Annotated in this window: 45 protein-coding genes (1 of these 45 running past the window's edge); 30 read left to right on the plus strand and 15 right to left on the minus strand. The window is 68.4% G+C overall.

All coding sequences use genetic code 11. The features are described from left to right. From PLC66_RS06880 to PLC66_RS06890, 3 genes are all read right to left on the minus strand, one after another. Positions 1 to 402 carry the 5' end (the start) of a (Fe-S)-binding protein gene (locus tag PLC66_RS06880; RefSeq protein WP_324538726.1) on the minus strand. Its footprint begins 951 nt before the window's first position, so only the first 402 of its 1,353 coding nucleotides appear in the window; the start codon lies at positions 400 to 402; its stop codon lies off the left edge, out of view. Between the two features lie 82 nt (positions 403 to 484). After that, positions 485 to 904 (minus strand): rubrerythrin family protein, encoded by a 420-nt coding sequence (locus tag PLC66_RS06885; protein ID WP_324538728.1) that lies wholly within the window; start codon positions 902 to 904, stop codon positions 485 to 487. Positions 905 to 1,024: 120 nt separating this feature from the next. Beyond that, positions 1,025 to 1,615 (minus strand): RNA pyrophosphohydrolase, encoded by a 591-nt coding sequence (locus PLC66_RS06890; RefSeq protein WP_324538730.1) that lies wholly within the window; start codon positions 1,613 to 1,615, stop codon positions 1,025 to 1,027. Between the two features lie 195 nt (positions 1,616 to 1,810). Between PLC66_RS06890 and PLC66_RS06895 the strand changes: the two genes are divergently transcribed. Beyond that, on the plus strand, positions 1,811 to 3,559 hold the full coding sequence (locus tag PLC66_RS06895) for a proline--tRNA ligase (RefSeq protein WP_324538732.1): 1,749 nt from the start codon (positions 1,811 to 1,813) through the stop codon (positions 3,557 to 3,559). A gap of 8 nt (positions 3,560 to 3,567) precedes the next feature. Continuing rightward, positions 3,568 to 4,242, plus strand: a complete 675-nt coding sequence (locus PLC66_RS06900; protein WP_503012184.1) for a lytic transglycosylase domain-containing protein — start codon at positions 3,568 to 3,570, stop codon at positions 4,240 to 4,242. A gap of 59 nt (positions 4,243 to 4,301) precedes the next feature. Here PLC66_RS06900 and PLC66_RS06905 read toward each other — a convergent pair whose 3' ends face one another. Next, positions 4,302 to 4,907 carry a bactofilin family protein gene (locus tag PLC66_RS06905; protein WP_324538736.1) on the minus strand — a complete coding sequence of 202 codons (606 nt, stop codon included), beginning with the start codon at positions 4,905 to 4,907 and terminating at the stop codon, positions 4,302 to 4,304. A gap of 368 nt (positions 4,908 to 5,275) precedes the next feature. On the opposite strand from PLC66_RS06905, the gene PLC66_RS06910 reads away from it, so the two are divergent. The 4 genes from PLC66_RS06910 to PLC66_RS06925 are packed head-to-tail and all read left to right on the plus strand — an operon-like array spanning position 5,276 to position 8,826. Continuing rightward, complete coding sequence (locus PLC66_RS06910) at positions 5,276 to 6,730, plus strand: sensor histidine kinase (protein WP_324538738.1); 1,455 nt, start codon at positions 5,276 to 5,278, stop codon at positions 6,728 to 6,730. After that, the gene (locus PLC66_RS06915) at positions 6,720 to 7,226 is read left to right on the plus strand and encodes a hypothetical protein (protein ID WP_324538740.1); all 507 of its coding nucleotides are present in this window, start codon (positions 6,720 to 6,722) and stop codon (positions 7,224 to 7,226) included. The genes PLC66_RS06910 and PLC66_RS06915 overlap by 11 nt, the downstream gene beginning before the upstream one ends. Continuing rightward, entirely contained in the window at positions 7,223 to 8,650 is a 1,428-nt protein-coding gene (locus PLC66_RS06920; RefSeq protein ID WP_324538742.1) for a sigma 54-interacting transcriptional regulator, read from the plus strand. The genes PLC66_RS06915 and PLC66_RS06920 overlap by 4 nt, the downstream gene beginning before the upstream one ends. After that, positions 8,647 to 8,826 (plus strand): hypothetical protein, encoded by a 180-nt coding sequence (locus tag PLC66_RS06925; protein ID WP_324538743.1) that lies wholly within the window; start codon positions 8,647 to 8,649, stop codon positions 8,824 to 8,826. The genes PLC66_RS06920 and PLC66_RS06925 overlap by 4 nt, the downstream gene beginning before the upstream one ends. On the opposite strand, the gene tldD is transcribed toward PLC66_RS06925, so the two are convergent. From tldD to PLC66_RS06940, 3 genes are all read right to left on the minus strand, one after another. Beyond that, complete coding sequence (gene tldD / locus PLC66_RS06930; protein WP_324538745.1) at positions 8,827 to 10,272, minus strand: metalloprotease TldD; 1,446 nt, start codon at positions 10,270 to 10,272, stop codon at positions 8,827 to 8,829. It abuts the gene before it with no gap. 79 nt (positions 10,273 to 10,351) lie between these two features. Beyond that, complete coding sequence (locus PLC66_RS06935; protein WP_324538747.1) at positions 10,352 to 11,197, minus strand: carbon-nitrogen hydrolase family protein; 846 nt, start codon at positions 11,195 to 11,197, stop codon at positions 10,352 to 10,354. A 62-nt stretch (positions 11,198 to 11,259) separates the two neighbouring features. After that, entirely contained in the window at positions 11,260 to 15,195 is a 3,936-nt protein-coding gene (locus tag PLC66_RS06940) for a YhdP family protein (RefSeq protein WP_324538749.1), read from the minus strand. Positions 15,196 to 15,326: 131 nt separating this feature from the next. On the opposite strand from PLC66_RS06940, the gene glnE reads away from it, so the two are divergent. The 5 genes from glnE to PLC66_RS06965 all read left to right on the plus strand — a co-directional run bounded on the left by glnE (position 15,327) and on the right by PLC66_RS06965 (position 21,994). Beyond that, positions 15,327 to 18,035 carry a bifunctional [glutamate--ammonia ligase]-adenylyl-L-tyrosine phosphorylase/[glutamate--ammonia-ligase] adenylyltransferase gene (gene glnE, locus PLC66_RS06945; protein ID WP_324538751.1) on the plus strand — a complete coding sequence of 903 codons (2,709 nt, stop codon included), beginning with the start codon at positions 15,327 to 15,329 and terminating at the stop codon, positions 18,033 to 18,035. 124 nt (positions 18,036 to 18,159) lie between these two features. Next, complete coding sequence (locus PLC66_RS06950; RefSeq protein ID WP_324538753.1) at positions 18,160 to 19,689, plus strand: CYTH and CHAD domain-containing protein; 1,530 nt, start codon at positions 18,160 to 18,162, stop codon at positions 19,687 to 19,689. 84 nt (positions 19,690 to 19,773) lie between these two features. Beyond that, positions 19,774 to 20,226 carry a SixA phosphatase family protein gene (locus PLC66_RS06955; protein WP_324538755.1) on the plus strand — a complete coding sequence of 151 codons (453 nt, stop codon included), beginning with the start codon at positions 19,774 to 19,776 and terminating at the stop codon, positions 20,224 to 20,226. Between the two features lie 201 nt (positions 20,227 to 20,427). Continuing rightward, a complete protein-coding gene (locus PLC66_RS06960) occupies positions 20,428 to 21,003 on the plus strand; it encodes a DUF2062 domain-containing protein (protein ID WP_324538757.1) in 576 nt (191 codons plus the stop codon). A gap of 52 nt (positions 21,004 to 21,055) precedes the next feature. Further along, complete coding sequence (locus PLC66_RS06965) at positions 21,056 to 21,994, plus strand: hypothetical protein (RefSeq protein ID WP_324538759.1); 939 nt, start codon at positions 21,056 to 21,058, stop codon at positions 21,992 to 21,994. 4 nt (positions 21,995 to 21,998) lie between these two features. Here the strand turns inward: PLC66_RS06965 and mnmA are convergent, their stop codons facing one another. From mnmA to PLC66_RS06980, 3 genes are read right to left on the minus strand one after another with little or no spacing between them, the layout of a single operon-like run. Beyond that, the gene (gene mnmA, locus PLC66_RS06970) at positions 21,999 to 23,096 is read right to left on the minus strand and encodes a tRNA 2-thiouridine(34) synthase MnmA (protein ID WP_324538810.1); all 1,098 of its coding nucleotides are present in this window, start codon (positions 23,094 to 23,096) and stop codon (positions 21,999 to 22,001) included. A 28-nt stretch (positions 23,097 to 23,124) separates the two neighbouring features. Continuing rightward, complete coding sequence (locus tag PLC66_RS06975) at positions 23,125 to 23,814, minus strand: hypothetical protein (protein WP_324538761.1); 690 nt, start codon at positions 23,812 to 23,814, stop codon at positions 23,125 to 23,127. Between the two features lie 8 nt (positions 23,815 to 23,822). Then, entirely contained in the window at positions 23,823 to 24,275 is a 453-nt protein-coding gene (locus tag PLC66_RS06980; protein WP_324538763.1) for an NUDIX hydrolase, read from the minus strand. Positions 24,276 to 24,488: 213 nt separating this feature from the next. On the opposite strand from PLC66_RS06980, the gene PLC66_RS06985 reads away from it, so the two are divergent. From PLC66_RS06985 to PLC66_RS07000, 4 genes are all read left to right on the plus strand, one after another. Beyond that, positions 24,489 to 25,409, plus strand: coding sequence for a branched-chain amino acid transaminase (locus PLC66_RS06985; protein WP_324538765.1), 921 nt, complete (start codon positions 24,489 to 24,491; stop codon positions 25,407 to 25,409). A 24-nt stretch (positions 25,410 to 25,433) separates the two neighbouring features. Continuing rightward, the gene (locus PLC66_RS06990) at positions 25,434 to 25,634 is read left to right on the plus strand and encodes a zinc-finger domain-containing protein (RefSeq protein WP_002924602.1); all 201 of its coding nucleotides are present in this window, start codon (positions 25,434 to 25,436) and stop codon (positions 25,632 to 25,634) included. A 106-nt stretch (positions 25,635 to 25,740) separates the two neighbouring features. Continuing rightward, the gene (locus PLC66_RS06995; RefSeq protein ID WP_324538768.1) at positions 25,741 to 26,169 is read left to right on the plus strand and encodes a YybH family protein; all 429 of its coding nucleotides are present in this window, start codon (positions 25,741 to 25,743) and stop codon (positions 26,167 to 26,169) included. Next, positions 26,166 to 27,167: a hydrolase gene (locus PLC66_RS07000; RefSeq protein ID WP_324538770.1), complete on the plus strand. Its 1,002-nt coding sequence runs from the start codon at positions 26,166 to 26,168 to the stop codon at positions 27,165 to 27,167. Before PLC66_RS06995 ends, PLC66_RS07000 begins: the two co-directional genes overlap by 4 nt. Positions 27,168 to 27,192: 25 nt before the next feature. Here PLC66_RS07000 and rfbC read toward each other — a convergent pair whose 3' ends face one another. Both rfbC and rfbA read right to left on the minus strand, forming a co-directional pair. Beyond that, positions 27,193 to 27,756, minus strand: a complete 564-nt coding sequence (rfbC, locus tag PLC66_RS07005; protein ID WP_324538772.1) for a dTDP-4-dehydrorhamnose 3,5-epimerase — start codon at positions 27,754 to 27,756, stop codon at positions 27,193 to 27,195. Beyond that, a complete protein-coding gene (gene rfbA / locus PLC66_RS07010) occupies positions 27,756 to 28,655 on the minus strand; it encodes a glucose-1-phosphate thymidylyltransferase RfbA (protein WP_324538774.1) in 900 nt (299 codons plus the stop codon). Before rfbA ends, rfbC begins: the two co-directional genes overlap by 1 nt. Before the next feature lie 183 nt (positions 28,656 to 28,838). Between rfbA and PLC66_RS07015 the strand changes: the two genes are divergently transcribed. Together PLC66_RS07015 and PLC66_RS07020 are read left to right on the plus strand one after the other, a co-directional pair. Then, on the plus strand, positions 28,839 to 30,236 hold the full coding sequence (locus PLC66_RS07015; protein ID WP_324538776.1) for a phosphomannomutase/phosphoglucomutase: 1,398 nt from the start codon (positions 28,839 to 28,841) through the stop codon (positions 30,234 to 30,236). A gap of 123 nt (positions 30,237 to 30,359) precedes the next feature. Then, complete coding sequence (locus PLC66_RS07020) at positions 30,360 to 31,229, plus strand: HDOD domain-containing protein (protein ID WP_324538778.1); 870 nt, start codon at positions 30,360 to 30,362, stop codon at positions 31,227 to 31,229. A gap of 36 nt (positions 31,230 to 31,265) precedes the next feature. On the opposite strand, the gene PLC66_RS07025 is transcribed toward PLC66_RS07020, so the two are convergent. Then, positions 31,266 to 33,491 (minus strand): UvrD-helicase domain-containing protein, encoded by a 2,226-nt coding sequence (locus PLC66_RS07025; protein WP_324538780.1) that lies wholly within the window; start codon positions 33,489 to 33,491, stop codon positions 31,266 to 31,268. A gap of 316 nt (positions 33,492 to 33,807) precedes the next feature. Here PLC66_RS07025 and PLC66_RS07030 point away from each other — a divergent pair, with 316 nt between their 5' ends. From PLC66_RS07030 to PLC66_RS07070, 9 genes are all read left to right on the plus strand, one after another. Next, a complete protein-coding gene (locus PLC66_RS07030; RefSeq protein WP_324538782.1) occupies positions 33,808 to 34,149 on the plus strand; it encodes a hypothetical protein in 342 nt (113 codons plus the stop codon). Between the two features lie 182 nt (positions 34,150 to 34,331). Continuing rightward, a complete protein-coding gene (gene leuS, locus PLC66_RS07035) occupies positions 34,332 to 36,959 on the plus strand; it encodes a leucine--tRNA ligase (protein WP_324538784.1) in 2,628 nt (875 codons plus the stop codon). An 11-nt stretch (positions 36,960 to 36,970) separates the two neighbouring features. Next, positions 36,971 to 37,540 carry an LPS-assembly lipoprotein LptE gene (locus tag PLC66_RS07040; protein WP_324538786.1) on the plus strand — a complete coding sequence of 190 codons (570 nt, stop codon included), beginning with the start codon at positions 36,971 to 36,973 and terminating at the stop codon, positions 37,538 to 37,540. A 37-nt stretch (positions 37,541 to 37,577) separates the two neighbouring features. Continuing rightward, positions 37,578 to 38,588, plus strand: coding sequence for a DNA polymerase III subunit delta (gene holA / locus PLC66_RS07045; protein ID WP_324538788.1), 1,011 nt, complete (start codon positions 37,578 to 37,580; stop codon positions 38,586 to 38,588). Positions 38,589 to 38,694: 106 nt separating this feature from the next. Continuing rightward, complete coding sequence (locus PLC66_RS07050; protein ID WP_324538790.1) at positions 38,695 to 39,972, plus strand: glutamate-5-semialdehyde dehydrogenase; 1,278 nt, start codon at positions 38,695 to 38,697, stop codon at positions 39,970 to 39,972. Between the two features lie 11 nt (positions 39,973 to 39,983). Beyond that, positions 39,984 to 40,508, plus strand: coding sequence for a methylated-DNA--[protein]-cysteine S-methyltransferase (locus tag PLC66_RS07055; RefSeq protein ID WP_324538812.1), 525 nt, complete (start codon positions 39,984 to 39,986; stop codon positions 40,506 to 40,508). Beyond that, complete coding sequence (gene xerD / locus PLC66_RS07060; protein ID WP_324538792.1) at positions 40,505 to 41,434, plus strand: site-specific tyrosine recombinase XerD; 930 nt, start codon at positions 40,505 to 40,507, stop codon at positions 41,432 to 41,434. The genes PLC66_RS07055 and xerD overlap by 4 nt, the downstream gene beginning before the upstream one ends. Positions 41,435 to 41,504: 70 nt before the next feature. Then, positions 41,505 to 41,993, plus strand: a complete 489-nt coding sequence (ybaK, locus tag PLC66_RS07065; RefSeq protein WP_324538794.1) for a Cys-tRNA(Pro) deacylase — start codon at positions 41,505 to 41,507, stop codon at positions 41,991 to 41,993. Positions 41,994 to 42,193: 200 nt separating this feature from the next. Next, complete coding sequence (locus PLC66_RS07070; protein WP_324538796.1) at positions 42,194 to 42,556, plus strand: H-NS histone family protein; 363 nt, start codon at positions 42,194 to 42,196, stop codon at positions 42,554 to 42,556. Positions 42,557 to 42,629: 73 nt separating this feature from the next. Here PLC66_RS07070 and PLC66_RS07075 read toward each other — a convergent pair whose 3' ends face one another. Then, on the minus strand, positions 42,630 to 43,004 hold the full coding sequence (locus tag PLC66_RS07075) for a dihydroneopterin aldolase (protein WP_324538798.1): 375 nt from the start codon (positions 43,002 to 43,004) through the stop codon (positions 42,630 to 42,632). A 156-nt stretch (positions 43,005 to 43,160) separates the two neighbouring features. Here PLC66_RS07075 and plsY point away from each other — a divergent pair, with 156 nt between their 5' ends. Then, the gene (plsY, locus tag PLC66_RS07080; protein ID WP_324538800.1) at positions 43,161 to 43,769 is read left to right on the plus strand and encodes a glycerol-3-phosphate 1-O-acyltransferase PlsY; all 609 of its coding nucleotides are present in this window, start codon (positions 43,161 to 43,163) and stop codon (positions 43,767 to 43,769) included. A gap of 31 nt (positions 43,770 to 43,800) precedes the next feature. On the opposite strand, the gene tsaD is transcribed toward plsY, so the two are convergent. Further along, positions 43,801 to 44,835 carry a tRNA (adenosine(37)-N6)-threonylcarbamoyltransferase complex transferase subunit TsaD gene (gene tsaD / locus PLC66_RS07085; protein ID WP_324538802.1) on the minus strand — a complete coding sequence of 345 codons (1,035 nt, stop codon included), beginning with the start codon at positions 44,833 to 44,835 and terminating at the stop codon, positions 43,801 to 43,803. A 137-nt stretch (positions 44,836 to 44,972) separates the two neighbouring features. Here tsaD and rpsU point away from each other — a divergent pair, with 137 nt between their 5' ends. The 3 genes from rpsU to rpoD form a co-directional block, all read left to right on the plus strand. Further along, positions 44,973 to 45,185 carry a 30S ribosomal protein S21 gene (gene rpsU / locus PLC66_RS07090; RefSeq protein ID WP_002924646.1) on the plus strand — a complete coding sequence of 71 codons (213 nt, stop codon included), beginning with the start codon at positions 44,973 to 44,975 and terminating at the stop codon, positions 45,183 to 45,185. 136 nt (positions 45,186 to 45,321) lie between these two features. Next, positions 45,322 to 47,190: a DNA primase gene (gene dnaG / locus PLC66_RS07095; RefSeq protein WP_324538804.1), complete on the plus strand. Its 1,869-nt coding sequence runs from the start codon at positions 45,322 to 45,324 to the stop codon at positions 47,188 to 47,190. Between the two features lie 48 nt (positions 47,191 to 47,238). Continuing rightward, positions 47,239 to 48,923, plus strand: a 1,685-nt coding sequence (gene rpoD / locus PLC66_RS07100) for an RNA polymerase sigma factor RpoD (RefSeq protein WP_324538806.1), incomplete at its 3' end; no start/stop codon positions are given.

A 48,923-nucleotide genomic window follows, 5' to 3' on the forward strand; every position in this document is an offset into this window, starting at 1 on the left:
GTCGGTGCTGGTGAGCAGCTTGTCGCGAAACTTCACCTCGCCCTTGCGAAACTTCACCGCCTTCGCGCGCAGCATCAGGTGCGGAAAGTCGAGGTCCCACTCGTGCGGCGGCACGTAGGGGCACTTGGTCATGAAGCAGATGTCGCACAGGTAACACTGGTCGACCACTTTCCAGTAGTCCTTCTTCGCCACCCCGTCGACTTCCATCGTGCTGCTCTCATCGACGAGGTCGAACAGGGTGGGGAAGGAATTGCACAGATTCACGCAGCGCCGACAGCCGTGACAGATGTCGAACACGCGCTCCATCTCGGCGAGGACCTTGTCCTCGTCATAGTAAGCCGCGTCGCGCCAGGCGATCGGGTGTCGCTTGGGTGCCTCGAGGCTGCCTTCCCGCTTGCTCATGGCCAGTCTCCCCCGCCCGGGCGTACCGGGCCGTCTTATTGTGAAGACGGGCGGTCACCCGCCCGTTCGACGCGCGGGAATGTCAGTCGGCCAGTGCGTCCAGCGCCTTCTGGAAGCGATTGGCATGGGAGCGCTCAGCCTTGGCCAGCGTCTCGAACCAGTCGGCGATTTCCTCGAAGCCCTCGTCGCGCGCGGTCTTCGCCATGCCGGGATACATGTCGGTGTACTCGTGCGTCTCGCCGGCAATCGCCGCACCGAGGTTCTGCCGGGTTGCGCCGAACGGCAGGCCGGTGGCCGGGTCGCCACAGGCTTCCAGATACTCGAGATGGCCGTGCGCATGCCCCGTCTCGCCCTCGGCGGTGGAGCGGAACACCGCAGCCACGTCGTTCTGACCTTCGACGTCCGCCTTCGCCGCAAAGTAAAGGTAGCGCCGGTTTGCCTGCGATTCGCCTGCGAAGGCCGCCTTCAGGTTGTCTTCGGTCCGTGAGCCCTTGAGTTGCATGTCTCCTCTCCTTCTTGTCGGTGATCGGGTGCAGGCGTCGGCCGACACCTGCACCTGAAACCTAGACAATGAAAGCGGGAACGCCAAATTGAGCGCGACTATGCCCCCGATTGGGCCGGGCTATTTCTGCAGCGCCTTGGGCGTGCGCTCGCCCAGCACGACGCGCACCGGCTCCGCCGACGCCTGGGCCGCCTCGGTCTCGGGCAGACGGTAGCTCTCCGGCAGTTCGAAGGCTCGCGATCGGTGCAGGATGCGGGCGAGCTCGATCAGGGCCATCTGGTACACCTGGCGCTTGAACTCGATCACCGCATCGAGCGGCACCCAGTAATTGCTCCAGCGCCAGGCATCGAATTCCGGATGAGAGCTCGCGCGCAGACAGACGTCCGAATCCCGCCCCACCAGTCGCAGCAGAAACCAGATCTGTTTCTGCCCGCGGTAGGTGTTGCGCCATTCGCGCCGTATCCAGTGCTTCGGCACTTCGTAGCGCAACCAGCCGCGTGTGCGGCCAAGGATCTTGACGTGCTCCGGACGCAACCCGACTTCCTCGAAGAGCTCCCTGTACATGGCCTGCTCCGGCGACTCGCCGTGCTTGATGCCACCTTGCGGAAACTGCCAGGAATGCTCGCGGATGCGCTTGCCCCAGAACACCTCGTTGCGCGAATTGACCAGAATGATGCCGACGTTCGGGCGAAAGCCTTCACGATCAAGCATGACTAACCTTCAAATTCGGTTGATTGAGCGCGATTTTTTCACACTTGTGCAATGTTTGAAAGCGCACCACCGCTGTGCATCGGCTACGCTCGATCCCGAGCCCCGATTGCCCGCCATCCTTTACGCCCCACCATGCACGCCCACGCCATGCGCTAGAATCGCGCGCTCGACAACGCCTTACAGCGAAAGACTCTCATGCGCGCCAGCCAGTTCCACCTGTTCACCCTCAAGGAAGCCCCGTCGGATGCCGAAGTCGTCAGCCAGAAGCTGATGCTGCGCGCCGGCATGATCCGCAAGGTCGCCGCCGGCATCTACAGCTACATGCCGATGGGCCTGCGCGCCATCCGCAAGGTCGAGACCATCATCCGCGACGAGATGGACCGTGCCGGCGCCATGGAGCTGATCATGCCGCTGGTGCAGCCCGCCGAACTGTGGGACGAGACCGGGCGCTGGGACAAGATGGGCGCCGAGATGCTGCGCTTCAAGGACCGTCATGAGCGCGACTTCGCGCTGCAGCCCACCTCCGAGGAAGTCGTCACCGACATCGCGCGCCAGGAGCTCAAGAGCTACCGCCAGCTGCCGAAGAACTTCTACCAGATCCAGACCAAGTTCCGCGACGAGCGCCGGCCGCGCTTCGGTGTCATGCGCGGACGCGAATTCACGATGAAGGACGCCTACTCCTTCGACCGCAGCGAGGAGGCTGCCGGGCGCAGCTACGACGTCATGTTTGCCGCCTACAAGCGCATCTTCGACCGCCTCGGCCTCGAGTACCGCGCCGTGGCGGCCGACACCGGCGCGATCGGCGGCGATCGTTCGCACGAGTTCCAGGTCATTGCCGACACCGGCGAGGACGCGATCGTCTATTGCCCCGAGTCCGACTACGCCGCCAACATCGAGCTGGCCGAAGCGGTGTCGCTGCTTGCCCGTCGCGCCGAGCCGGCCAAGGCGCTGGAGAAGACCCCGACCCCGGGCAAGGCAACCTGCAAGGACGTCGCCGAACTGCTCGGCGTGCCGCTCTCGACCACGATCAAGTCGCTCGTGCTCGCCACCGACGACGTCGATGACGCGGGCAAGCCGGTCGGCGTCACGGTGTGGCTGCTGATGGTGCGTGGCGACCACGCCCTGAACGAGGTCAAGGCGAGCAAGGTGGAAGGGCTCAAGGCCGGCTTCCGGTTCGCCACCGAGGCCGAGATCCTCGAGCACTTTGGCTGCAAGCCGGGCTACCTCGGCCCCATCGGGCTCAGGAAGCCGGTGAAGGTCATCGCTGACCGCACCGTCGCCCACATGGCCGACTTCATCTGCGGCGCCAACGACGAGGACTTCCACTACACCGGCATCAACTGGGGCCGCGACCTGCCCGAGCCCGACCTGGTGGCCGACCTGCGCAACGTGGTCGAGGGCGACCCCAGTCCGGACGGCCGTGGCGTGCTCGCGATCCAGCGCGGCATCGAGGTCGGCCACGTGTTCTACCTCGGCACCAAGTACTCGAAGGCGATGAATGCCACCTTCCTCGACGAGGACGGCAAGCCCAAGCACTTCGAGATGGGCTGCTACGGCATCGGCGTAACCCGCATTGTGGGCGCGGCGATCGAGCAGAACCACGACGCCCGCGGCATCATCTGGCCGCGCGCGATCGCACCCTTCGAAGTGGTGATCTGCCCGGTGGGATGGGGCAAGTCCGAGGCGGTGCGCGACGAAGCGCAGAAGCTCTACGACGCACTTGTCGCCGCGGGCGTGGACGCGATCCTCGACGACCGCGACGAGCGCCCTGGCGTGATGTTTGCCGACTGGGAGCTGATCGGCGTGCCGCACCGCGTCACCATCGGCGACCGCGGTCTGAAGGAGGGGCTGGTCGAGTACCAGAGCCGGCGCGATGCCGAAGCGGCCAAACTGCCCGCCGGCGAGGTCCTCAACCACGTGCTCGACCGCCTCAAGCAGGATTGATCACCGCCATGTGCCGCCGGCCCGCCCCACTTCGCATGAGCGCCCTGTTCCGCCAGCTCGCCGCGGCCTCGGCGCTCGCCCTGGTGGCGGGCAGCGCGAGCGCGGGAGCGCAGCAGTACGAGCCGATGGCAGCCAGCGTGCGCGCCGCGCTGCATGCGGCAGTCAGCGATGCGGCAGCGCCGACGCTGCCGATTCCGGACGCCGGCGAGCGCGCGCGCTGGCTGGCCGAGATGTCGCGCCGGCTGCAGAAACGCATCCCGGACGAGGCCTACCGCATCGAGCTGTTGACTTCGATCCACTACGAGGCCACTCGTGCCGGGCTGGACCCGCAACTGGTGCTCGGCCTGATCCAGGTCGAGAGTGCATTCCGCAAGTACGCCATCTCCTCGGCTGGCGCGCGCGGCTACATGCAGGTGATGCCGTTCTGGATCAAGGTCATCGGCCGCGAGGACGATAACCTCTTCCACATGCGCACCAATCTGCGCTACGGCTGCACCATCCTGCGGCACTACCTCGACATCGAGAGGGGCGACCTCTTCCGCGCCCTCGGCCGCTATAACGGCAGCCTGGGCAAGCCGCAGTACCCCAACCTGGTGCGCGCGGCGTGGGAAAACCACTGGAGCTGGAATCCCCAGCAGCTCGCCGCTGCCATGGCCGACGCACAAACGCCCACCCCGCGCTGAAGAGCGTGGGGCGGGCGCCTTCATGCCCTGCCCGGCAGGACCGCCAGGCGCGCTTGCCCTCAGCCGGCCACGGCGGCGAGCGGACGCGCGTCGGCGGGCTTGTCGACCGCGCGCAGGCCTTCCTTGCCGAGCGCTGACAGCGACTGCACGTCGCCCGAGATCTCGCCGCCTTCCTCGATGAGGATCTTGCCGTAACGGATCTTGCCGCTGACGCGACCCGTCGAGTGGATCAGCAGTTGCTTGCGCGCCGTCAGCTCGCCTTCGAAGTGACCGTGGATCTCGGCAATGTCGATACCCACGGTGCCCTTGTAAGCCCCCTTCTCGGCGATGCGCAGCACGCGGCTGTCCATCGTCGCCTCGACCCGCCCCTCCACGACCAGGGTGTCGCAATCGAGGATCTCGGCGCCCTTGAGCTTGACGTCGGGACCAACGATCAGCCTGCTCTCGCCCACGTCCACGCCAGTCGGCTCGACCGGGGTGTCGATGACGTCCGGGCTGCGTACGGGATTCGCGCTTTCGGCAGGCGTGCTCAGCGTGCTGCCGCCCGTGCTTGCTGCCGGCTCCGCGCTCGCGCTGGACACCGCGCTCGTGCTGCCGAGCGGACGCTGCGTGCGGGTCACCGGCGTTTCAGCGGTCTTGTGGAACAGATTGGGCTTGTTGAACATGCTTTCTCCTTGAGAGTGATGCATCGCTGGCGCTGCGATCAGCACGCAGTATTAGCAACGACCATGCCCGCTACCAAGTGGCCGCATCAAAACAGCGACTTGCAGCCGCGCAGTGCGTGCTCGCGCGGACGCCGGACGACGCTGGCGTCCGCTTGATGTCGCCCTGACCCGACAGACGATCCGCCGGCATTTGCTCAAGCGTCTGTTTACTCGATATATTTTCATGTCGCCAGGAGGCGACAGCGACCTCCGGGCGCCGGCCGCAGGAGGCCCCCGTTACTTGGCTTTGCATTTCCAGGCCTGCAGGCCGAAGCCCCGTGGCCTACACTAACAGGCTTGCCGTTCATGCTCATGGTCTCTGCGATTTCATGTCCCGCCTCTCGTTTCGCAGCACCTTGCTGGCAAGCTTCCTGCTGATCGCAGGCGCGCTCGCCGCCGCGGCGGTGAGCGGCTGGCTGAGCCTGGAAGCCCTCGCGCGCGCGATCCACGACGGCAACCGCAAGGCGCTCGCGCTCAATGCGGCGGCCCGTCAGCTCGGCGAACGGGTGATCGACCTCGAGCGCAGTGCCCGGCAGTACCTCGTGCTCGGCGACCCGGCCCTCGCCACGCGCTTTCGCGATGCGCTGAGTGAGGCATCGAGCGCGCTCACCGTCCTCGAGTCGGCCGACCTCGGCTATGCGGCATCGACATCGGACTGGCGCGTCACGGCAGCCGACATCGGGCGCCACCTAGGCAATGCCGGGCCGGCCACGACCGACCTCGATGCTACGGGCATGCCGGCGACTGCAGGTCCAATGTCGGAATCCGAACTGGCCTCGCGTTTCTCCAGGCTGGCGACGCTGAGCGAGGACCTGGCTGGCCGCGTGCAGCAGGACATCAGCCATCGCAATGGCGAACTGCTCGCTGCCCTCGATCACCAGCGCGACACGCTCGCGCTGCAGATCCTCGCCGCGCTCGTGCTCGCCAGCGGTCTGGCGGCGTTCACCGCCTGGTGGCTGTTGCGCCCCCTGACGCGTATCGAGCAGGCGATTGCCGAGCTGGGGGAGAGCCGTCTCGGCACGCCAATCCGGATCGGCGGTCCGGTCGACCTGCGTCAGCTCGGCGAACGTCTGGACTGGCTGCGCCTGCGCCTGGCCGACCTGGAGGCAAACCGCAATCGCGTGTTGCGCCACGTCTCGCATGAGCTCAAGACGCCGCTGGCGTCCCTGCGCGAGGGAGTCGCCCTGCTCGGCGACGGCGTGCTCGGCCGCCTCAGCGCCGAGCAGCGCGAGGTTGCCGGGATCCTCGACCACAGCGCCCGCGCCCTGCAGGAGCGGATCGAGCAGTTGCTGGACTACAACGCCAGCCAGTTCGACGCACGCCGCCTCGACCGCCAGCCCACCGCCCTGCTGCCGCTGTTGCGAGAAGTCGCCAGCGAGCACCAGCTCCTCGCCCAATCGCGCAGCCTGAGCCTGAGCGTGGACGGCGATGCACCAATCGTGTCCGCCGATGCCGGCAAGTTGCGCATCGCACTGTCGAACCTGCTCGCCAACGCGATCGCCTTCAGCCCGATCGCAGGCAAGGTGCGGCTCGAGATCCGGGCGCAGGGCGACGACGTGGTGATCGACTGCTTCGACGACGGCCCCGGGGTCGCCGAGGACGAGCTCGAGCGCATCTTCGATCCCTTCTTCCAGGGCAGCCGCAGCGCCCACGGGCCACTCAAGGGCAGCGGCATCGGCCTGGCCATCGTGCGCGAGTTCATTGCCGCCCATGCCGGCCGAGTCCGCGCGCTCCCGATCGAACGCGGCGCGCACTTCCGGGTCGAGCTTCCGCATGCAGAATGAACATCGGCCCTCGCGCACACGCGGGCTGCGACGCATCGCGCTGACCCTTGCCCTCGGCCTGCTGGGTGGCTGCGCGGCGCCGGGCGCGTGGCTGGGCGGCGGCAGCGAGACAAGGCCGGCGGGCGCGGTGTCGCCCCGGGAGGCCGCGCTGCAAAGGCTGCATGCCGCCGTGCAGGCGAGCCAGCCCGGTCAGACGCGGCCCAACGAGGCGCGCCGTCAGCTCGAGCGCCTGCTCGCGGACGACAGCCCCGACGCCCGTGCCCACCACCCCTATGCGCGCGCCCTCCTCGCCCAGCTTCGCGAGCGGCAGCGGCTTGCAACGCAGGTCGAGCGTCTCGAGCGCGAGCTCGCCGCGCACGACCAGGCCCTTGCCGACAGCCAGCGCCGTGCCGCGGAGCTGCAGCGCAAGCTCGACGCCCTGACTGCGATCGAGCGCCGCCTGTCGCCCCGTCCGCTGCCGCCAACGCCGGCCGCTACGGACGCCCCCTCACAATGAGCCCCCGCCCCACCCACGCTGCCGCGCGTGCCGAACACCTCCTGCTGGTCGACGACGACCCCGACCTGCTGCGCCTGCTGTCGATGCGGCTGAAGGCCAGCGGCTACCGCGTATCGACCGCGAGCAGCATCGAAGCGGCGCGCGCGCGCCTGTGCATCGAGGGCTTCGACCTGGTACTGAGCGACGTTCGCCTGCCCGACGGCGACGGCCTTGCGCTGTTCGAGGAGATCCGCCGCCAGCACCCGGCCCTGCCCGTGATCCTGCTCACCGCCCATGGCAGCATTCCCGACGCGGTCGAGGCCACCTCGCGTGGGGTGGCGGGCTACCTCACCAAGCCCTTCGACGGCCAGGCCCTGCTGCAGCACATCGGCCAGACGCTGCAGCATGCCGCCCCCGCGCCGCGCCGCCTGACCGGCCTGGAGGACGCGGCCTGGCGCGACGGCATCGTCAGCCGCAGTACGCGCATGCATGCGCTGCTCGACGAAGCCCGCCTGGTGGCCGCCTCTGACGCGAGCGTGCTGATCCGCGGCGAGAGCGGCACCGGCAAGGAATTGCTCGCGCGCGCGATCCATCGCGCCAGCCCGCGCGCCGAGGCACCCTTCATCGCCATCAACTGCGGCGCCATCCCCGAGCCGCTGCTCGAATCCGAGCTCTTCGGCCATGTACGCGGCGCCTTCACCGGCGCCACCGCGAATCACACCGGGCTCATCCAGGCCGCCAGCGGCGGCACCCTGTTCCTGGACGAGATCGGCGACATGCCGCTCGCACTGCAGGTCAAGCTGCTGCGGGTACTCCAGGAGCACGCGGTGCGGCCGGTGGGCAGCACGCGTGCGCAGCGGGTCGATCTGCGTATCCTGTCCGCCACCCATCGCGACCTCGACGCTGCGCTCGCCGATGGCCAGTTCCGCGAGGACCTCTATTACCGCATCAACGTCGTCAGCCTCGACCTGCCCTCGCTCGCCGAGCGCCGTGAGGACATCCCGCTGCTGGCGGAGCATTTCCTGCGCGCCCTCGCGCGCAAGTACGACAAGCCGCTGCACGGCTTCGCCGCCGATGCACTCGAGGCGCTCGCCCTCGCCGCCTGGCCGGGCAATGTGCGCCAGCTGCACAACGTCGTCGAGCAGGTGTGCGCACTGACGACGACGCCGCTGATCTCGCGCGCCCTGGTCGAACGCGCGCTGCGGGTGAAGCCAATCGAGGCCCTGAGCTATGCCGAGGCCAAGCAGCGCTTCGAGCGAAACTACCTGATACAGCTTCTGAAACTGACAGCCGGTAATGTCTCTGACGCGTCACGGCTGGCAGAACGGAATCGCACCGAGTTCTACCGCCTACTGCAACGCCACGGCCTCACCCCGGACCTGTTCCGCAGCGAAGCCGGCAATGCCGAACAACAAACCCAGACACTGGGAAGGAGACCTTCATGATCACCCGTCAGACGATCGCCGCCATCCTCACCACCACCGCCCTCGCCTGGTCGGTCAGCCCGGCCGTGGCCGCGAGCCTGTCCGTCAAGCCCGTGCATGAAACCGCCAGCAACTGCTCGACGGACAAGAACGCCGCACCCGACATCGTCACGCCGAAGAAGCCGGCCTCGACCTGATCAGGCCGTGCCGCCCACCGTCAGGCCGTCGACGCGCAGCGTCGGCTGGCCGACGCCGACCGGCACGCTCTGCCCATCCTTGCCGCAGGTGCCGACGCCCGGGTCGAGCATCATGTCGTTACCGATCATCTTCACCTTGGTCAGCACATCCGGGCCGTTGCCGATCAGGGTCGCGCCCTTAACCGGGCGGGTCACCTTGCCATCCTCGATCAGGTAGGCTTCGGCGGTCGAGAACACGAACTTGCCCGAGGTGATATCGACCTGGCCACCGCCGAAGTTCACCGCGTACAGCCCCTTCTTGACCGACTTGATGATCTCTTCCGGATCCTTGTCGCCGTTCAGCATGTAGGTGTTGGTCATGCGCGGCAGCGGCAGGTGGGCGAAGGATTCGCGCCGACCATTGCCGGTGATCGGCATGCCCATCAGGCGCGCGTTCATCATGTCCTGCATGTAGCCGGTGAGGATGCCGTCCTCGATCAGCACGGTGCGCTCGGTCGGATTGCCCTCGTCGTCGATCGACAGCGAGCCGCGTCGATCCTGCAGCGTGCCGTCGTCCACCACGGTCACCCCCTTCGCTGCCACCTTCTGCCCGATGCGACCCGAAAAGGCGGAGCTGCCCTTGCGGTTGAAGTCGCCCTCCAGGCCGTGGCCGATCGCCTCGTGCAGCAGGATGCCGGGCCAGCCTGGGCCGAGCACCACCGGCATCGTGCCCGCCGGCGCCGGATCGGCAGCGAGGTTAACGCTGGCCTGATGCACGGCGGCACGCGCGTAGTCGTGCAGGCGGTCATCGCAGAACCAGCCGTAATCGTAACGGCCGCCTCCGCCCGCGCTGCCCTGCTCGCGCCGACCGCCCTCCTCCATGATCACCGTAATCGACACCCGCACCAGCGGGCGCACGTCGGCCGCCATGTGGCCGTCGCTGCGCGCCACCATCACCACCTCCCAGGAGCCGGCGATGTGGGCCATGACCTGGGTGACGCGCGGATCCTCGGCACGGGCGAAGCTCTCCAGACGCTCGAGCAGCTTGACCTTGGCGGTGTCGTCGAGCGAATCGAGCGGGTCGTCGGCGCGATACAGCCGCGTCCTGAGCTTGTGCGGACGCATGCCGACCTGGCGGCGCTCGCCGGCGGCGGCAATCGCGCGCGTCGCTGTGGCCGCGCCGACGAGCGCATCGAGCGAGATATCGTCGGAGTAGGCGAAGGCGGTCTTCTCACCGCTGATCGCGCGCACACCCACGCCCTGCTCGATGTCGAAGCTGCCGGACTTGACGATGCCTTCCTCCAGGCTCCAGGCCTCTGAACGCTGGTATTGGAAATACAGGTCGGCAAAGTCGATGTCGTGGCGCATCAGCTTGCGAAAGGTCTTCTCGAGTTCCGCCTCGCCCAGGCCATGGGGCGACAGCAGGTAACGATCGGCGACCTTCAGGGGGTTCTGGCTCTTGCTCATCGGAAATCCTCGGGGACCTTGCCGGGTTGGACCGGCCTCACTTCAAAACGATCATCGGTTGCGCGGCAGGGCCGCAGCTTCAGCCCAGACAGCGGTGGCGCAGCGCAGGCAGGCTTTCGCGCACCGCGGCAATGCGCGCCGGGTCGAGATCGGCAATGACCACGCCTGCGCCTTCGTCACGACAGGCGAGCACCTCGCCCCAGGGGTCGATGATCATGCTGTGGCCCCACGTCACGCGCCCGTTGGGATGGCGCCCACCCTGGGCGGGCGCCATCAGGTAGCACTGGTTCTCGATCGCACGGGCGCGCAGCAGCGTCTCCCAGTGCGCGCGGCCGGTGGTGTAGGTGAAGGCGGCGGGGAGGATGATCAGTTCGACCTCGCCCATGGCCCTGAACAGTTCGGGAAAGCGCAGGTCGTAGCACACCGACAGGCCGGTACGCCCGGCCGGCGAGTCGAAGCAGCGCACGGTGTCGCCCGGCTCGATCGTCGCCGCCTCGTCATAGCGCTCCTCGCCGCGCTGGAAACCGAACAGGTGGATCTTGTCGTAGCGCGCCACCCGTCGGCCCTGGTCGTCGAACACCAGCGTGCTGTTGCGCACCTTGCCTGCGGCCTCGGCCAGCAAGGGGATGGTGCCGCCCACCAGCCACACGCCATTGCACCGCGCCGCCTCGGCGAGAAAGTCCTGCAGCGGCCCAGCGCCCTCGCACTCGCGGATCCGTACCTTGGCCCCGTCGTCGCTGCTGATGAGCGGAAAGTACTCCGGCAGCGCCACCACGCGCGCGCCCGCCGCGGCGGCCTCGGCGATCAGCGGCGCCACCGCCGCGAGGTTGGCGTCGACATCCGGCCCGGAAACGGTCTGGATGGCGGCAAGGCGGACGGTGCCGGCCGGTGGCGGGGCAAGCTCGGCGTGGGGTGCTGTAGTCATGGGAGCGCTGTGTCGAAGCTGGGCCTGTGGCGTGGTAGGGGGGAGAGTCGAGCCGAGCCCGATCAGTCGGCAGGCGCCACCTCGGCACGGCCGAGCTTGGCGACCTGGGGGTCGGCCCAACTGCCGGTGATGGCGTACTCGAAGGCGAAGAGCTTCTCGATCGGGTCGCTGAGCATCTTCTGGGCGAGATAGGTCACGACGCCCACCGCCGGGTTGAGCAAGCCCGCCGCGGCCCCGATCGCAATCGACTCGGACAGCGTCGGCTGCACGAAGACACGCAGGTCCTGCGTCTCGCCCACGAGGTCCGCCGCCCCGCTCATCTTCACCCTCGCCGCCGGGCCGCGGATCTCGAGGTCAGTGGTGCGCATCACCCCGGCGGCGAGCTCGATGCTACCGGAAATGCGATCGAAGGCGAATCCTTCGGAGAACACATCGCGAAAGTCCAGCGTAATGCGGCGCGGCAGCGCCTGCAGGCTGAGAATGCCGAGCAGGCGGCCGACGCCGGGCTCGAGCTTGTTGAACTGGCCGGCGCCGGCGTCCAGCCGCAGCGCACCGGCCAGCGTCCGGTAGTCGATGCGCGTCGGCGCACCCTGCCAGCCGAGTTCCCCGCCCAGGCTGGCCCGGCCCCCGCGCACGACGTCGGGGTAGCCGACGCGGCGCGAAAACTGGCCGACGTCCGCGGTCTCGAAGCTGAACTCCATGCGCGTTCGCTGCCGGCCCTCGGCCTGCCACTGGCCGCTGCCGGCGAGCCGGCCATCCGCATTCACCAGCGCGAGGCGCTCGAGCTGCCACAGGCCGCCGCGGTTGCGCGCAAACACCTCAAGTCGGCCGAGCTCGAGGCCGCGCAGTTCGAAACGCTCGGCCACCACGTCGAGCGCCGGCAGTTGCCGCGGCGGCGTCTCCTCGATCCGCGCCTCGGCCTCAGCGACCGTTCCACCCGCCCCCTGACCCGCGGACTCACCCGCGCCCTGCCCCTCGCCGCCCTCGCCGGCAATGCGCAGGTGGCGCAGACGCGCGGTCAGGGTGCCGCTTCCGGCGCTGCGCCAGTCCAGATCGCCTGCGGTCAGGTCGCTGTCGATGCGGGCCTTCCAGCCCCCTGCATCAGGCTCCGCACGAAGGTCCACCGCCCGCAGGCGCTGGCCGAAGGCGTTCACTTCGTCGGCGGCCAGCGTGATGCCCACGAGCGGCAGCGCGAACCCGCCCTCGGTCGCCGCAGCCCCAGGCTCGGCGCTGGCCCCGCTGTCGAACACCCGCCGCCAGGCGTCGACGTCGAGGCGATCGAGCACCGCCGCCACCCGCAGGCCCCGCTCGGCGCGCGGCACCGCATCGGCGGTCGCCCGGCCGAGCGCCACGCCGCCGCTCAGCTGGCGCCAGTCGGCCCCGGCGCGAACGAGTTCGGCACGCGCCAGGCTGGCGATCTGCAGCGTGATCGCGCTGCGCGCCTGCCCTGCCGGATGGTCGACGACGAGCTGCAGCGGCCAGCTTTCGGCGCTCGACTTGTTGAGCGGTGCGGGCAGGCTGGATGCGACCCCCGTCAAGCCCGCGTTCAGCTCCACCCGGGTGCCGGCCTTGCCCACCACCACGGCCGCGCTCCAGTCCGCCGCCCCCGACAGGCCGTCGAGCAAGGGCGTGGCATAGGCCGCCCGCAGCGCCGTCATGTCGGCCTTGCCGCTGGCCTCGAAGCGCACGCCGCCGTCGCCGCCGGTGCGGGCGAGGACCCGCAGCGGGTGGCCGAGCAGTTGCGCCCGCGCCTCGGGGATGGTCAGCGTGTCGGCGGTAAAGCGCACCCGCCCGCCGGCACGCTCGAGCGCGGGCAGGCCCTGTGCCAGTTCGATGCGATTGTCGGCGAAGCGGAACTCGCCCTCCACCGTGGTATCGACCACGTTGCGCAAGGGCATCACCAGCTTCAGCCCGAGCTCGCCCCGCCCCTCCGCACGCATCGTGTCGGTGAAGCCGCCGATGCGGCGCGACACCGGACTGGCGGACACGAAGCGCAGGAACTCGGCCGTCGGCCCGAGCGCGCGCCCGCTGATGGTCATGATCTCGGTCGGGTGCTGGTCCAGTTCCGGCACGTCGGCCACCACCTCGGCCAGATCCACCCCGAGGATGCGCGCCCGATCGGCCGTGATGCGCATGCCCGGCCCCTCGAAGCGCAGCTCGCCGAACAGCCCCTCGATGGGCGGCCAGTCGGGCGCGTAATCGACGACGGCGTCAGCAACCCGCACAGTGACCAGGAACTGCCCCTCGCCCGCCCGGTACGGGAAATCCGCCAGTCGTCCGCGCAGGCGCAGGCGCGCATCGGGCACCGCCGCGGCACGAATGCCCCGCCGCACCCAGTCGTGCGTGTTCTGGTTCACCGTGCGCGGCAGGTAACGCCACACGGCCGTCCCCTCGGCACGGCTCAATCGGGCCTGCAGGTCGATCTCACCGTCCTGCGGCCAGTAGCGGCCGGACGCGCTGCCGGCCGCGTCGACATTGTCGAACTCGGCCCCATCGAGCGCGATCTCGAGCCGCCCGTCGCGCCGCTGCCAGCCGCCCTCGGCCTGCAGCCGATCGAAATCGAGCCGCCCGGACTCGAACACCTCGGGCAGGTCGATATGCGCGCCGCGACCGTCGATGCGGAAGCGCCCATTGCGCTCGTTGCCATCGATGGTGCCCGACAGGCCGCCCAGTCCGGGCAGCCCCTCGCGCGCAAGCAGGCCGAGGTCGGCGTAGCGCGCGCTCAGCGTCCAGGCCCGAGGGGCGGCGACGTCCCCGTCCCAGCTCAATGCCAGCGCCTCGACGCTGCCCTGCGGCGCAAAGGCGGCCAGCCGCTCACGCACTGCGGCATCGATCGGCAGGTGCGCCGAGAGCGCGGCGAGCACGGAGAAGTCGAGCCGGCTGGCGGCCAGGCGGCCACCGGCCAGCGTGCCATCGGCGGCATGCTGGAGGTCGAGCTCGACGTCGGTGGGGGCGACAAGCAGCCCCGCATCGGTGTGCAGTGCGAGCTGGCGGGCGCCGAGCCGCGTCCGGCGCGGATCACGGGCGAACGCCAGGCGGCCTTCGAGGCGGCTCACCGCAAGCTCGGGCAGTTCGGCGGCGAGCCGTGTGCGCACCCCGTCGAGGGCCACGTCGAGGGTGAGCGCGAGCGCGTCGCCCTCGCTGTCGAGCCAGGCGCGCACCCCACCCTGACCACTCAGCGGCAGCGCGTAATCGACCCAGGGCTGCCACGCACCAAGGTCGGCACGCTCGAGTTCGAGGTAGAGCCGACCGACCGAGGCGGCCGGCCGCTCGGCATCGAAGCGCTGCAGCTCGCCGCGCAGCACCAGTGCCGACGCCAGCGCCGGCGGCGGCTGGGCCTGGAGCGCAAAGCGGGCGGGCGCCGCGCGCTGATCGAGACGGAAGGCCACGTCTTCGAGCACCAGCTCCGGCGCGCCACGAGCCTCGTCGGTCCAGCGCAGGCGGGCGCCGTGGATCACGATCTGGCGTTGGGCAAGGAGCCAGGCGAGGCCAACGCCCTGCTCGCCCCTGCCCGACGCGACCGGCAGACCGGCGACGAACAGTGCGCCCCCGGCGTCGCGGCGCAGCTCGAGCTCGGCGGCGCTGATCTCGAGACGGTGAAAGTGCGGCTCGCCGCGCAGCAGCGAGGACCACGCCAAGGTGGCGTCGACCTGCGGCAGCACGAGGGCCGGACGGCCGTCGGCGTCGGCAATGCGCAAGGCGGTGAGCCACAAGCGCGGGCGCCAGCCGGACCAGCCGCCCTCGATCGTGCCGACCGACACCGGCAGGCCGAGGCTGGCGCTGGCCGCGACCTCGATCTGGGCGCGAAAATCGCCCACTGCCGGCATCAGCAGGTAACGCAGCGCGAGCACGCCAGCGCCGACCAGCAGCCAGCTCAGTAGCAGCGCGCGCAGGAGCCACGCGCCGATGGTGCCGATCCGACCGCGCACTCGGCGTGGGGGCGGATCGGGATCGGGATGCGGTGCGGCAGGCTCGGCTTGGGTCAGGGGATCGTTCATGAGGGAGGAATTGCGGCGCGCCGGCCGAAGGGCAGCATGGCTAGAATGTCCGCACGGCGCTGCCGTCCATGACCTGGCCGAGTCGGCCTGCATTCTACCAACGAACACCCTGCTCGCACCGGAGCCTCGCCATGTCCTCCCTGCCCCATGCCGCCCCTAGCGGGCTTGCGCCAGCCATCGCCGAGGCGCGGCGCTACTCGCGCTATCTGGCGCGCATGCTCGACAGCCAGCCGTGGCTCGCCAGCGCGCTTGCCGCGAGCATCGAGCGCCCACTCACGGCCGCCGACATGCAGGCCTTCATCGCCGCCCGCGAGGCGGCGTCCGGCGGCGCCGACGCGGCCCTGCGCCCGAGCTTGCGCCAGCTGCGCACCTGGGTGCTGTGCCATCTGATCGTGCGCGACCTGGCGCTCGCCGCGCCACTGACCGAAGTCACCGAGACCATGACGCTGCTCGCCGAACTCAGCGTGCGCCACGCGCACGACGTGCTGCGCGCCGCGCTGGTCGAGCGCTATGGCCAGCCGCTGTCGCCCACCGGCTGGGAGCAGGAGCTGATCGTGATCGGCATGGGCAAGCTCGGCGGTCGCGAGCTCAACGTGTCGTCCGACATCGATCTCATCTTCGTCTATCCGGAAGACGGCGACACCGGCGGCAAGAAGGTGATCAGCAACTTCGAGTTCTTTGAGCGTCTGGGCAAGCAGCTCATCCAGGCGCTGGCCGAAGTCACCGAGCACGGCCAGGTGTTCCGCGTCGACATGCGGCTGCGGCCCAACGGCGACTCCGGCCCGCTGGTGTGTTCCTTCGACATGCTGGAGAACTATTTCGTGACCCAGGGCCGCGAGTGGGAGCGCTACGCCTGGATCAAGGCGCGGGTGATGCTGGGCGAACGCTGGACCGAGCTCGAGAACATCGCCCGCCCCTTCGTCTTCCGCAAGTATCTGGACTTCGGCGCGATCAACGCGATGCGCGACCTGCATGCGCAGATCCGTCGCGAGGTGGCGCGACGCGACCGTGCGAACAACGTCAAGCTCGGCCCGGGCGGCATCCGCGAGATCGAATTCATCGCCCAGGTGTTCCAGCTCATCCGCGGCGGCCGCGACGGCGCGCTGCAGGTTCGGCCGACGCTGAAGGTGCTGGCACAACTGGCCGAGCGCGGCATCCTGTCTGGCGCGGCCGTGAAGGAGCTGGGCGCGGCCTACACCTTCCTGCGCCGGCTGGAACATCGCCTGCAGTATCTCGACGACGCCCAGACGCACGACCTGCCGGCAAACCCCGCCGACCAGGCGCTGATCGCCCAGGCCATGGGCTTCGACGCCCCGGCGGCCCTCCTCGCCGCCCTCGACGGCCACCGCGCGGTCGTCAGCCGCCACTTCGACACCGTCTTCGGCGATCCCTCGGAAGTGGACCACAGCCTGGACGCGACCTGGGCCAACGCAAAGGACGTCGACAGCGTGGTGCCGGTGCTGGGCGAACTCGGCTACCGCCACCCGGCGCGCGCGGCCGAGCGTCTCGCCTCGATCCACGCCAGCCCGCGTTATCGCCAGATGCCGAACAACATCAAGAGCCGCTTCGACGCCCTCATCCCGCGCGTCATCGAAGCGGCGGCGACCGCACCGGACGCCGACGACACGCTGGCGCGCTGTCTGGACCTGATGGAGGCGATCGGCGGTCGCGGTGCCTATCTGGCCCTGCTGCAGCAATACCCCCAGGCCCTGCGCCGCGTCGCCGACCTGATGAGCGCATCGCGTTGGGGCGCGCAGTTCCTGACCCGCCATCCGATCCTGCTCGACGAGATGCTCGACGCCCGCAATCTCGACACCTCGCCCGACTGGAAGGCCTTCCGCGCCAGCCTGGGCGCCGAGCTCGAAGCCCTGGAGCCCGACATGGAGCGCCAGATGGACGTCATGCGCGAACAACACCACGCCCAGGTGTTCCGCCTGCTCACGCAGGATCTCGCCGGCCTGCTGACGGTGGAGAAGCTCGCCGACCACCTGTCCGAGCTCGCCGACATCATGCTCGACCTCACCGTGCCGCTGTGCTGGCGGCGGATCAAGATCCGCCACCGCGAGGATCCGCGCTTCGCCGTGATCAGCTACGGCAAGCTCGGCGGCAAGGAGCTCGGCTATGCCTCGGACCTGGACATCGTGTTCCTGTTCGACGACGACGCGCCCGAGGCCGCCGAGGTCTACACCCGGCTCGCGCAGCGCACCAACACCTGGCTGTCGAGCCAGACCGCCGCCGGCCAGCTCTTCGATACCGACCTGCGCCTGCGCCCCAACGGGGAGTCGGGCCTGATCGTCACCTCGCTCGAGGCCTTCCGCAAGTATCAGCTCGAGTCGGCCTGGGTGTGGGAGCACCAGGCGCTGACGCGGGCGCGCTTCTCGGCCGGCGACCGCGCGCTCGGCGCGGCCTTCGAGCGCATCCGCTGCGAGGTGCTGTGCCTGCCGCGCGAGCTCGAGCGCCTGCGCGCCGACGTGCTGGCGATGCGGCGCAAGATGCGCGACGCCCACGGCAGCAAGAGCGGCGAGCTGTTCGACCTCAAGCACGACAGCGGCGGCCTGATCGACGTCGAGTTCCTGATCCAGTACCTCGTGCTCGGTCACAGCCATGACCACATCGCGCTCACCGGCAACCTCGGCAACATCGCCCTACTGCGCATCGCGGGCGAACTCGGCCTCATTCCCGCCGAACTCGCTGCCGCCTGTGCCGACAGCTACCGCGAATTGCGCCGGCTGCAGCACCGCCAGCGCCTCAACGACCGCCTCTCGCGCGTCGACCCGGCCGAAGTCGAAGCCGCGCGCAAGCCGGTCCAGGCCCTGTGGCAGAAGGTGTTCGGCGAGTAGGCAAGGAAGCCGCACGCGGGCGTGCGCAGTAATATTTCATGTCATGAAAGCATGCATGACGCCCTGCATCGGCAACGCTAGAATGCCTTGCCTTCAACATGCGCCCCGGCGTCGGACGGCCTTCATGAGCCACGAAATCGAACTCAAGCTCGCCCTGCCGCAGCGCGCGCTGCCGGCACTGCGCCGTCACCCCCTGATTGCCGGCGCGCCCAAGCTCGGCAACGCGGTCACCCTCGACAACACTTACTATGACACCCCCGATCTGGCGCTGAAGGCACGCAAGGTCGCGCTGCGCATCCGCCGCCAGGGGCGGCTGTCCCTGCAGACGGTGAAGTGCGCCGCCGTGTCGAGCGGCGGCCTGTCGCAGCGGCCGGAATGGGAGCAGGCCTACGCTGAGCAGTTCGACTTCTCGGCCATCGACGCCCCCGAGGTGGCGAAGCTGCTCAACCGCCACCGTGATGCGCTGGTGCCGGTATTCACCACGCGCTTTCGCCGCGAGACGCGGCGCCACGCGCCCAGGCCCGGACTGAGCATCCTGCTCATGATCGACACCGGCGAGGTGATCGTCACCACGGCGGCGGGCGAGTTGCAGCGGACGCCGATTTGCGAGCTCGAGCTCGAGCTCGAGGCCGGGCGGCCGCAGGACCTGGTCGAACTCGCGAGCACGCTGGCGCAGGACCTGCCGCTGATGCCGGCCGACATCTCCAAGGCCGAGCGCGGTTACCGACTCTTTCTCGGCACCCCGCTGAGCGCGACGCGCGCCGAGGCCTCCGCGATCACGCCCGGCCAGAACGTGGTCGACGCCTTCCGCACGCTCGCGCTGTCCTGCGTGCGCCAGTGGCAGGCCAACGCCGCTGCCGCGCTCGCCCATGCCGACCCGGACAGCATCCATCCCGACTTCATCCACCAGCTGCGCGTGTCGCAGCGCCGACTGCGCGCCCTGCTCAAGTTCTTCGCCCCCGCCCTCCCGCCCGGCTTCGTCGGCGAGTGGAACCAGCGCCTGCGCGAGAACGCCGCCCGCTTCGGCGATGCGCGCGACCTCGACGTGTTCTGCACCGAACTGCTCGATGCGGTCACCCCCGAAGGCCTGGCCGATGTGGCGGCCTTCGAGGCCTTGCTGCAGACCGCGCACGAGATGCGCGACGCGGCCCGCAGCCACGCCACCCACAATCTCGACATGGCGACCCAGGGCCGGCTGCTGCTGGGCTTCACCGCCGCGCTGCTGCAACTGCCGACCGGCAGCCTGGCCGAGGCTGCCGACCTGCGCACCTTCGCCCGCCTGCGCCTGGATCGCCTGCGCAAGCGCGCCCGGCGCCAGTTCGAAGCCGCCGCCACCCTCGTCCCCACCCGCCTGCACGCCCTGCGCATCGGCTTCAAGCAGTTGCGCTACGGCATCGAGTTCTTCGCCCCGCTGTTCCCGGCCAAGGCGGTTGACCGCTATCTCGAAGGCATGGTGCGCGCCCAGACCCTGCTCGGCTTCCTGCAGGACGTCGACACGGCGCAGGCGCGCCTCGCGCAGTGGGTGCAGGACAGGCCCGCACTCGCCCCCGCCGCGGCCTTCGTGCTGGGCTGGCATGCGTCGCGCTATGCGCGGCTGCGCCGGCGCGTGCTGCACGACTGCGAGCCCCTGCTGTGGGGCAAGAAGCCCTGGTAGGGCCGCCCCCCGCCGCCACGGGAAGTCATGCCCCTGCAACATCCGACCCCCATGATCCCCGCCTTCTCCATCCGGAACGAAGACATGGACCTCCTCCTCTGGCGCCACGCCGAAGCGGTCGACGGCAGCCCCGACCACACCCGGGAACTCACCCCGCGCGGCCTCAAGCAGGCCCGCCGCATGGCGCGCTGGCTCGAGGAGCACCGGCCCAAGCAGCTCAGGGTGCTGGTCAGCCCGACCCTGCGCACGCGCCAGACCGCCACCGCCTTCACCGACAACTTCCAGATCGTCCCCAGCCTGGGGCCCGAGGGCAACGTGCCGGAACTGCTCGCCGCCACCGGCTGGCCGGATGCCAGCGGCGCCGCCCTGGTGGTGGGCCATCAGCCGGCACTTGGCAGGCTGGCTGCCCTGCTGCTGTCGGGTGTCGAGGCCGACTGGACGATCAAGAAGGGCGCGCTGTGGTGGTTCACCAACCGCGTGCGTGAGGACGAGAGCCAGACCGTGCTGCGCGCCGTCATTCCGAGCGATTTCGCCTAACATCGGGCGCTCGGCAGGCCTGCCGCGGCGGGCCGAAGCGAATCGCAACGGGGGAGTGAATTCCTCACGGCGGCGAGGGTCAGAAGCAGGCAAGATCATCGCGCCATTGCGCTGGCATGAGGGGCCGAAATGCACCATCCGGGCCTTGCTTGTGCTTTCCCGCGCAATGCGTAAGATGCCGACTTCGGCCCGGAACGGAACATGTTCGAACGCTTTCTGCCCTCTCGCGACGCCATCACGCAGAGCCGTCTGTTGCGCTGGCTCGGACCGCGCATCCATGACCCGCTGCTGTGGCACATCAACCGCCGTGCCGTATCGCGCGGGGTGGCGATGGGCGTGTTTTTCGGGCTGATGATTCCGATCGCGCAGATTCCGGCAGCCGCCATGGCCTCGCTCGTGCTGCGCGGCAACCTGTGGATCGCCGCGGTCTCCACGCTGGTCAGCAACCCCCTCACCTACGGTCCGATCTACTATTTCGCCTACCGCCTCGGTGCGGGCGTGATCGGCGCGCGCGCACCGGCCGATCTCACGCCGGAAGACGTCGAGGCGCCGATCCGCATGATCGACTCGCTGGCCCAGGCCTGGGCCTGGGTGACGGGCATCGGCCAGCCGCTGCTGGTGGGCATGGTCATCATGGCGGTGACGGGCTCGATCATCGCCTACTGGAGCGCCCAGCTGTTCTGGCGTTTCAAGGTCGTCAACAAGTGGCGCCGCCTGCACCGCGAGCGCCGCCTGCGTGCAACGTCGGCGGCGCGACGGCCTCTTGGAACGACCTGAGCGCAGGCGTATTCTGCAGCCTCTGGTCACCGCACAACGAGCAGCCAAGGCCATGGACGAGTCCATCCCCGACGGCACCGTCGCCATCATCGACGGCATCCGGCGCATCCATTACGACGGCTACTGGCTCAAGGCCTACGAACCGCCGGCGGATTCGCTGCAGGCCAAGAAGCAGCTCATACAGGCGCTCACCCGTCGCCTGTTCAACCACGTCGAGCACGGCATCAACATCCCCGGCAAGCGCCTCGAGGACGCGCGTCGCGCCTACGAGGCGGAGCAGGACCCCGAGCGCAAGCGCGTCAAGGGCGCGATGTTCGCCGGCGCCATGTTCAATCGCGCCACCGACATCTTCACCAAGCTGGTCGAGCTGCAGGAGCTGGGCATCGAGATCGATACCGACAATGCGCTGATGCGCGAATGCGGCCTGTGCCTGCAGGAAGCGCTCAAGCTCGGCCGCCTGGTGCTGCATCGCAGCGGCGACGAGGGCATCGACGAACTGTGGGGCGAGCCCTTCCGTGCCTTCTCGATCCCGGTCGAAGCCTTCTATGAGAGCCGCTACATCAAGATCGCCCAGGCATTGCGCGAGATCGACCGCCTGGCCGCCGTGATGGCCGCGACCTTTGCCGGGTCGCCGCTATTCCAGGGCGTGGAACCGGTGGTGTTCGAATTCGCCCGCATCGCTAAGATCAAGTGCGAGACGCTGCGCACCGACCCGGATATCTTCGACGTGTGGGCAAGCTTCGTCGTCTCCTCCGAACACCTGGGCGCCATCACCCCCGCGCTGTCGGCGAGTTCGACCCAGATCGAGCACCAGCTTGCCTCGGACGGCCTGCGGCTGATCCTGCAGGGGCGCAATCTCGTCACCGACATCACGCGCGCCCGCGTCACCATGCCCAAGAGCGCGCGCGAATACATCGAACGCTGCAACACCTACGCCACGCTCGCCCAGGCCGCGGCGCGCCCGTCGCTGGCCCTGGTCGGCGGGCGCTGAAGCCTCAGACGATGATGCCGCCGCCCAGGCACACCCTGGATTCGTAGACCACCACACTCTGACCCGGCGTGATCGCCCACTGCGGCTGGGCAAAGGCGATCTCGGCACGACCGTCGGCAATGCGGTCGATCTCGCAGGGCTGGTCGGGCGTTCGGTAGCGGGGCTTGGCGGTGTAGACCCAGTTGGTGTGCGGGTCGCGGCCGGCGATCCAGTTGAGCTCGGCGGCGACCAGGCGATCGCGCAGCAGCGCAGTGTGCGCATGGCCCTGCACGACGTAGAGCACGTTGGCCTTCACGTCCTTCTTCGCCACGTACCAGGCCTCATGCTCGCCCGCCTCGTCCTGGTTGCCCTTGATGCCGCCGATGTGCAGGCCCTTGCGCTGGCCGATGGTGTGGTACATCAGGCCCTGATGCTCGCCCAGCACGCGCTCGTCGTCGAGGGCGCGGATTTCGCCCGGCTGGGTCGGCAGGTAGCGCATCAGGAATTCGCGGAAAGGGCGCTCGCCGATGAAGCAGATGCCGGTCGAGTCCTTCTTGGCCGCCACGTGCAGGCCGGCCTGCTCGGCGATGCGGCGCACCTCACGCTTGTACAGCGCACCGAGCGGGAACAGGGTCTTCGCCAGCTGTTGCTGGTTGAGGCGGTACAGGAAGTAGCTCTGGTCCTTGGTGCCGTCCTCGGCCTTGAGCAGCTGGTACTCGGTACGACCGTCGTTGGTCCATTCACGCACCTGGGCATAGTGCCCGGTGGCGATGCGCTCGGCGCCCAGCTGCATGGCGTGGTCGAGGAAGCAGCGGAATTTGATCTCGGAATTGCACAGCACGTCCGGATTGGGCGTGCGGCCGGCCTCGTACTCGCGCAGGAAGTCGGCGAACACGCGGTCCTTGTACTCCTTGCTGAAGTTCACGACTTCGAGCTCGATGCCGATCACGTCGCACACCGAGGCGACATCGACCAGGTCCTGCCGGCTCGAGCAGTACTCGGAATCGTCGTCGTCCTCCCAGTTCTTCATGAACAGGCCGGTGACGTCATAACCCTGCTGCTTGAGCAGCAACGCCGTCACCGAGGAATCCACCCCGCCGGACATGCCGACCACCACCTTCATGCCATTGCCGTCCTGCTTCCCACCCTGCCTACTGGACATTCGGTCCACCTCCATTGAGCCACTCCGCGAGCGGCAGCACCACTGCCGGCTCGCCATTGTCGACGAACCAGCTGTCGACCACATAACGTTCGCCCGGACGCTCATCGCCGTCCGCCACCTCGATGATCAGCCCGTCCTCGGTGCAGTTGCAGCCCGCCAGGGCCTGGCCGGGCGGCAGGCGCGCGAGCCGCTCGTCGGCCGACAGCACCTCGATCACCGCGCTGAAGTGCTGCATGATGAAACGCGTGCGCCGTGCCGGCTCGACCACGCGGTGGAAGCGCAGCGCGCCGCGCGACTCGATCAGCGCCAGCAGACGCGTGGTCGAGGTCGAGTGGTCGATGCAGTCCATGCGCCCATCGGCTTCGTCGTCGAGCAGGTTGCCGCGCCGGTCTGCCCCCACCGCGCTCTGCGTGCCGGCGACCCGGTACAGGCGGCCGATCGCCTCGGCGAGCTGCGCCCGCTCCTCGGCCGCACTGCGCGCCCGCGCGAGCTGCCGCTCGAGGCGGGCCAGGGTGGCGCGGTGATAGGTCACGATCGCCTCCTCGCGGCAGCCGTAATTGTGGCAGATGCTCACCTCAGCGCCGCCGGGCGCCGCCATCGCCGGCCGCGCCGTTGCCTGTGCGAGCACGGGCACGAATAGCAGCGCCGGCAACAGCACCGGCAGCAGCACCGCACGCATCGCCGTCTTCAGGCGTGCCGCACCAGCGACAGCGGATAGCGCGCCCCCGCCAGCCAGTCCTCGACGCACTGCAGGATGAGCGGGCTGCGATGGCGGTCGGCGCTCGCGCGCACTTCGTCGAGCGTCATCCACACCGCGCGCACGATGCCTTCGTCGAGCCGGCGCCCGGCCTCCTCGCCGTCCACCCGACCGCCATAGGCAAAGCGCAGGTAGGTGATGTCGCCCTGCGGTCGCGTCCATTGGTAGATGCCCACCAGGTACTCGGGAACGAAGTGACAGGCAGTCTCCTCGAGCGCCTCGCGCACGGTCGCCTCGAGCAGGGACTCGCCCTCCTCGAGATGGCCCGCCGGCTGGTTGAAGCGAAGCCCCTCGGGCGTCTCTTCCTCGACCAGCAGGAAGCGGCCGTCGCGCTCGATCACGGCGGCGACGGTGACGTTGGGTTTCCAGACGCGATCCTTCAATTTCGGCTCCCGGCGCATGCAGCGCCGCATTCTAACCCGCGTTCGGCGGTGCTCCCAGCACACACGGGCAGCTGCACGGCGCACCGGTGCCGGCGGGAAGTGCGTTCCGCCGCCGGCTTTGCGCTAGAATTCACCGGCTTTGCCCCCTGCCACACGGCGTCAAAGGGGCTTCACGACTACTCTCGAACACTCTTAGAGGCGGAGATCTTCATCATGTCCATGGCTGACCGCGACGGTTTCATCTGGCAAGACGGCAAGCTCGTTCCGTGGCGCGAGGCGACCACGCACGTGCTCACACACTCGCTGCACTATGGTCTGGCCGTCTTCGAAGGCGTACGCGCCTACAACACCGTCAAGGGCACCGCGATCTTCCGTCTGGCCGAGCACACCCAGCGCCTGATCAACTCCGCCAAGATCTACATGATGGACATCCCCTACTCCAAGGATGAACTCATGGAGGCGCAGAAGGAGGTCGTGCGCGCCAACAAGCTCGAATCCTGCTACCTGCGCCCGATCGCCTTCTATGGTTCGGAGAAGATGGGCATCTCGACCATCGGCGCCACCGTGCACGTCGCCATCGCCGCCTGGCCCTGGGGCGCCTACCTCGGCGAAGAAGGCCTGCAGAAGGGCATCCGCGTCAAGACCTCGTCCTACACCCGCCACCACGTCAACTCGACGATGCCGCGTGCCAAACTGTCCGCCACCTACCCGAACTCGATCCTCGCCAACCTCGAGGTCACGCGCATGGGCTACGACGAGGCGCTGCTGCTCGACAACCAGGGCTTCGTCGCCGAAGGCGCGGGCGAGAACCTGTTCATCGTCAAGGATGGCCGCATCTACGAACCCGAGATCGCCTCGGCGCTGACCGGCATCACCCGCGACTCGATCCACACCATCGCGCGCGAGTTCGGCCTCGATGTCACCACCAAGCGCCTCACCCGCGACGACATCTACCTCGCCGACGAAGCCTTCTTCACCGGCACCGCCGCCGAGGTCACGCCGATCCGCGAGCTCGACGACCGCAAGATCGGCGAAGGCAAACGCGGCCCGGTCACCGAAAAGATCCAGGCGCGCTTCTTCGACGTCGTCAACGGTCGAGCGCCCGAGTACGACCAGTGGCTCGCCTACGTCTGATCTCCGTTCCCGAGGATTCGCGTCATGGTTGAAAACACCGACAAGACCCAGGCCGTCGCCATCAGCGCCAAGGACCTGCCCCTGCACTGCCCGCCGCCCGGCGCGCCCTTGTGGGCACGTCACCCGCGCGTGTTCCTGGACATCCTGAAGACCGGTGAGGCGGTGTGCCCGTATTGCAGCGCGCACTACGTGTTCGCCGGCGAACGTCCCAAGGGTCATCACTGAACCCTGGCTGCCGCGCGCAGTCTTCAGTTCGGCGGGGGGCTTCGGCCCCCTTCGCCTTTCAGGAGCACCCCCTGAACTGCCCCCTCCAACTCATTCGATGCTAGCCGTGAGCAAACCGACATTCACCACCGCCCTCGAAGCCGAGGCCGCCTTCTACCGGGCCCTGGCCGAGGGCGATATCGAAGCCCTGATGGCTGTCTGGTCGGAAGAGGAAGACGTGGTCTGCGTGCACCCCGGGGGGCCGCGCATCGTCGGCCTCGCCCCGATCCGCGAAACCTGGCGCCAGATCCTGTCCGGCGGCAACCGCCTGCAGATCGAGACCAGCCAGCCCGTCATCACCGCCAGTGCGGCGATGGCAATGCACTGCGTGTTCGAGCGGGTCGGCCTCCAAAGCCGCGAGCAGCGCAGCGCGCTGCTCGCCGTGACCAACGTGTATGTGCGCGGCGCCAGCGGCTGGCACATGGTGCTGCACCATGCCTCGCCCGTACCCGATCTGCCCGACTTCGGCGAACTGTCGCCGCGCATCGTGCATTGAGCGCGACGCCCCCCTATCGCGCGCCGTGGTGGTTGCCCGGCGGGCATCTGCAGACGATCTGGCCGCTCGCGCGCATGGGCCCGCTGCCGGCCTACCGCCGCGAGCGCTGGGAGACGCCCGACGGCGACTTCATCGACCTCGACTGGGTCGACAGCGCGCGCGACGTGGCACACCCCGCCCCGCTCGTGGTGCTGTTCCACGGTCTGGAGGGCTCGAGCCGCTCGCACTATGCACGCACGCTGATGCGCGCCGTGCGCGCGTTCGGCTGGCGCGGCGTGGTGCCGCAGTTTCGCGGCTGCAGCGGTGAGCCGAACCGCCTGCCACGCGCTTACCACTCGGGCGACAGCGCCGAGATCGACTGGATCCTGCGCCGCCTTCGCCAGCGGGCGGGCGATGCGCCGCTGTTCGCGGCGGGCGTGTCACTCGGCGGCAACGCGCTGCTGAAGTGGCTGGGCGAGCAGGAGCACGGCAGCCTTGAGCTCGTCGTCGCCGCCGCGGCGATCTGTGCGCCGCTCGACCTGACGATCTCGGGCACCGCGCTGGGGCAGGGATTCAACCGCATGTACAGCCGGCACTTCCTCGCCACCCTCAAGCGCAAGGCGCTGGCCAAGTGTGCCGCGCATCCCGGCCACTTCGACGCCGCGCGCATCGCGCGGGCGGCCTCCCTGGCCGCCTTCGACGATGCCTATACCGCCCCGGCGCACGGCTTCGCCGGCGTTGACGATTACTGGCGACGCGCCTCCGCAAGGCCCTGGCTGGGCGGCATCCGCACGCCGACCCTGGTGCTCAATGCCGCCAACGACCCCTTCGTGCCGCCCGCGGCCTTGCCGCGCGGCCACGACTTGTCGCCGCACACGCGTTTCGAGCTCCCCGCGGGCGGCGGCCATGTCGGCTTTCTGGCCGGCCCCTGGCCGGGCACGCAGGACTGGCTGGGCAGGCACCTGCTCTCCCATTTCGCTGGCCATTGCGCTGGCCATCTCGACGCCCACCTCGGCTGATACCGCCGCGCGCGCCCTGCCGCGCTCAGCGCGAGGGGCTCGGATCCTCGTACGCCTCGGCGTCGGCCAGCCGGCTGCCCTGGGCGTCCTTGGCCGACAGCACGGGCGCGGCCTGCAGCGGCCAGTCGATACCGATGTCGGGGTCATTCCAGGCGATGCAGCGCTCATGCTCGGGGGCGTAGTAGTCGGTGGTCTTGTACAGGAAGTCCGCCGTCTCGCTCAGCACCAGGAAACCATGGCCGAAGCCGGGCGGCACCCACAGCTGGCGATGGTTGTCCTCCGACAGCTCGACCCCCACCCATCTGCCGAAGCGTGGCGAGCTGCGGCGCAGATCGACCGCCACGTCGAACACGCTGCCACGCACCACGCGCACCAGCTTGCCCTGGGCCTGGTGCAGCTGGTAGTGCAGACCGCGCAACACCCCGCGTGCCGAACGCGAGTGATTGTCCTGCACGAACTGGACGTCGAGCCCGCTCAGCTCGCGAAAGCTGCGGGCGTTGTAGCTCTCGAGAAAGAAGCCGCGCGCGTCACCGAACACGCGCGGTTCGAGCAGCAGCACCTCGGGCAGCCCGGTTGGCGTCACCTTCATCAGAACACCCTCTCCTCGAGCAGGCGCAGCAGGTACTGGCCGTAGCCGCTCTTGGCCAGCGGCGTGGCTAGCGCGCGCATGCGCGCGTCGTCGATCCAGCCGGCGCGCCAGGCGATCTCCTCCGGGCAGGCGATCTTCAGGCCCTGGCGCTTCTCGATGGTCTGGATGAACATGCCGGCCTCGAGCAGGCTCTCGTGCGTGCCGGTATCGAGCCAGGCATGGCCCCGCCCCATCACCTGGACGTCCAGCTCGCCCCGTTCCAGATAGGCGCGGTTGAGGTCGGTGATCTCGAGTTCGCCACGCGCGCTCGGCTTGAGGCTGCGCGCGATGTCGACCGCGCGCGGGTCGTAGAAGTACAGCCCGGTCACCGCGTAGCGGCTTTTTGGCCGCGCCGGCTTCTCTTCCAGGCTGATCGCGCGCCCGGCGGCATCGAACTCGACGACGCCGTAGCGCTCGGGATCGTGCACCGGGTAGGCGAACACCGTCGCCCCCGCCGATGCCCTGGCGGCCACGCGCAATTCGGTGGCGAAGTCGTGGCCGTAGAACAGGTTGTCGCCCAGCACCAGCGCCGACGGCGCGCCGGCAAGAAAGTCCTCGCCGATCAGGAAGGCCTGCGCCAGCCCGTCCGGGCTCGCCTGCACCGCGTAGCTCAGCTCCAGCCCCCACTGGCTGCCGTCGCCGAGCAGTTGCTCGAAGCGCGGCGTGTCCTGCGGCGTGGAGATCAGCAAGATGTCGCGAATGCCCGCCAGCATCAGGGTGCTGAGCGGGTAATAGACCATCGGCTTGTCATAGACCGGAAGCAGTTGCTTGGACACGGCGAGGGTGGCCGGATGGAGTCGGGTGCCGGAGCCGCCGGCGAGAATGATGCCTTTGCGTGTGCTGCCCTGGTGTGCGCTCATGGCGGGAAGGTGGCCTCGTGATGGCGGGTGGATGCGATGCGCCGCATTGTAGGCCGGCCGTCGCCCGGTCGTCTGCCCCAGCGCCGACCCGCCGCCCCAACCGCCCCACGCAGGCGCGCCCCAAAATGCGGGACGAGGGCCTAGAATGCCGGTCTTTCCCGCCTTCCTGCTCAGGACATTCTCATGACGCACGCCCTGCCCGCCCCCGAGATCTTCAAGGCCTACGACATCCGCGGCATCGTCGACACGGTATTGACGCCGGCCGCGGTGCAGGCCATCGGCCATGCGCTCGGCTCGGAAGCCGTCGCGCGCGGCCAGCGCACGATCGCGGTCGGTCGCGACGGTCGCCTGTCCGGCCCGGCGCTGGCAGGGGCGCTGGCCGATGGCATCCGCGCCGCCGGCGTCGACGTCATCGACATCGGCTGCGTGCCGACACCGCTGAGCTACTTCGCCGCCTTCGAGCTCGGCTGCGACTCCTGCGTGTCGGTGACCGGCAGCCACAACCCGCCCGACTACAACGGCCTCAAGATGGTGCTCGGCGGGCAGACGCTGTATGGCGACATGATCCAGAACCTGCGTCGGCGCATCGCCGAGAACGACCTCGCCCGTGGCGCCGGCAGCCTGCGCAGCGCCGACGTCGGCGCCGCCTATGTCGCGCGCGTGGCGAGCGACGTCCGGCTGGCACGGCCGATGAAGATCGTCGTCGACTGCGGCAACGGCGTGGCCGGCGGCATCGCGCCCGAACTGTTCCGGCGCCTGGGCTGCGAGGTCATCGAGCTGTTCTGCGAGGTCGACGGCAATTTCCCCAACCACCACCCCGACCCCTCCAAGCCCGAGAACCTGCAGGACGTGATCCGCGTCCTGCGCGAGACCGACGCCGAGCTCGGGCTCGCCTTCGACGGCGACGGCGATCGCCTCGGCGTGGTCACCAAGGACGGCGAGATCATCTTCCCCGACCGCCAGCTGATGCTGTTTGCCGAGGATGTGCTCAACCGGGTGCCGGGCGGCGAGATCATCTACGACGTCAAGTGCACCCGCAACCTCGGCCCCTGGATCCGTGCCCGCGGCGGCAAGCCGACGATGTGGAACACCGGCCACGCCCTGGTCAAGGCCAAGCTCAAGGAGACCGGGGCCCCGCTTGCTGGCGAGATGAGCGGCCACATGTTCTTCAAGGAGCGCTGGTTCGGCTTCGACGACGGCCTGTATGCCGGCGCCCGCCTGCTCGAGATCCTGTCCGCGCGTCCCGACGCCAATGCCGCGCTGAAGGCGCTGCCCGACGCCGTAAGCACGCCGGAGCTGAACCTGAAGATGAAGGAAGGCGAGCCCTTCGAGCTGGTGCGACGCCTGCAGCAGGCCGCACTGGCGGACACGCCCTGCTTCCCCGGCGCGCAGCAGGTCATCACCCTCGACGGCGTGCGCGTCGAATACGCGCAGGGTTTCGGCCTCGCCCGTGCATCGAACACCACGCCGGTCGTGGTGCTGCGCTTCGAGGCCGACGACGAGGCTGCACTCGCGGCCATCCAGGCCGCGTTCAGGGGCGCGATCGATGGGGTCTGGCCGGGTCTGTCGCTGCCCTTCTGAGCGCGCAGGCGAGCCCTCGCACGGCGCGGGAATTCCGCACGCCGCGCGCGCAATTCCAGCGCGCGGCCAGCCTCGCACGTGTTAGCGTGATGGTCAGCAAACGATGCATCGGAGACAGGTTCTATGAGCACCACGGCACGCCGAGCGGACGACATCGAAGCGGCACTGAAAGGCATCCACATTCCGTCCTGCCCGAATGTGCTCGCCGAGCTGATGGCCGAGCTGCGCCAGCCCCAGGTCAGCGGCAAGCGCATCGCCGCGCTGATCGGCAAGGATGTCGGACTGGCGGCGGTGGTGGTGAAGTCGGCCAACTCGCCCTTCTTCGGCGTGAGCCGCCGGATCGCCTCGGTCGATGAGGCGATCCGCCTGCTCGGCTTCGGCACCCTCACCAACCTGGTGCAGGAGGCCACGCTGCGCAACGCGATCTCCGACCGCAACGCCTCCCTCGAGCGCTTCTGGGACAACTCGCGCTATACCGCGGCAGCCAGCGCCCTGTTCGCACGCAAGACCGGCAGCGCCCGCCCCGAGACCGCCTACACCTTCGGCCTGTTCCACGACTGCGGCATCCCGCTGCTGGTGCAGCGCTTCGACAACTACAAGCAGATCCTGGGGATTGCCAACCAGGCAACGGAGCGCTGGTTCACCGCGGTCGAGGACGAGGCGCTCGACACCAATCACGCCACCATCGGCTACCTCCTGGCACGCTCCTGGGGCCTGACCGAGGCCGTGTGCCAGGGCATCCTGTGCCATCACGACTACTCGGTGCTGGATGGCGACGCCGGACTCGATGCGGAGGCGCGGGCGCTGATCGCCATCAACGTCGTCGGCGAGTATGTCGCCGGCACCCACCTGCGCACCCGGCGCGACGCCGAATGGGACAAGGGGCGCGAGCCGGTCGCGCGCTTCCTGGGCTATTCGCCGGCCGAACTGGACGACATCGCCGACGACCTCGTCTACGCCTTCGACTGCCACACCCGCGACGAGGCCGCCTGAAGGCGGCAGCCGGCCTCGGCCTGCCCCCCGCCGGCGCTACACCGGCTCGATCTTGGCCACCCCGAGCAGCAGCCACTTCACCCCGGCCGGGCCGAAGTTGATCTGCACCTTGGCATCGCTGCCGCTGCCCTCGGCGGCGACGATCACCCCCTGACCGAACTTCGCATGACTGACCGACTGACCGATGCGCAGCCCATTGGGCAGGGTCGCGAAGCTCGGCCGCGGCGCGCGCTGCACCGGGGCCGCTGCGGATGAGGGCTTGAAGTAGCCGCCGCCCATGCCCGCCATCGCGCCACCAGCGGCCGACCGCGGGTTTGGCGGAGTGAGCCATTTCGTCAGCTCGGCCGGCACCTCTTCCAGGAAGCGCGAGCGCAGGTTGTAGCGCGTCTGCCCATGCAGCATGCGACTCTGCGCAAAGCTCAGGTAGAGCCGCTCGCGCGCCCGGGTGACGGCCACGTACATCAGCCGCCGCTCCTCCTCGAGGCCATCGGTTTCCAGGATGCTGTTCTCGTGCGGGAACAGGCCCTCCTCCAGCCCGGACAGGAAGACCACGTTGAACTCCAGGCCCTTGGCCGAGTGCACCGTCATCAGCTGCACCGCGTCCGCGCCCTGGTCGGCCTGGTGGTCGCCGGCTTCCAGCGAGGCGTGGGCGAGGAAGTCGGCCAGCAGCGCATGCGGCTGGGCGAGCGCGTCGCCCGGGCCCGACTGTGCCTGCGACTCGGCGAGGAAGTTGGCCGCGGCGTTGATCAGCTCGTCCAGGTTCTCGAGGCGCTCACGCCCCTCCTTGTCCGCCTTGTAGTGCGCGCGCAGGCCGCTCAGGTCGAGCACGTGGTCGACCAGCTCGGGCAACGGCAGGCTGGCGGTGTCGCGGCGCAGGTCCTCCACCAAGCGCACGAACTGCGCCAGCGAGGTGCCCGGCTTGCCGGTGAGATGCGGCACGGTGGCGTACAGGCTGGTGTTGTAGACGCGCGCGGCGTCGGTGAGCGCCTCGAGCGAGCGCGCGCCGATGCCGCGGGTGGGAAAATTCACCACGCGCGCGAACGAGGTGTCGTCGTCCGGGTTGGCGATCAGGCGCAGGTAGGCGAGCGCGTGCTTGATCTCCTGGCGCTCGAAGAAGCGCAGCCCGCCATACACGCGGTAGGGGATGCCGGCCGAGAACAGCTGGTGCTCGAGCACGCGCGACTGCGCGTTGGAGCGGTAGAGCAGCGCGATCTCGCTCCTCAGCGCGCCGTCGCGCACCAGCGACTGGATCTCTTCGACGATCCAGCGCGCCTCGTCGCCGTCCGAATAGGCCTCGAACACGCGGATCGGCTCGCCCGCGCCCTGGTCGGTCCACAGGTTCTTGCCCAGGCGGTTGGCGTTGTGGCGGATGATGGCGTTGGCCGCATCGAGGATGTTGCTGTGCGAGCGGTAGTTCTGCTCCAGCCGGATGACGTTGTGCACGCGGAACTCACGCTCGAAGTCGCGCATGTTGCCGACCTCGGCGCCGCGGAAGCGGTAGATGCTCTGGTCGTCGTCGCCGACGCAGAACATCGCCGCGCCGCCCTCGCGGCCCTCGTCGGCGAAGAGCTTGAGCCAGCGGTACTGCAGGCGGTTGGTGTCCTGGAACTCATCGACCAGGATGTGACGGAAGCGGCGCTGGTAGTGGCGGCGCAACGGCTCGTTGCGTTCGAGCAGCTCGTAGCTGCGCAGCAGCAACTCCGCAAAATCCACAACAGACTCGCGCTGGCACTGCGCCTCATACTCCTGGTAGAGCTGAACGCGCAGGCGGGTGTAGTCGTCCCAGGCCTCGACCGCATGCGGCCGGTTGCCGGCTTCCTTCTGGCCGTTGATGAAGTGCTGCAGCTCGCGCGGCGGGAATTTCTCGTCGTCGACATTGAGCGTCTTCAGCAGGCGCTTGATCGCGGCGAGCTGGTCGCCCGAATCGAGGATCTGGAACAGCTGGGGCAGCCCGGCATCGCGGTGATGGGCGCGCAGCAGGCGGTTGGCAAGGCCGTGGAAGGTGCCGATCCACATGCCGCGGGTGCTCACCGTGAGCATGGACGACAGGCGGGCGAGCATTTCCTTGGCCGCTTTGTTGGTAAATGTAACCGCCAGGATTCCTGCGGGGTCGACCTGGCCGGACTGGATGAGCCAGGCGATGCGGGTGGTCAGCACGCGGGTCTTGCCCGAGCCGGCACCGGCCAGGATCAGTGCGTGCTGTGGCGGCAGGGTGACCGCCTGAAGTTGTTCGGCATTCAGATTGGCAAGCAGCGTGGACATCGTGATTCCTTTTCGAGCGCGCATTGTATCGACGCCACGGACCTTCGCCGACAGCCACGACGGTGAACAGCCTGTTGCGTTGCAGCAACAGCCTGCTTGCGTCAATGCAGAGATGGGCTAAATTGCAGTTGTGCAATGCAACATTTCGGACGACGGGCGTGGAACTTCTCACACCCGACCCGCTCTGAATTGCCCAGAATCAAGCAAAACTACAGGTCCACTCGGTACATTGCGCCACAACGTAAGTAGGGCGTGGCGAGTTCAGAAGACGGACCACGATTTTTCGAGCCCACTCGGCCCGACAGGAGAACAGATCATGAAGACACCCAAGCTGCTGCCCTGGTATGCCCGCAAGGCAGGCATCTCGATCGAACGCGCCGAAGCCCTGTGGCGCAAGGCCGTCCGTCAAGCCACGGACGAAACCGGCTGGGTCGGCAACGCCGAGTACTGGGGCGCGGCCATGGAGCATTTCCAGCGCCTGCTTCAGAAGGAGCGCAGCAACCTGTGCGCTCCCCAGCTCCTGCCCTATGTGCGTAGTCAGAACCGCATGCTCCGCCTGCCGCTGCTGGCGATGGAGGACATGATCGTTGCCGTCCGTGCCAACTGGCAGCGCCAGCAACACCTGGGCAGCCACAAGGCCGCCTGCAGGACCGCCTGAGCCGCGGCGCAACGCGCCCACCGCTTTCCCGTCTCCCTCCCTCCTTGAATGGAGTTCGGCACTCCGCCCGGCGCGGAGTGCCGCCTTTTTGCCCTCCGTCCGCGCAGCGGCGACCACCGCGCGCCGTGAGCTTCAAGGTATACTGGCGTGTTTTCAACGCCATAAAGCCCGCACGCACGCTCATGCAGGACAAATACCAGCCCGCCGCCGTCGAGACGGCCGCCCAGCAGCACTGGGACTCCACCGACGCCTTCCGCGTGACGGAAGACGCGAGCAAGCCCAAGTACTACTGCCTGTCGATGTTCCCCTACCCCTCGGGCAAGCTGCACATGGGGCATGTGCGCAACTACACCATCGGCGACGTGCTCGCGCGCTTCCACCGCATGAAGGGCTTCAACGTGCTGCAGCCGATGGGCTGGGACGCCTTCGGCATGCCGGCCGAGAACGCCGCGATCCAGAACAACGTGCCGCCGGCCAAGTGGACCTACGCCAACATCGACTACATGAAGGCGCAGCTCAAGCGCCTCGGCTTCGCCATCGACTGGTCGCGCGAACTGGCCACCTGCACCCCCGAGTACTACCGCTGGGAGCAGTGGCTGTTCACCCGCCTGTTCGAGAAGGGCCTGATCTACAAGCGCCTCGGCACGGTGAACTGGGACCCGGTCGACGAGACCGTGCTCGCCAATGAGCAGGTCATCGACGGCCGCGGCTGGCGCTCGGGTGCGCTGGTCGAGAAGCGCGAGATCCCCATGTACTACATGAAGATCACCGCCTACGCCGACGAGCTGCTGTCGGCGCTCGACGAGCTGCCCGACTGGCCCGAACAGGTCAAGCTGATGCAGAAGAACTGGATCGGGCGCTCGGAAGGCGTGGAGATCGCCTTCCCCTTTGATGTCTCCAGCATCGGCCACGAGGGCGCGCTGAAGGTGTTCACCACGCGCGCCGACACCCTGATGGGGGCGACCTATGTCGCGGTGGCCGCCGAGCACCCGCTCGCCACCCAGGCCGCGGCCAGCAACCCGGCGCTCGCCGAGTTCATCGAGGAATGCAAGCGCGGCGGCGTCGCCGAGGCCGACATCGCCACGATGGAAAAGAAGGGCATGCCCACCGGCCTCAAGGTACGCCACCCGCTTTCCGACGAGCCGCTCGAGGTCTGGGTCGCCAACTACGTGCTGATGGGCTATGGCGAGGGTGCGGTGATGGCGGTGCCGGCGCATGACGAGCGCGACTTCGCCTTCGCCACCAAGTACGCGCTGCCGATCCGCATGGTGGTCGGCTCGGACGCCTACGCCGACACGGTCGCCCCCTGGCAGGACGTCTACGCCGACTACGGCCGCCTGGTGAATTCCGCCAAGTACGACGGCCTCGACTTCCAGGGCGCCGTCGATGCGATCGCCGCCGACCTCGCCGCCAAGGGTCTGGGCGCCAAACGCGTGCAGTACCGCCTGCGCGACTGGGGCATCTCGCGCCAGCGCTACTGGGGCTGCCCGATCCCGATGATCCACTGCGCCGACTGTGGCGACGTGCCGGTGCCCGACGAGCAGTTGCCGGTGGTACTGCCCGAGAACGTCGAGATCACCGGCCGCGGCTCGCCGCTGGCCAAGATGCCCGAGTTCTACGAATGCGCCTGCCCCAAGTGCGGCCAGCCGGCCAAGCGCGAAACCGACACCATGGACACCTTCGTCGAGTCGTCCTGGTACTTCCTGCGCTACGCTTGCGCCGACAGCACGACCGCGATGGTGGACGAGCGCGTCAACTACTGGGCGCCGGTCGACCAGTACATCGGCGGCATCGAGCACGCCATCCTGCACCTGCTCTACTCGCGCTTCTTCACTCGCGCGATGCGCGACTGCGGCCTGGTCAACGTGTCCGAGCCCTTTAGCGCGCTCCTCACCCAGGGCATGGTGGTGGCAGAGACCTACTACCGCGAGCTCGACGGCGGCAAGAAGCAGTGGATCAACCCGGCCGACGTGGTCGTCGAACGTGACGAGCGCGGCCGCATCGTCGCCGCCAAGCTGGAATCCGACGGCCTGCCGGTGGTCATCGGCGGCACCGAGAAGATGTCGAAGTCGAAGAACAACGGCGTCGACCCCCAGTCGCTGGTGGACCAGTACGGCGCCGACACCGCGCGCCTGTTCATCATCTTCGCCGCGCCGCCCGACCAGCAGCTCGAATGGTCCGACTCCGGCGTCGAGGGCGCCTCGCGCTTCCTGCGCCGGGTATGGAACTACGGCCACGCCTTCGCCAGCGAGACGCGCGCCGCGCTGCCGGCCGAGCGCCGCCTCGCCGCCAACGCCCTGCCCCCAGCGGCGGCCGACGTGCGTCGCGAGATCCACACCCATCTCAAGCAGGCGAGCTACGACTTCGGCAAGCACCAGTTCAACACCGTGGTGTCGGCGGCGATGAAGATCCTCAATGCGCTGGAAAAGGCGCACAAGGAACTCGCACCGGCCGAGCCTGCCGCGCACGCCGAGGTCGCCGAGGAAGGCCTGTCCATCCTGCTGCGCCTGTTGTCGCCGATCACCCCGCACATTGGCCATGCGCTTTGGCAGGACTGCGGCTTCGGCACCGACATCCTCGCCGCGAGCTGGCCGGAGGTCAGCGCGGACGCACTGAAGCAGGATGAGATCGAGCTGATGCTGCAGGTCAATGGCAAGCTGCGCGGCAGCATCAAGGTCGCCGCCGACGCCGCCAGGACCGACATCGAGGCGCTGGCGCTGGCCTCGGAGGCGGCGCAGAAGTTCATGGAAGGAAAGCCGGCGAAGAAGGTCGTCATCGTGCCCGGCCGCCTGGTCAACATCGTCGCCTGAGGATGCCGTGCATGCCCGATCGTCGCCCCCTCAATCACGCTGACGATGCCGGCGTACGCAGCGCGGACCTCAGCCCAGGCCTGCCTCGCCGCCGCCTGCTGCTCGCCGGCGGCGGGCTGGGCGCGCTGCTGCTGTCGGGCTGCGGCTTCCGCCTGCGTGGCCCGCAGGCGCTCGATTTCGCCACCGTGCACATCAACACGCCCGCACAGACCGAGCTGGGCGCCCAACTGCGCCGCCAGATCGCCACCAGCGGCACGACCACCGTCGTCGAGGACGCGGCCGCAGCCGAGGCCCGCCTGCAGATCCTTGCCAATTCGCGCGGTCGCGAGATTCTGAGCCTGACCGGTGCCGGCAAGGTGCGCGAGTACCAGCTCACGCAGACCCTGCGTTTCCAGTTGATCGACAAGGACGGCCGGAGCCTGCTGCCGCCGACCAACCTGTCGGCACGCAGGGAATACACCTTCGATGACTCGCAAGTCCTGGGCAAGGAGCAGGAAGAAGCCCTGCTCTACCGCGACATGCAGGCCGACCTGGTGCAGCAGCTCATGCGCCGTCTCGCCGTGGTGAGCCGCGCCGACTGAAGGCCTGGCCGAGCGTCGCCTGCAGGCTCTTGTGCACATGAACCTCCGCCCCGACCAGCTCGCCCCCCTACTCGAGCGCCCGCTCGCCCCCTTGTGGCTGCTGCACGGCAATGAGCCCTTGCTGGTGCTCGAGGCGGCCGACGCGATCCGTGCCGCGGCCCGCCGCCAGGGCTACGAGGAGCGCGAGACGCTCGTCGTCGGCCAGGGTTTCAAGTGGGACGCGCTGACGCTGGCCGCCGGCAACCTGTCGCTCTTTGGCGGCGCCAAGTTGATCGATCTGCGCATCCCCGGCGGCAAGCCGGGCCGCGACGGCGGCGACGCGCTGCAGCGATACATCGCCAACCTGCCAGCGCAGACCCTGACCCTGGTCACCTTGCCCGAAGTCGACTGGCAGACGCGCAAGACCGGCTGGTTCAAGGCCCTCAGCGATGCGGCGAACACACTCGAGCTGAACGCGCCCGAACGCGAGCGCCTGCCCGACTGGATCGGCCGCCGCCTGGCCGCGCAGAGGCAGACCGCTGGCGCCGAGGCCCTGGCCTTCATCGCCGAGCACGTCGAAGGCAACCTGCTCGCCGCCCACCAGGAGATCCTCAAGCTCGGCCTGCTCCACCCCGAAGGCGCATTGACGCTCGAGCAGGTGCAGGACGCCGTGCTCAACGTCGCCCGCTACGACATCGACAAGCTGCGCCAGGCCGTCGTCGAGGGCGATCCGGCGCGCTGCGCACGCCTGCTCGAGGGCCTCAGGGGCGAAGGCGCGGCGCCGCCGCTGGTGCTGTGGGCGCTCGCCAACGAGACGCGCAGCCTCGCCACGCTGTGCGCCGGCCGCGACGCCGGCCAGCCCCTGCCCGCCCTGTTCAAGGCCGAGCGCATCTTCGATCCGCGCCGCCAGCAGGCCGTCGGCCGCGCCCTCGCCCGCCTCACCCAGGGCGGCCTGCGCGCCGCCTTGATGCACGCCGCCCGCATCGACCGCATCATCAAGGGCCTGGCCGCGGGCGACGTGTGGGACGAATTCCTGCAGCTGAGCCTGCGGCTGGCCCAGCGCCGTTGAGCGCCTGACGTCGGCGACGCCGCCCACGAGCGCGGCGATCGGTGCTTTAATTGCGGGCTGCAAGACACAGGCACTCAAGCCGACAATCAAGCCGGACTCCGTGAAGATGGACATTCAAGACTACATGCAGACCCTCGGTCGCCAGGCGCGCGCCGCCTCGCGCGTGCTCGCCGCCGCCTCGACCGCGGTCAAGAACGCTGCGCTGAGCGCGATGGCCGCCGAGATCCGCGCCCGCCGCGACGAACTGCTCGCCGCCAACGCCAGGGATCTTGCCGAGGCCCGTGCCGCCGGCCTCGAGCCGGCGCTGATCGACCGCCTGACCCTGAACGACAAGGGCGTCGAGGCGATGGCCGTGGGGCTCGAGCAGGTCGCCGCACTGCCCGACCCGGTCGGCGAGATGAGCGACATCAAGCGCCGCCCCTCCGGCATCCAGCTCGGCAAGATGCGCGTGCCGCTCGGCGTCATCGGCATCATCTACGAGGCGCGCCCCAACGTCACCGCCGACGCCGCCGCGCTGTGCCTGAAGTCGGGCAACGCCGCCATCCTGCGCGGTGGCAAGGAGGCGATCAACGCCAACCGCGCCATTGCCGCCTGCGTGCGCGCCGGCCTCATCCAGTCTGGCCTGCCCGAGCATGCGGTGCAGGTGGTCGAGACCACCGACCGCGAAGCCGTCGGCGCGCTGATCAGCATGCCCGAGTTCGTGGACGTGATCGTGCCACGCGGCGGCAAGGGCCTGATCGAGCGCATCTCTAAGGACGCGCGCGTGCCGGTGATCAAGCATCTGGACGGCAACTGCCACGTCTATATCGACGACGAGGCCGACCCCGCCAAGGTGGTGCCGATCGTGGAGAACGCCAAGACCCAGCGCTACGGCACCTGCAACACGGCCGAGTCGCTGCTGGTGGCGCGCAACGTGGCCGACATCTACCTGCCCGAGATCGGCCGCATGCTCGCCGCCAAGGGCGTGGAGATGCGCTGCTGTGCCGAATCGCTGGCGCTGCTGCGCGAGGCCTGCATCGACGGCGCCAGGCTCGTCGCGGCGACGGAAGCCGACTGGCGCGAGGAATACCTCGCCCCGATCATCGCGGTGAAGATCGTGGACGGCCTCGACGCCGCCATTGCCCACATCAACGCCTACAGCTCCGGCCATACCGAGGCGATCGTCACCGAGAACTACAGCCACGCGATGCGCTTCCTGCGCGAGGTGGACTCGTCCTCGGTGATGGTCAATGCCTCGACGCGCTTCGCCGACGGCTTCGAATACGGCCTGGGGGCGGAGATCGGCATCTCCACCGACAAGATCCACGCCCGCGGCCCGGTCGGACTGGAAGGCCTGACCAGCCAGAAGTGGATCGTGTTCGGCAACGGCGAAGTCCGCCCTTGAGCCACCCGACCATGGCCAGGGACCTGCCCCCCGCCGCCCACGCTCGCGCCAGTGACGGCAAGGCCTGCTCGGCGGGCTTCGACGCCATCATCGCCCTGCCCTTCGGCCCCGTCGGCATTCGCGCCGACGAGGGCGTGCTGCGCGAACTCGTCTTCCTGCCGCCGGGAACGCCGCTCGTCGATCCGCGCAATGCCACCGCCGGCGCTGCCGCCCATGCGCTGCGAGCATGGATCGACACGCCCGACGAACCCTTCCCGATCCCGCTCGCCGCCTGCGGCACGCCCTTCCGCCGCCGCGTATGGGAGGCGATCCGGACCATCCCGCGTGGGCGCACCGCCACCTATGGCGAGCTCGCAGCACGCCTCGGCAGTGCGCCGCGGGCGGTCGGCCAGGCCTGCGGCGCCAACCCCTACCCGCTCGTCGTGCCCTGCCACCGCGTCACCGCCACGGGCGGCCTGGGCGGCTTCGCCAATGCGCACGATGGCTGGCTGCTCGAGGTCAAGCGCTGGCTGCTGGCCTTCGAAGGGGCGCGGTGAGTGCTCGCCCACCGGCGGTGGAGTCCGGTCTGCAGGACCACCACCGCCGCGAGCTCGACCGCTTTGCCGACGCCCTGTGGCTGGAGCACGGCCTCGCGGCCAATACACTGGCGGGCTACCGCAGCGACCTCGCCCGCTTCGCCGCCTGGCTCGAGAAGCGCGCGCTGACGCTGCCGGGCGCCAGCCCCGGCGAGCTGGCCGCCTATCTCGCCGAATTCAGTAGGACTGCCAAGCCGGCCAGCCAGCGCCGCCTGCTGGCCACCTGGCGGCGTTACTACCGCATGCTGCTCGCCAACCGCGAGATCGCCGAGGACCCCACGCTGCTGCTCGATTCGCCGATGGCGGCCGAGCGCTTCCCGAAGACCCTCAGCGAAGCCCAGGTCGAGGCCTTGCTCGCCGCCCCCGATGTCGACACGCCCCAGGGCCTGCGCGACCGCTGCATGCTCGAGGTGCTGTATGCGGCCGGCCTGCGCGTATCCGAACTGGTGGGATTGAAGGTGTTCGCGCTCGGCCTCAACGAGGGCGTGGTGCGCGTCATGGGCAAGGGCAGCAAGGAGCGTCTGGTGCCGCTCGGCGAGATCGCCGCCGACTGGCTGATGCGCTACCTGGCCGAAGGGCGACCGGCCCTGCTCGCCGGCCGCCGCTGCGACGAAGTCTTCGTCACGCGACTCGGCGCCGGCATGACGCGGCAGATGTTCTGGCGCATCGTCAAACAACATGCAATGGATGCCGGCATCGCGCGCGAGCGCATTTCACCCCATACATTGCGCCACGCCTTCGCCACCCACCTGCTCAATCACGGCGCCGATCTGCGCGTGGTGCAATTGCTGCTCGGCCATGCCGATATTTCAACGACCCAGGTTTATACCCATGTGGCACGCGAGAGACTCAAGCAATTGCATGCCAGACATCATCCGCGCGCCTGATGGCGCGCCGGCATACAATTGCATCCACGGCGGCAGATCGTCGCCCAATCCAGCCGAACCGGTCGCAATCATGAACAAACAAGACACCCGCGCCCCCGAAACACCGGCCACCCGCTTCCTGCGCCAGCATGGAATTGCCTTTTCGACGCATCTGTACGAATACGAGGAGCACGGCGGCACCGCCGTGTCGGCGCGCGAACTCAATGTCAGCGAACACGCCGTGATCAAGACCCTGGTCATGGAGGACGAGCATGCCCAGCCCCTGATCGTGCTGATGCATGGCGATCGCAAGGTCTCGACCAAGGAGCTGGCGCGCGAGATCCCCTGCAAGCACGTCGAAACCTGCAAGCCGGAAACGGCCAATCGCCACACCGGCTTTCTCGTCGGCGGCACTTCGCCCTTCGGCACGCGCAAGCAGATGCCGGTGTATATGGAACGCACCATTCTCGATCTGCCGCTGATCTACATCAACGGCGGGCGCCGGGGTTTTCTGGTCGGGCTCCATTCGCACGACCTGTTGCGCCTGCTGCAGCCCAAACTCGTTCACGTCGCCAACTGAATTTTCGGGCTGGAATCCGGCGCGGCAGCGGCAATTGAACGCGGCGCCAATCGAAAGCCCAACTCATGCGCTGTCGGGTTATTTTGCGTAATCAATTTCCATCCGCTTTTACAAGTGGCACAATTGCGCGCAAATCAGAATCGAACGCGATCAACGTAAAGGCAACGCGATTGCCGATTTCCACCACGCCCGGAGAACTCATGGACCTGTCTTCCTACACCCTGCCCGACCTGCGCAAACTGCAAGCGAAGATCGAAAGCGAGATCCGCCGTCGCAGCGACACCACGCGGCGCACGCTGCTCAAGCGCATGCAGAAGATGGCCGCCGACGAGGGCCTGACGCTGGGCGATCTGCTCGAGGCGCCTCCTGCAGCGGCAGCCGAAGCCAAGCCGGCCGCCAAGCGCGGCCCACGCGCCGGCGCAAAGAAGGCGAAGCCGGTCAGTGTCGTCAAATACCGCAACCCGGCCAATCCCGACCAGGGGTGGAGCGGGCGTGGGCGCAAGCCACAATGGGCGCTCGACTGGATCGCGCAGGGCAAGTCGCTGGACGAACTCGCCGCCTGACAAATGGCCATCTGAGTAACCGCGTCTGATTCACGCCGCGCCTCTCGCCCGGGCGCGGCCGATCAGCGCGGCGTCACGCCGAAGGCGGCACGACAATACCGTCGCGACCGCGCTGGATATGTACACCGACCCGTCGCACGTCCTTCATGACGCCAATCTTGGCGACCCTGAGCTTGACCCAGGGCGCCCGGAATTCATCGAACAACATATTCACGATGAATTCGCCAAGACTCTCGATCAGATTGAAATGGCGCTCCCCGAGCTCGCGACGAATGCGTGCCGTGACCTCGGCGTAATCGATCGTATCGGCAATGTCGTCGTGCTCGGCCGCCGCGTCGGGCACACCAAAGGTCAGATTGAGCTCGACGGTTTGCGGCCCGGTCTTTTCCCGATCGTAAATACCGACCCAGGCCTTGACGCGCAATTCCTCGATAAAGATGAAATCCATGCTGCTTCCCGTTTAGAATCGCCGCAATTCTAGCCTGTGCCCGGCACGCGCTGCCGAAAAGCTTCGCCCCTGCACGCCGTCGCACCTGCACGAATCCTCACCCTTCCGACCTGCTGAACCCGGACCGGCCCGCCCCACCTTGGCCGAGGAGTCTCGATGTCGCTCCTGTTCCTTCTCATTGCCGCCTATCTGCTCGGTTCGATCCCGTTTGCCATCGTCAGCAGCAAGCTGTTCGGCCTGCAGGACCCGCGCCAGTATGGCTCCGGCAACCCGGGCGCCACCAACGTGCTGCGCAGCGGCAACAAGGCCGCTGCGGTAGTGACCCTGCTCGGCGACAGCCTGAAGGGCTGGCTCGCAGTGTGGGCCGCGACACGGCTCGGCTTCGACGCCGGCCAGGCCGCTCTTGCCGGCCTCGCCGCTTTTCTCGGTCACGTATTTTCAGTCTTCCTGCGCTTCAATGGCGGCAAGGGAGTCGCCACCGCCCTGGGCGTGCTGGCGGGAGTCGACGGCCGGATCGCGATCTTCTGCGCGGTGATCTGGCTCATGATCGCCTACACCACCCGCTACTCCTCGGCCGCCGCGCTGTCGGCGGCCATCGCCGCACCGCTGGCGGGCCTGCTGTTTCTTGGCCCGCAGATGGCGGTAGCGGCACTGGCCGTCATGTCGGCGGTACTGATCTGGCGCCACAAGGAAAACATCGCACGCCTGCGCGCCGGTACCGAGGGCCGGATTGGCGGCAAGAAGACCGACAAGCCCAAAGCCTGACGGCGAGCTCACTGCCCCCGTGCGGCCGCGCTCAGCCTGGCGGCGGGCACGGCGGCCTGAGTTCGACCATCGGCCAGCGCGGACGGATCTTGACGGCGATGATCTCCGGGCCGCGCTCGCCGGCAGCCAGTCGCATCGCACCGGCAAACGCAATCATCGCGCCGTTATCGGTGCACAGTGCCGGCTCGGGGTAGTGCACCCGACCACCGCGCCTGGCCAGCGCGGCGTCGAGCGTGTCGCGCAGACAGCGGTTGGCACCCACCCCGCCGGCCACGACCAGGGTCTTCAGCCCCACCTTCTTCAGCGCCGCGAGCGCCTTAGCGCACAACACCTCGACCACGGCCTGCTGGAACTCGGCCGCCAGATCCGCCATGCGCCGCGGATCCCAATCCGGCGCGGAGACGACATTGAGCACCGCCGTCTTCAGGCCGCTGAAGCTGAAGTCGAGATCGCCCGAGTGCAGCATCGGCCGCGGCAGGCGGAAACGCCCGGGCACCCCCTGCTCGGCCAGCTTCGCCAGTTGCGGCCCGCCCGGATAACCCAGGCCGAGCAGCTTCGCGGTCTTGTCGAAGGCCTCGCCCGCGGCATCGTCGACCGACTCGCCCAGCAGCGCGTAGTCGCCCACCCCGCGCACGCGCATGAGCTGGGTATGGCCGCCCGACACCAGCAGGGCGACGAAAGGGAAGGCGGGCGGGTCGGCCGACAGCAGCGGCGACAGCAGGTGGCCCTCGAGGTGATGGACCGGCAGCGCCGGGATCCCGCGCGCCATGGCGAAGGACTCGGCCACGCTTGCGCCCACGAGCAGCGCGCCGGCCAGGCCGGGACCCGCGGTGTAGGCCACGGCATCGATGTCCGCCAGCGCCACGCCGGCATCGGCCACGGTCTGCTTCAGCAGCAGCGGCAGGCGACGGATGTGGTCGCGCGAGGCCAGTTCGGGCACCACCCCGCCATAGGCCGCGTGCAGGTCGATCTGCGAATGCAGCCCATGGGCCAGCAGCCCGGCCTGGGTGTCGTAGATCGCCACGCCGGTCTCGTCGCAGGAGGTTTCGATGCCGAGAACTTTCATGAAGTGCATCCGCTTGATTCGGATCCGCATTTTAACCGCAGCCAGCGCACGCGGGAGGATCGATCCCCTTGCCTTGAGCTGCGGTCTCGGTTATATTCGCCGTCTTTCTGCCCACCAGACACCCAAGGAAGTCCGCAATGCCCGGTATCCGCGTCAAGGAAAACGAGCCGTTTGAGGTTGCGATCCGCCGCTTCAAGCGCACCATCGAGAAGACCGGTGTGCTGACCGAGCTGCGCTCGCGCGAGTTCTATGAGAAGCCCACCGCCGAGCGCAAGCGCAAGCTGGCCGCCGCCGTGAAGCGCAATCACAAGCGCCTGCGCAGCCAGACCCTGCCGCCGAAGCTGTACTGATTCTCCTCGCACCCGCCCCGCGGGTTGCCTGCACGCCGGCCGGAGGTCACGCGACCTTCGCCCGGCGTGATGCTTTTTCTCGCGTGTTGTCGCGCCGCCCCTATCCGCGGCGCACGCAACCAGCCCTGCGCGCTCGATGATCCCCCAGTCCTTCGTCCAGGAACTGCTCTCGCGCGTCGACATCGTCGACGTCATCGAACGCTACCTGCCGCTGAAGAAAAGCGGCGCGAACTACTTCGCCTGCTGCCCCTTCCACGGCGAGAAGTCCGCTTCGTTCTCGGTCAGTCCGTCCAAGCAGTTCTATCACTGCTTCGGTTGCGGCGTGCACGGCAGCGCGATCGGCTTCCTGATGGAGTACAGCGGGCTCGGCTTTGTCGACGCGGTCAAGGAGCTGGCCGCACAGACCGGGCTGCAGGTGCCCGATGACGGCCGCAGCGCCAGCCCGGCGCAGGACGACGCCAGCGCGCGCCTGTACGAGGCCATGGCGATTGCTGCGCGCTTCTACCGCGAACAGCTGAAGCCCGCCCGTCAGGCGATCGACTACCTCAAACGCCGCGGCCTGTCGGGCGAGGTCGCCGCGCGCTTCGGCCTCGGCTTTGCGCCCGACGACTGGCAGGCGCTGCAGAAGGTCTTCCCCGACTACCAGGCGAAGACGCTTGCCGATGCCGGCCTCGTCATCGACAACGATCAGGGCCGGCGCTACGACCGTTTCCGCAACCGCATCGTCTTCCCGATCCACGACCGCCGCGGCCGCATCATCGCCTTCGGCGGCCGCGTGCTCGACAGGGGCGAGCCCAAGTATCTGAACTCACCGGAAACCCCGCTGTTCGAGAAAGGGCGCGAACTCTACGGTCTCTTCCTGGCACAGAAGGCGATCCGCGATGCCGGCTTCGCCGTCGTCGTCGAGGGCTACATGGACGTGGTGGCGCTGGCCCAGTTCGGCATCGAGAACGCCGTCGCCACCCTCGGCACCGCGACCACACCGCAGCATGTGCACACGCTGCTGCGTCAGACCGACCGCGTCGTGTTCTGCTTCGATGGCGACGCCGCCGGCCGCCGCGCCGCCTGGCGCGCCCTCGAGAATGCCCTCGAATCGCTACGCGACGACGCCACGCTCGCCTTCCTGTTCCTGCCCGCTGAACACGACCCTGATTCCTTCGTTCGCGCCGAGGGCGCCGACGCCTTCCGCAAGGCTGCCGGCAGCGCTACCCCCCTGGCCCGCTTCCTGATCCAGGAACTCGCCGACCGCCACCCGCTCGACAGCGCCGAAGGGCGGGCCGCCTTCGTGCACGAGGCCGCCCCGCTCGTCACCCGCATTGGCGCCCCGCTGCTGCGGCTGCAGGTGATCAAGGCGGTGGCCGAAACGAGCGGCCTGACCCAGGCCGAGGTCGAGCAGGCCTTTGCCCAGCTGGCGGCGCGTCAGCCGCGCCGACGCGGCCCCGACACCACACCTGCACAGGCCGGCGCGAGCCATGAAGCACCGCCGCCCGTCGCCACCGAACGAGCGCGCCGCGCCGCGCGCCCGAGCATGCAACGGCCGCGCCTGCAAGGCCGGCGCAAACCCCCCTCGACCGCCGGCACGCTGCTGCGCCTGGTGCTGCAACACCCGACCTGGGCCGCCCGCCTGCCGGTCAGCCTGATTCCTGACGACAGCCCCGAAGGGCTGGCTCTGATCGCCATCATCGACATGCTCAGCCTGGGCGAGCCGGTCCCGGCCGGCGGGCTCGGCGCGCTCATCGAACGCTTTCGCGACACCCCCCACGGCGAGACCCTGGCGCGGGTCGCCGCGGAACTCGTCGACGCCGAGTTCGACGAAGCGGTGGTCGAAACCCTGTTCGACGACAGCTTGCGCAAACTCCACGCCGACAGTGTCAGCAATGAGATCGCCGCCCTGCTACAAAGGGATCGTGAGCAAGGGCTCGACAGCGCCCACAGACACCGCCTGAGCGAGCTCCTGCTCGAGAAGAGGAACCTCGCAAGTGGCGGTAAAGTCTCAAATTTATAGTATAATTTCGGGTTTCTCATTTTCTTACACCCTCAACTGAGGAGTGCTATGGCACGCGAAAAAGCCAAGGATCCGCGCAAGGACGCCCCCACGAAGGGACGTCCTTCCAAGGCGAAGGACAAGGCATCCCCCGTCGTCGAAAGCCCCGCTGCCACCCCGCTCGACGCGGAGGTGCGCCGCACCCGGCTGAAGACGCTGATCACGCTCGGCAAGGAGCGTGGTTACCTCACGTACGCTGAAATCAGCGACCATCTCCCGGATGACGTCGCCGATGCCGAGCAGATCGAAGGGATCATCGGCACCTTCAACAACATGGGCATCCAGGTCTATGACGAGGCGCCGGCCGCCGAAGACCTGCTGATGTCCGACAGCGTCGCGACCAACGTCGACGAGGATGTCGCCGAAGAGGAAGCCGAGCAGGCCCTGTCCTCGGTGGACTCCGAGTTTGGCCGCACCACCGATCCGGTGCGCATGTACATGCGCGAGATGGGCACGGTCGAGCTGCTCACCCGTGAGGGCGAGATCGAGATCGCCAAGCGCATCGAGGACGGCCTCAAGCACATGGTGCAGGCCATCTCCGCCTGCCCGACCACCATCGCCGAGATGCTCGAGATCGTCGACCGCATCGCCAGGGACGAGGCGAAGATCGACGAGCTCATCGACGGCCTCATCGACCCCAACGCGAGCAGCGAGGAAGCGGCCGAGGAGGACAGCGAGGACGACAGCGCCGCCACCAGCGCCACCGACGACGAGGACAGCACTGACGACGAGGCCGACGACGAGGAAGACGACGCCGACAGCGCCGAGCGCGCCAACGCGGCTTCCCTGCTTCAGCTCAAGAACGATGCCCTCGCGCGCTTCGCGGTCATCCGCGAGCTGTACGAGAAGAAGATGTCCGTGCTCGACAAGAAGGACTCGCAGGACAAGGCCTACCTCGCGCTCAAGCAGCAGATCTCGGACGAGTTGCTCAACATCCGCTTCACCGCCAAGGCCATCGAGAAGCTGTGCGATTCGGTCCGCCACATGGTCGAGCAGGTGCGCAGCCACGAGCGCCAGATCCTGCAGCTGTGCGTGGATCGCGCCGGCATGCCGCGCCAGCACTTCATCAAGGTCTTCCCCGGCCAGGAGGTGAACCTCGACTGGCTCAAGGACGAGATCGCCGCCGGCAAGAACTACGCCGAAGGCCTGATGCGCATCCACCCTGCCGTGCTCGAGGAGCAGCAGAAGCTCATCGACCTGCAGGACAAGATCGGCATCCCGCTCAAGGAGCTCAAGGACATCAACCGCCAGATGTCCACCGGCGAAGCCAAGATGCGCCGCGCCAAGCGCGAGATGACCGAGGCCAACCTGCGCCTGGTGATCTCGATCGCCAAGAAATACACCAACCGCGGCCTGCAGTTCCTCGACCTGATCCAGGAAGGCAACATCGGCCTGATGAAGGCGGTGGACAAGTTCGAATACCGCCGCGGCTACAAATTCTCGACCTATGCCACCTGGTGGATCCGCCAGGCCATCACGCGCTCGATCGCCGACCAGGCGCGCACCATCCGCATCCCGGTGCACATGATCGAGACGATCAACAAGATGAACCGTATCAGCCGACAGATCCTGCAGGAAACCGGCTCGGAACCGGATCCCGCGACGCTGGCCGAGAAGATGGAGATGCCCGAGGAGAAGATCCGCAAGATCATGAAGATCTCCAAGGAGCCGATCTCCATGGAGACGCCGATCGG

The organism is Thauera sp. (genome assembly GCF_035444905.1).
Taxonomy (GTDB): Bacteria; Pseudomonadota; Gammaproteobacteria; order Burkholderiales; family Rhodocyclaceae; genus Thauera.

What these genes read in the sequence shown, in the direction of transcription:
- PLC66_RS06885 (WP_324538728.1), bottom strand. Translation starts at nt 904, where the DNA reads ATGCAACTCAAGGGCTCACGGACCGAAGACAACCTGAAGGCGGCCTTC.
- PLC66_RS06890 (WP_324538730.1), bottom strand. Translation starts at nt 1,615, where the DNA reads ATGCTTGATCGTGAAGGCTTTCGCCCGAACGTCGGCATCATTCTGGTC.
- PLC66_RS06895 (WP_324538732.1), top strand. Translation starts at nt 1,811, where the DNA reads ATGCGCGCCAGCCAGTTCCACCTGTTCACCCTCAAGGAAGCCCCGTCG.
- PLC66_RS06900 (WP_503012184.1), top strand. Translation starts at nt 3,568, where the DNA reads ATGTGCCGCCGGCCCGCCCCACTTCGCATGAGCGCCCTGTTCCGCCAG.
- PLC66_RS06905 (WP_324538736.1), bottom strand. Translation starts at nt 4,907, where the DNA reads ATGTTCAACAAGCCCAATCTGTTCCACAAGACCGCTGAAACGCCGGTG.
- PLC66_RS06910 (WP_324538738.1), top strand. Translation starts at nt 5,276, where the DNA reads ATGTCCCGCCTCTCGTTTCGCAGCACCTTGCTGGCAAGCTTCCTGCTG.
- PLC66_RS06915 (WP_324538740.1), top strand. Translation starts at nt 6,720, where the DNA reads ATGCAGAATGAACATCGGCCCTCGCGCACACGCGGGCTGCGACGCATC.
- PLC66_RS06920 (WP_324538742.1), top strand. Translation starts at nt 7,223, where the DNA reads ATGAGCCCCCGCCCCACCCACGCTGCCGCGCGTGCCGAACACCTCCTG.
- PLC66_RS06925 (WP_324538743.1), top strand. Translation starts at nt 8,647, where the DNA reads ATGATCACCCGTCAGACGATCGCCGCCATCCTCACCACCACCGCCCTC.
- tldD (WP_324538745.1), bottom strand. Translation starts at nt 10,272, where the DNA reads ATGAGCAAGAGCCAGAACCCCCTGAAGGTCGCCGATCGTTACCTGCTG.
- PLC66_RS06935 (WP_324538747.1), bottom strand. Translation starts at nt 11,197, where the DNA reads ATGACTACAGCACCCCACGCCGAGCTTGCCCCGCCACCGGCCGGCACC.
- PLC66_RS06940 (WP_324538749.1), bottom strand. Translation starts at nt 15,195, where the DNA reads ATGAACGATCCCCTGACCCAAGCCGAGCCTGCCGCACCGCATCCCGAT.
- glnE (WP_324538751.1), top strand. Translation starts at nt 15,327, where the DNA reads ATGTCCTCCCTGCCCCATGCCGCCCCTAGCGGGCTTGCGCCAGCCATC.
- PLC66_RS06950 (WP_324538753.1), top strand. Translation starts at nt 18,160, where the DNA reads ATGAGCCACGAAATCGAACTCAAGCTCGCCCTGCCGCAGCGCGCGCTG.
- PLC66_RS06955 (WP_324538755.1), top strand. Translation starts at nt 19,774, where the DNA reads ATGGACCTCCTCCTCTGGCGCCACGCCGAAGCGGTCGACGGCAGCCCC.
- PLC66_RS06960 (WP_324538757.1), top strand. Translation starts at nt 20,428, where the DNA reads ATGTTCGAACGCTTTCTGCCCTCTCGCGACGCCATCACGCAGAGCCGT.
- PLC66_RS06965 (WP_324538759.1), top strand. Translation starts at nt 21,056, where the DNA reads ATGGACGAGTCCATCCCCGACGGCACCGTCGCCATCATCGACGGCATC.
- mnmA (WP_324538810.1), bottom strand. Translation starts at nt 23,096, where the DNA reads ATGAAGGTGGTGGTCGGCATGTCCGGCGGGGTGGATTCCTCGGTGACG.
- PLC66_RS06975 (WP_324538761.1), bottom strand. Translation starts at nt 23,814, where the DNA reads ATGCGTGCGGTGCTGCTGCCGGTGCTGTTGCCGGCGCTGCTATTCGTG.
- PLC66_RS06985 (WP_324538765.1), top strand. Translation starts at nt 24,489, where the DNA reads ATGTCCATGGCTGACCGCGACGGTTTCATCTGGCAAGACGGCAAGCTC.
- PLC66_RS06990 (WP_002924602.1), top strand. Translation starts at nt 25,434, where the DNA reads ATGGTTGAAAACACCGACAAGACCCAGGCCGTCGCCATCAGCGCCAAG.
- rfbC (WP_324538772.1), bottom strand. Translation starts at nt 27,756, where the DNA reads ATGAAGGTGACGCCAACCGGGCTGCCCGAGGTGCTGCTGCTCGAACCG.
- rfbA (WP_324538774.1), bottom strand. Translation starts at nt 28,655, where the DNA reads ATGAGCGCACACCAGGGCAGCACACGCAAAGGCATCATTCTCGCCGGC.
- PLC66_RS07015 (WP_324538776.1), top strand. Translation starts at nt 28,839, where the DNA reads ATGACGCACGCCCTGCCCGCCCCCGAGATCTTCAAGGCCTACGACATC.
- PLC66_RS07020 (WP_324538778.1), top strand. Translation starts at nt 30,360, where the DNA reads ATGAGCACCACGGCACGCCGAGCGGACGACATCGAAGCGGCACTGAAA.
- PLC66_RS07025 (WP_324538780.1), bottom strand. Translation starts at nt 33,491, where the DNA reads ATGTCCACGCTGCTTGCCAATCTGAATGCCGAACAACTTCAGGCGGTC.
- PLC66_RS07030 (WP_324538782.1), top strand. Translation starts at nt 33,808, where the DNA reads ATGAAGACACCCAAGCTGCTGCCCTGGTATGCCCGCAAGGCAGGCATC.
- leuS (WP_324538784.1), top strand. Translation starts at nt 34,332, where the DNA reads ATGCAGGACAAATACCAGCCCGCCGCCGTCGAGACGGCCGCCCAGCAG.
- PLC66_RS07040 (WP_324538786.1), top strand. Translation starts at nt 36,971, where the DNA reads ATGCCCGATCGTCGCCCCCTCAATCACGCTGACGATGCCGGCGTACGC.
- holA (WP_324538788.1), top strand. Translation starts at nt 37,578, where the DNA reads ATGAACCTCCGCCCCGACCAGCTCGCCCCCCTACTCGAGCGCCCGCTC.
- PLC66_RS07050 (WP_324538790.1), top strand. Translation starts at nt 38,695, where the DNA reads ATGGACATTCAAGACTACATGCAGACCCTCGGTCGCCAGGCGCGCGCC.
- PLC66_RS07055 (WP_324538812.1), top strand. Translation starts at nt 39,984, where the DNA reads ATGGCCAGGGACCTGCCCCCCGCCGCCCACGCTCGCGCCAGTGACGGC.
- ybaK (WP_324538794.1), top strand. Translation starts at nt 41,505, where the DNA reads ATGAACAAACAAGACACCCGCGCCCCCGAAACACCGGCCACCCGCTTC.
- PLC66_RS07070 (WP_324538796.1), top strand. Translation starts at nt 42,194, where the DNA reads ATGGACCTGTCTTCCTACACCCTGCCCGACCTGCGCAAACTGCAAGCG.
- PLC66_RS07075 (WP_324538798.1), bottom strand. Translation starts at nt 43,004, where the DNA reads ATGGATTTCATCTTTATCGAGGAATTGCGCGTCAAGGCCTGGGTCGGT.
- plsY (WP_324538800.1), top strand. Translation starts at nt 43,161, where the DNA reads ATGTCGCTCCTGTTCCTTCTCATTGCCGCCTATCTGCTCGGTTCGATC.
- tsaD (WP_324538802.1), bottom strand. Translation starts at nt 44,835, where the DNA reads ATGAAAGTTCTCGGCATCGAAACCTCCTGCGACGAGACCGGCGTGGCG.
- rpsU (WP_002924646.1), top strand. Translation starts at nt 44,973, where the DNA reads ATGCCCGGTATCCGCGTCAAGGAAAACGAGCCGTTTGAGGTTGCGATC.
- dnaG (WP_324538804.1), top strand. Translation starts at nt 45,322, where the DNA reads ATGATCCCCCAGTCCTTCGTCCAGGAACTGCTCTCGCGCGTCGACATC.